61 protein-coding genes and 1 tRNA gene (1 of these 62 cut by a window edge) are annotated in these 54,473 nt (G+C 61.7%); 38 read left to right on the top strand and 24 right to left on the bottom strand.

The genetic code is table 11. The features are described 5' to 3' along the window. Nucleotides 1–237 precede the first annotated feature (237 nt). Nucleotides 238–975: a recombinase family protein gene (locus ACYQOP_RS19675; protein WP_461223565.1), complete on the bottom strand. Its 738-nt coding sequence runs from the start codon at nucleotides 973–975 to the stop codon at nucleotides 238–240. A 196-nt stretch (nucleotides 976–1,171) separates the two neighbouring features. On the opposite strand from ACYQOP_RS19675, the gene ACYQOP_RS19670 reads away from it, so the two are divergent. Then, nucleotides 1,172–1,393, top strand: coding sequence for a helix-turn-helix domain-containing protein (locus tag ACYQOP_RS19670; RefSeq protein ID WP_461223564.1), 222 nt, complete (start codon nucleotides 1,172–1,174; stop codon nucleotides 1,391–1,393). 34 nt (nucleotides 1,394–1,427) lie between these two features. Here the strand turns inward: ACYQOP_RS19670 and ACYQOP_RS19665 are convergent, their stop codons facing one another. The 5 genes from ACYQOP_RS19665 to ACYQOP_RS19645 all read right to left on the bottom strand — a co-directional run bounded on the left by ACYQOP_RS19665 (nucleotide 1,428) and on the right by ACYQOP_RS19645 (nucleotide 5,086). After that, nucleotides 1,428–2,648 (bottom strand): tyrosine-type recombinase/integrase, encoded by a 1,221-nt coding sequence (locus tag ACYQOP_RS19665; protein WP_461223563.1) that lies wholly within the window; start codon nucleotides 2,646–2,648, stop codon nucleotides 1,428–1,430. 141 nt (nucleotides 2,649–2,789) lie between these two features. Continuing rightward, nucleotides 2,790–2,879: transfer RNA gene (locus ACYQOP_RS19660), tRNA-Ser, on the bottom strand. A gap of 78 nt (nucleotides 2,880–2,957) precedes the next feature. Then, on the bottom strand, nucleotides 2,958–4,115 hold the full coding sequence (locus tag ACYQOP_RS19655; protein WP_461223562.1) for a tyrosine-type recombinase/integrase: 1,158 nt from the start codon (nucleotides 4,113–4,115) through the stop codon (nucleotides 2,958–2,960). Continuing rightward, a complete protein-coding gene (locus ACYQOP_RS19650) occupies nucleotides 4,112–4,750 on the bottom strand; it encodes a hypothetical protein (protein ID WP_461223561.1) in 639 nt (212 codons plus the stop codon). The genes ACYQOP_RS19655 and ACYQOP_RS19650 overlap by 4 nt, the downstream gene beginning before the upstream one ends. Before the next feature lie 75 nt (nucleotides 4,751–4,825). Then, nucleotides 4,826–5,086 (bottom strand): hypothetical protein, encoded by a 261-nt coding sequence (locus ACYQOP_RS19645; protein WP_461223560.1) that lies wholly within the window; start codon nucleotides 5,084–5,086, stop codon nucleotides 4,826–4,828. 179 nt (nucleotides 5,087–5,265) lie between these two features. Here ACYQOP_RS19645 and ACYQOP_RS19640 point away from each other — a divergent pair, with 179 nt between their 5' ends. The 9 genes from ACYQOP_RS19640 to ACYQOP_RS19600 all read left to right on the top strand — a co-directional run bounded on the left by ACYQOP_RS19640 (nucleotide 5,266) and on the right by ACYQOP_RS19600 (nucleotide 13,038). After that, entirely contained in the window at nucleotides 5,266–5,496 is a 231-nt protein-coding gene (locus tag ACYQOP_RS19640) for a hypothetical protein (protein WP_461223559.1), read from the top strand. Further along, the gene (locus tag ACYQOP_RS19635; protein ID WP_461222035.1) at nucleotides 5,493–6,902 is read left to right on the top strand and encodes a replicative DNA helicase; all 1,410 of its coding nucleotides are present in this window, start codon (nucleotides 5,493–5,495) and stop codon (nucleotides 6,900–6,902) included. Before ACYQOP_RS19640 ends, ACYQOP_RS19635 begins: the two co-directional genes overlap by 4 nt. Continuing rightward, the gene (locus ACYQOP_RS19630) at nucleotides 6,902–7,846 is read left to right on the top strand and encodes a YdaU family protein (protein WP_461223558.1); all 945 of its coding nucleotides are present in this window, start codon (nucleotides 6,902–6,904) and stop codon (nucleotides 7,844–7,846) included. The genes ACYQOP_RS19635 and ACYQOP_RS19630 overlap by 1 nt, the downstream gene beginning before the upstream one ends. After that, nucleotides 7,846–8,661 (top strand): hypothetical protein, encoded by an 816-nt coding sequence (locus tag ACYQOP_RS19625; RefSeq protein WP_461223557.1) that lies wholly within the window; start codon nucleotides 7,846–7,848, stop codon nucleotides 8,659–8,661. Before ACYQOP_RS19630 ends, ACYQOP_RS19625 begins: the two co-directional genes overlap by 1 nt. A gap of 951 nt (nucleotides 8,662–9,612) precedes the next feature. After that, nucleotides 9,613–11,022: a PAS domain S-box protein gene (locus tag ACYQOP_RS19620; protein ID WP_461223556.1), complete on the top strand. Its 1,410-nt coding sequence runs from the start codon at nucleotides 9,613–9,615 to the stop codon at nucleotides 11,020–11,022. After that, nucleotides 11,015–11,410 carry a response regulator gene (locus ACYQOP_RS19615; protein ID WP_461223555.1) on the top strand — a complete coding sequence of 132 codons (396 nt, stop codon included), beginning with the start codon at nucleotides 11,015–11,017 and terminating at the stop codon, nucleotides 11,408–11,410. The genes ACYQOP_RS19620 and ACYQOP_RS19615 overlap by 8 nt, the downstream gene beginning before the upstream one ends. Before the next feature lie 361 nt (nucleotides 11,411–11,771). Further along, on the top strand, nucleotides 11,772–12,227 hold the full coding sequence (locus ACYQOP_RS19610; RefSeq protein ID WP_461223554.1) for a hypothetical protein: 456 nt from the start codon (nucleotides 11,772–11,774) through the stop codon (nucleotides 12,225–12,227). After that, nucleotides 12,224–12,619 carry a phage holin family protein gene (locus tag ACYQOP_RS19605; RefSeq protein WP_461223553.1) on the top strand — a complete coding sequence of 132 codons (396 nt, stop codon included), beginning with the start codon at nucleotides 12,224–12,226 and terminating at the stop codon, nucleotides 12,617–12,619. The genes ACYQOP_RS19610 and ACYQOP_RS19605 overlap by 4 nt, the downstream gene beginning before the upstream one ends. Continuing rightward, entirely contained in the window at nucleotides 12,616–13,038 is a 423-nt protein-coding gene (locus tag ACYQOP_RS19600; protein ID WP_461223552.1) for a DUF3618 domain-containing protein, read from the top strand. The genes ACYQOP_RS19605 and ACYQOP_RS19600 overlap by 4 nt, the downstream gene beginning before the upstream one ends. A 367-nt stretch (nucleotides 13,039–13,405) precedes the next feature. On the opposite strand, the gene ACYQOP_RS19595 is transcribed toward ACYQOP_RS19600, so the two are convergent. Then, complete coding sequence (locus ACYQOP_RS19595; RefSeq protein ID WP_461223551.1) at nucleotides 13,406–13,660, bottom strand: cysteine rich repeat-containing protein; 255 nt, start codon at nucleotides 13,658–13,660, stop codon at nucleotides 13,406–13,408. Between the two features lie 102 nt (nucleotides 13,661–13,762). Next, a complete protein-coding gene (locus ACYQOP_RS19590) occupies nucleotides 13,763–14,065 on the bottom strand; it encodes a hypothetical protein (protein ID WP_461223550.1) in 303 nt (100 codons plus the stop codon). A gap of 389 nt (nucleotides 14,066–14,454) precedes the next feature. Between ACYQOP_RS19590 and ACYQOP_RS19585 the strand changes: the two genes are divergently transcribed. Continuing rightward, nucleotides 14,455–14,949 carry a YciE/YciF ferroxidase family protein gene (locus tag ACYQOP_RS19585; protein ID WP_461223549.1) on the top strand — a complete coding sequence of 165 codons (495 nt, stop codon included), beginning with the start codon at nucleotides 14,455–14,457 and terminating at the stop codon, nucleotides 14,947–14,949. Nucleotides 14,950–15,279: 330 nt separating this feature from the next. Then, a complete protein-coding gene (locus ACYQOP_RS19580; protein ID WP_461223548.1) occupies nucleotides 15,280–16,176 on the top strand; it encodes a phosphatidylserine decarboxylase in 897 nt (298 codons plus the stop codon). 189 nt (nucleotides 16,177–16,365) lie between these two features. Here the strand turns inward: ACYQOP_RS19580 and ACYQOP_RS19575 are convergent, their stop codons facing one another. From ACYQOP_RS19575 to ACYQOP_RS19555, 5 genes are all read right to left on the bottom strand, one after another. Further along, nucleotides 16,366–19,425 (bottom strand): PAS domain-containing protein, encoded by a 3,060-nt coding sequence (locus tag ACYQOP_RS19575; RefSeq protein ID WP_461223547.1) that lies wholly within the window; start codon nucleotides 19,423–19,425, stop codon nucleotides 16,366–16,368. Continuing rightward, nucleotides 19,422–20,237, bottom strand: coding sequence for a Crp/Fnr family transcriptional regulator (locus ACYQOP_RS19570; protein ID WP_461223546.1), 816 nt, complete (start codon nucleotides 20,235–20,237; stop codon nucleotides 19,422–19,424). The genes ACYQOP_RS19575 and ACYQOP_RS19570 overlap by 4 nt, the downstream gene beginning before the upstream one ends. Before the next feature lie 122 nt (nucleotides 20,238–20,359). Beyond that, nucleotides 20,360–20,740, bottom strand: a complete 381-nt coding sequence (locus tag ACYQOP_RS19565) for a response regulator (protein ID WP_461223545.1) — start codon at nucleotides 20,738–20,740, stop codon at nucleotides 20,360–20,362. Between the two features lie 194 nt (nucleotides 20,741–20,934). Beyond that, nucleotides 20,935–21,198, bottom strand: a complete 264-nt coding sequence (locus tag ACYQOP_RS19560) for a hypothetical protein (RefSeq protein ID WP_461223544.1) — start codon at nucleotides 21,196–21,198, stop codon at nucleotides 20,935–20,937. Beyond that, a complete protein-coding gene (locus ACYQOP_RS19555; RefSeq protein ID WP_461223543.1) occupies nucleotides 21,195–21,617 on the bottom strand; it encodes a DUF5681 domain-containing protein in 423 nt (140 codons plus the stop codon). Before ACYQOP_RS19555 ends, ACYQOP_RS19560 begins: the two co-directional genes overlap by 4 nt. 409 nt (nucleotides 21,618–22,026) lie before the next feature. On the opposite strand from ACYQOP_RS19555, the gene ACYQOP_RS19550 reads away from it, so the two are divergent. Next, nucleotides 22,027–22,356, top strand: a complete 330-nt coding sequence (locus ACYQOP_RS19550) for a hypothetical protein (RefSeq protein ID WP_461223542.1) — start codon at nucleotides 22,027–22,029, stop codon at nucleotides 22,354–22,356. 462 nt (nucleotides 22,357–22,818) lie between these two features. Here ACYQOP_RS19550 and ACYQOP_RS19545 read toward each other — a convergent pair whose 3' ends face one another. Beyond that, nucleotides 22,819–23,043: a hypothetical protein gene (locus tag ACYQOP_RS19545; protein WP_461223541.1), complete on the bottom strand. Its 225-nt coding sequence runs from the start codon at nucleotides 23,041–23,043 to the stop codon at nucleotides 22,819–22,821. A 361-nt stretch (nucleotides 23,044–23,404) separates the two neighbouring features. Here ACYQOP_RS19545 and ACYQOP_RS19540 point away from each other — a divergent pair, with 361 nt between their 5' ends. Beyond that, nucleotides 23,405–23,995: a chemotaxis protein CheB gene (locus ACYQOP_RS19540; RefSeq protein WP_461223540.1), complete on the top strand. Its 591-nt coding sequence runs from the start codon at nucleotides 23,405–23,407 to the stop codon at nucleotides 23,993–23,995. Between the two features lie 295 nt (nucleotides 23,996–24,290). Then, entirely contained in the window at nucleotides 24,291–24,542 is a 252-nt protein-coding gene (locus ACYQOP_RS19535) for a hypothetical protein (RefSeq protein WP_461223539.1), read from the top strand. A 128-nt stretch (nucleotides 24,543–24,670) separates the two neighbouring features. Here the strand turns inward: ACYQOP_RS19535 and ACYQOP_RS19530 are convergent, their stop codons facing one another. Then, a complete protein-coding gene (locus ACYQOP_RS19530) occupies nucleotides 24,671–24,973 on the bottom strand; it encodes a hypothetical protein (protein ID WP_461223538.1) in 303 nt (100 codons plus the stop codon). A 305-nt stretch (nucleotides 24,974–25,278) separates the two neighbouring features. Here ACYQOP_RS19530 and ACYQOP_RS19525 point away from each other — a divergent pair, with 305 nt between their 5' ends. Then, nucleotides 25,279–25,482, top strand: a complete 204-nt coding sequence (locus ACYQOP_RS19525; RefSeq protein WP_207414314.1) for a type II toxin-antitoxin system ParD family antitoxin — start codon at nucleotides 25,279–25,281, stop codon at nucleotides 25,480–25,482. Continuing rightward, nucleotides 25,469–28,342 carry a PAS domain S-box protein gene (locus ACYQOP_RS19520; protein WP_461223537.1) on the top strand — a complete coding sequence of 958 codons (2,874 nt, stop codon included), beginning with the start codon at nucleotides 25,469–25,471 and terminating at the stop codon, nucleotides 28,340–28,342. Before ACYQOP_RS19525 ends, ACYQOP_RS19520 begins: the two co-directional genes overlap by 14 nt. A gap of 70 nt (nucleotides 28,343–28,412) precedes the next feature. Here ACYQOP_RS19520 and ACYQOP_RS19515 read toward each other — a convergent pair whose 3' ends face one another. Then, nucleotides 28,413–28,676 (bottom strand): hypothetical protein, encoded by a 264-nt coding sequence (locus ACYQOP_RS19515; RefSeq protein WP_461223536.1) that lies wholly within the window; start codon nucleotides 28,674–28,676, stop codon nucleotides 28,413–28,415. Nucleotides 28,677–28,898: 222 nt separating this feature from the next. Here ACYQOP_RS19515 and ACYQOP_RS19510 point away from each other — a divergent pair, with 222 nt between their 5' ends. Both ACYQOP_RS19510 and ACYQOP_RS19505 read left to right on the top strand, forming a co-directional pair. Continuing rightward, nucleotides 28,899–29,192, top strand: coding sequence for a hypothetical protein (locus ACYQOP_RS19510; protein WP_461223535.1), 294 nt, complete (start codon nucleotides 28,899–28,901; stop codon nucleotides 29,190–29,192). Between the two features lie 141 nt (nucleotides 29,193–29,333). Further along, nucleotides 29,334–29,552, top strand: coding sequence for a hypothetical protein (locus ACYQOP_RS19505; RefSeq protein ID WP_461223534.1), 219 nt, complete (start codon nucleotides 29,334–29,336; stop codon nucleotides 29,550–29,552). Nucleotides 29,553–30,285: 733 nt separating this feature from the next. On the opposite strand, the gene ACYQOP_RS19500 is transcribed toward ACYQOP_RS19505, so the two are convergent. Continuing rightward, entirely contained in the window at nucleotides 30,286–31,386 is a 1,101-nt protein-coding gene (locus ACYQOP_RS19500; protein ID WP_461223533.1) for a helix-turn-helix domain-containing protein, read from the bottom strand. Between the two features lie 372 nt (nucleotides 31,387–31,758). Between ACYQOP_RS19500 and ACYQOP_RS19495 the strand changes: the two genes are divergently transcribed. Then, complete coding sequence (locus ACYQOP_RS19495) at nucleotides 31,759–32,472, top strand: Crp/Fnr family transcriptional regulator (RefSeq protein ID WP_461223532.1); 714 nt, start codon at nucleotides 31,759–31,761, stop codon at nucleotides 32,470–32,472. Between the two features lies 1 nt (nucleotide 32,473). Then, nucleotides 32,474–32,731 carry a DUF6894 family protein gene (locus ACYQOP_RS19490; protein WP_461223531.1) on the top strand — a complete coding sequence of 86 codons (258 nt, stop codon included), beginning with the start codon at nucleotides 32,474–32,476 and terminating at the stop codon, nucleotides 32,729–32,731. 250 nt (nucleotides 32,732–32,981) lie between these two features. Here the strand turns inward: ACYQOP_RS19490 and ACYQOP_RS19485 are convergent, their stop codons facing one another. Then, entirely contained in the window at nucleotides 32,982–33,251 is a 270-nt protein-coding gene (locus ACYQOP_RS19485) for a DUF6894 family protein (RefSeq protein ID WP_461223530.1), read from the bottom strand. A gap of 675 nt (nucleotides 33,252–33,926) precedes the next feature. Here ACYQOP_RS19485 and ACYQOP_RS19480 point away from each other — a divergent pair. The 4 genes from ACYQOP_RS19480 (at nucleotide 33,927) to ACYQOP_RS19465 (ending at nucleotide 36,514) form a co-directional block, all read left to right on the top strand. Then, a complete protein-coding gene (locus ACYQOP_RS19480; RefSeq protein ID WP_461223529.1) occupies nucleotides 33,927–34,541 on the top strand; it encodes a recombinase family protein in 615 nt (204 codons plus the stop codon). Continuing rightward, a complete protein-coding gene (locus ACYQOP_RS19475) occupies nucleotides 34,541–34,762 on the top strand; it encodes a hypothetical protein (protein WP_461223528.1) in 222 nt (73 codons plus the stop codon). The genes ACYQOP_RS19480 and ACYQOP_RS19475 overlap by 1 nt, the downstream gene beginning before the upstream one ends. 393 nt (nucleotides 34,763–35,155) lie before the next feature. Continuing rightward, on the top strand, nucleotides 35,156–35,392 hold the full coding sequence (locus ACYQOP_RS19470; RefSeq protein ID WP_461223527.1) for a hypothetical protein: 237 nt from the start codon (nucleotides 35,156–35,158) through the stop codon (nucleotides 35,390–35,392). Nucleotides 35,393–35,974: 582 nt separating this feature from the next. Then, on the top strand, nucleotides 35,975–36,514 hold the full coding sequence (locus ACYQOP_RS19465; protein WP_461223526.1) for an inorganic diphosphatase: 540 nt from the start codon (nucleotides 35,975–35,977) through the stop codon (nucleotides 36,512–36,514). A gap of 175 nt (nucleotides 36,515–36,689) precedes the next feature. On the opposite strand, the gene ACYQOP_RS19460 is transcribed toward ACYQOP_RS19465, so the two are convergent. Further along, nucleotides 36,690–37,064: a hypothetical protein gene (locus ACYQOP_RS19460; protein ID WP_461225391.1), complete on the bottom strand. Its 375-nt coding sequence runs from the start codon at nucleotides 37,062–37,064 to the stop codon at nucleotides 36,690–36,692. On the opposite strand from ACYQOP_RS19460, the gene ACYQOP_RS19455 reads away from it, so the two are divergent. After that, nucleotides 36,997–37,188, top strand: a complete 192-nt coding sequence (locus ACYQOP_RS19455) for a hypothetical protein (protein ID WP_461225517.1) — start codon at nucleotides 36,997–36,999, stop codon at nucleotides 37,186–37,188. The two genes, ACYQOP_RS19460 and ACYQOP_RS19455, sit on opposite strands and share 68 nt — an antisense overlap. Before the next feature lie 77 nt (nucleotides 37,189–37,265). Next, on the top strand, nucleotides 37,266–38,276 hold the full coding sequence (locus ACYQOP_RS19450) for an HWE histidine kinase domain-containing protein (RefSeq protein ID WP_461223525.1): 1,011 nt from the start codon (nucleotides 37,266–37,268) through the stop codon (nucleotides 38,274–38,276). 3 nt (nucleotides 38,277–38,279) lie between these two features. Here the strand turns inward: ACYQOP_RS19450 and ACYQOP_RS19445 are convergent, their stop codons facing one another. Both ACYQOP_RS19445 and ACYQOP_RS19440 read right to left on the bottom strand, forming a co-directional pair. Next, nucleotides 38,280–40,508 carry a CHASE3 domain-containing protein gene (locus tag ACYQOP_RS19445; RefSeq protein WP_461223524.1) on the bottom strand — a complete coding sequence of 743 codons (2,229 nt, stop codon included), beginning with the start codon at nucleotides 40,506–40,508 and terminating at the stop codon, nucleotides 38,280–38,282. A 285-nt stretch (nucleotides 40,509–40,793) separates the two neighbouring features. After that, nucleotides 40,794–41,525, bottom strand: coding sequence for a Crp/Fnr family transcriptional regulator (locus ACYQOP_RS19440; RefSeq protein ID WP_461223523.1), 732 nt, complete (start codon nucleotides 41,523–41,525; stop codon nucleotides 40,794–40,796). A 510-nt stretch (nucleotides 41,526–42,035) separates the two neighbouring features. Here ACYQOP_RS19440 and ACYQOP_RS19435 point away from each other — a divergent pair. The 9 genes from ACYQOP_RS19435 to ACYQOP_RS19395 all read left to right on the top strand — a co-directional run bounded on the left by ACYQOP_RS19435 (nucleotide 42,036) and on the right by ACYQOP_RS19395 (nucleotide 49,575). After that, nucleotides 42,036–42,221 carry a hypothetical protein gene (locus ACYQOP_RS19435; RefSeq protein WP_461223522.1) on the top strand — a complete coding sequence of 62 codons (186 nt, stop codon included), beginning with the start codon at nucleotides 42,036–42,038 and terminating at the stop codon, nucleotides 42,219–42,221. A gap of 431 nt (nucleotides 42,222–42,652) precedes the next feature. After that, nucleotides 42,653–42,838, top strand: coding sequence for a hypothetical protein (locus tag ACYQOP_RS19430; RefSeq protein WP_461223521.1), 186 nt, complete (start codon nucleotides 42,653–42,655; stop codon nucleotides 42,836–42,838). Nucleotides 42,839–43,293: 455 nt separating this feature from the next. Continuing rightward, nucleotides 43,294–43,701: a hypothetical protein gene (locus ACYQOP_RS19425; protein ID WP_461223520.1), complete on the top strand. Its 408-nt coding sequence runs from the start codon at nucleotides 43,294–43,296 to the stop codon at nucleotides 43,699–43,701. A gap of 17 nt (nucleotides 43,702–43,718) precedes the next feature. After that, the gene (locus ACYQOP_RS19420; RefSeq protein WP_461223519.1) at nucleotides 43,719–43,955 is read left to right on the top strand and encodes a hypothetical protein; all 237 of its coding nucleotides are present in this window, start codon (nucleotides 43,719–43,721) and stop codon (nucleotides 43,953–43,955) included. Nucleotides 43,956–43,986: 31 nt separating this feature from the next. Next, nucleotides 43,987–44,373, top strand: a complete 387-nt coding sequence (locus ACYQOP_RS19415) for a hypothetical protein (RefSeq protein WP_461223518.1) — start codon at nucleotides 43,987–43,989, stop codon at nucleotides 44,371–44,373. A gap of 26 nt (nucleotides 44,374–44,399) precedes the next feature. Then, the gene (locus ACYQOP_RS19410; protein WP_461223517.1) at nucleotides 44,400–47,744 is read left to right on the top strand and encodes a phage tail length tape measure family protein; all 3,345 of its coding nucleotides are present in this window, start codon (nucleotides 44,400–44,402) and stop codon (nucleotides 47,742–47,744) included. Then, a complete protein-coding gene (locus tag ACYQOP_RS19405; RefSeq protein WP_461223516.1) occupies nucleotides 47,741–48,514 on the top strand; it encodes a hypothetical protein in 774 nt (257 codons plus the stop codon). Before ACYQOP_RS19410 ends, ACYQOP_RS19405 begins: the two co-directional genes overlap by 4 nt. Next, nucleotides 48,511–48,930: a hypothetical protein gene (locus ACYQOP_RS19400; protein ID WP_461223515.1), complete on the top strand. Its 420-nt coding sequence runs from the start codon at nucleotides 48,511–48,513 to the stop codon at nucleotides 48,928–48,930. The genes ACYQOP_RS19405 and ACYQOP_RS19400 overlap by 4 nt, the downstream gene beginning before the upstream one ends. A gap of 345 nt (nucleotides 48,931–49,275) precedes the next feature. Beyond that, entirely contained in the window at nucleotides 49,276–49,575 is a 300-nt protein-coding gene (locus tag ACYQOP_RS19395) for a hypothetical protein (protein ID WP_461223514.1), read from the top strand. Between the two features lie 46 nt (nucleotides 49,576–49,621). Here the strand turns inward: ACYQOP_RS19395 and ACYQOP_RS19390 are convergent, their stop codons facing one another. The 3 genes from ACYQOP_RS19390 to ACYQOP_RS19380 form a co-directional block, all read right to left on the bottom strand. After that, a complete protein-coding gene (locus tag ACYQOP_RS19390; RefSeq protein ID WP_461225389.1) occupies nucleotides 49,622–51,178 on the bottom strand; it encodes an anti-phage dCTP deaminase in 1,557 nt (518 codons plus the stop codon). 386 nt (nucleotides 51,179–51,564) lie between these two features. After that, nucleotides 51,565–51,825, bottom strand: a complete 261-nt coding sequence (locus ACYQOP_RS19385) for a hypothetical protein (protein WP_461223513.1) — start codon at nucleotides 51,823–51,825, stop codon at nucleotides 51,565–51,567. Between the two features lie 554 nt (nucleotides 51,826–52,379). Continuing rightward, entirely contained in the window at nucleotides 52,380–52,715 is a 336-nt protein-coding gene (locus ACYQOP_RS19380) for a hypothetical protein (RefSeq protein ID WP_461223512.1), read from the bottom strand. Between the two features lie 577 nt (nucleotides 52,716–53,292). Between ACYQOP_RS19380 and ACYQOP_RS19375 the strand changes: the two genes are divergently transcribed. After that, nucleotides 53,293–53,556 carry a hypothetical protein gene (locus ACYQOP_RS19375; protein ID WP_461223511.1) on the top strand — a complete coding sequence of 88 codons (264 nt, stop codon included), beginning with the start codon at nucleotides 53,293–53,295 and terminating at the stop codon, nucleotides 53,554–53,556. Between the two features lie 11 nt (nucleotides 53,557–53,567). Then, nucleotides 53,568–54,473, top strand: the 5' portion of a protein-coding gene (locus tag ACYQOP_RS19370) for a hypothetical protein (protein WP_461223510.1). Its footprint extends 111 nt past the window's final position; only the first 906 of its 1,017 coding nucleotides appear in the window; it begins with the start codon at nucleotides 53,568–53,570; its stop codon lies beyond the right edge, outside the window.

Here is a 54,473-nt window from a genome sequence, read left to right as displayed (position 1 = left end):
ACAATCAACGAGCTATGAGCCCCTGATTGTCTGAACGTGGTATGTCGAATGACCGCTTTCGGGCAGGGCACTTCGATTACCTAATGCCCTACTTTGGTCGATAGCAGAACGTCCGCTTCGGGGCGAAAGGTCATGGGCCGCTTGCCACCGTTCTCGAACGTTTCTCCCCATCGGCAATGGCCGCCGATTTGGACCTGATGGCTCGATACCGATTCGCCGTTGCACCTGTATGCAGGCTCATCTACCGCTGAAGCACCTCTTCAAAATTTTGCCTATCCCCGCGGCAGTGAGGCTGAAGCCTTGCTCAAGCGCGGCCTGCCTCATTTGCTCTCCCGTCGCATTGCTCAACTTCATCCGGTGAAGTTGAGTTAGAAAGTCCTGCTGTGCAGGGTCAGGAACGAGTCCCCCTTCAGAGTTGACCAAATAGCCAAACGGGACCCGTCCACCCTTATATCGGCCAAGCTCGGACTGCCTGTTCTTGGCTGCCTTTCGCTCCAACGAGACTGCGTACTTTGTGCCGCCAGCGAGGGCCATGAGAATCGTGGCCAGTGACTCGTCGGTCTCTAGCCCCGATTGTCCCCCGTGGACGTCGAGGGCGCAAATCGCAAACTTCTGCTGTCGCGCGAGGGCGAGGCTGGCGTGGGCATCCTCGGCCGCCCCGAAAAGGCGGTCGAACCGGGCTGCCACGAGGACATCGTTGGGCTGCAGGCGAGCGAGCGCTGCCTTTCCCTGCGTTCGCTTGAAGAGCGGGCAGTCGGCCCCAAACCCTCGCTCGACATAGACCTCGTCAAAAATGATGCCGGCTGAGGCAGCCCAGGCGTCCAAGGCCAAGCGCTGAGGCTCGATCTGGTCGGACGCGTGTCGGGCTCGCAATTCCCGACTTCGGACGTAACCGTAGACCCTTGCAGGCGGTGAAGTGGATGCTCGACGCGAGCCCCATTGGGACGCAACGGCCCTTGCCCGGGGAGTCGTCACGCAGGCAGCCCCCGAATTAGCCTAATGAGCGAACGGTGCGACTCATACCATAAACGTGCGCCTGTCTATATGGTGTGCGATACGACGGTGGTGATGATGCGCATAAGTTGCATGATAAACGTGCAACCGTCACGCCGCCAGGGCGAATTTTGATGCTTTGTAAATCCAAAGCAGACCACAACAGAGGAGGTCTGCCATGGCATCGTTCACCCACACCCAAATGCGCTACACGGTCCCGGAAGCCCGTCGTGTCCTGTCCATCGGCACGACGCGAATTTACGAGTTGTTCAACAGTGGGCAGCTCGAATCGATGACGGACGGCCGCCGGCGGTACGTCTCAGCCCGTGCGCTCGACGCCTACATGGAACGCCTCGACTCCGAAAATGCCCTAAAGCAGCAGCTACGCGGCAAGAGGTAGGGTCGCGGTCTCTCAGCGGATTTTGTTTGGATGCTCAATCCGCCCCCGCCATCTCGGCGGGGGCGGATTGATGATAGGCCCCGCAGTAAGCGGCCCAATCGTCCATCAGCGCCCGGCGCTTTTGGAGCAGATCGCCGCGCCTGTAGGCTGCCTCGACCTTGCTATCGATGGTGTGCGCCAGGGCCATCTCCACCACCTCGGACGGGACGTGCGTCGTCTCGCTTGCCCAGTCACGGAACGAGCTGCGGAAGCCGTGAACGGTGATGTCAGCCCGCCCCATGCGCTTCAGCACAGCTAGCATCGCCATGTCGCTGAGTGGTCTGCCACGCTTGCCGCCGGGAAACACGAATTCGTCGATGCGGGTTTCGGCCATTGCGGCGAGAATGGCCTGAGCTCCCGCAGATAACGGCACGCGGTGCTCCGTTCTCGCTTTCATTCGGTTGGCTGGCACCGTCCATACGCCCGCGGCGCAGTCAATTTCTGCCCAGCGTGCGCCGATCACCTCGCCGGTGCGGGTCGCGGTCAAAATGACAAAAGCCAGCGCCCGAGCCGCCGTTCCAGGCTGGTTGGCGACCGATCTGAGAAACGCGGGCACTTCGGCGAAAGGTAGGGTCGGGTGATGCTCGACCTGCCGCACCCGCGACTGCTTGGGGAGCAGGTTGGCGAGATGCCCCTTCCATCGCGCCGGGTTCTCACCCATCCGGTAGCCGCGCGTTGATGCCCAATCGAGAACCGCCTCGATCCGCCCCCGCACTCGACCAGCAGTTTCGCTCTTGCTGGTCCAGATGGGCTCGACCGCCCGCATCACGAGGGCGGTGTCGACGCCCCGCACAGGCAGGCTACCGAAGACGGGGTAGGCGTAGGTTTCGAGTGTCGCCGTCCACTGTGCCGCGTGCTTCGGGTTGCTCCATCCGGCTTTGTGGGCCTCGATGTAGGCGGTGGCGCAGTCACGGAAGGTGACGGCCTTGGCTGCCTCGATGGCAGCCTCCTGGCGCTGGCAGTTCCTTACCTCGATTGGATCGTGCCCCTCGGCGCGGAGCTTCCGGCAGGCGAGCGCCTTCTCGCGAGCTTCGGCAAGCGAAAACGTATTGGCCGACCCCAGCCCCATCTCACGGGCCTTACCGTGGAGGGTGAAGCGAAAAATCCAGCTTTTCGCCCCTTTGCCGGTCACCTGAAGCCAAAGGCCGCCACCGTCACCATACATGCCGGGCGTCTTCTGGCGCTGAACGGCAAGGGCAGTGAGCTTTCCAGCCATACAATCTAACCCACGTTTCTACCCACACCATAAACGCGAAATCAGGCAAACGCCAGCGGTCACCTACGAAAGTAAGGCGACACAAAATCGTTCGTTTTCAGTGATTTAGCGGTTGAATGCGAATGCTGGCGAAAGCATTACTGGCGGAAGGGGTGGGATTCGAACCCACGGTGGAGTTGCCCCCACGGCGGTTTTCAAGACCGCTGCCTTAAACCACTCGGCCACCCTTCCAAGCCGTTGCAAAAGCTAGATAATTTGCCTTTGCCAATGCTCGGACTTTTCGTCCGTTGCTACCGGATTGCTACCCAATCATCCGGCCGCCTTGTCTATGGCGGCGCGCATGGCAGCGTCAACCTTCGCGGCGGCATCCTCCTGCATTCCTGGCATCACGTGGGAGTACAGATCGAGGGTGATGCCGATGCTGGAGTGGCCAAGGCGCTCTTGAGCGATCTTTGGATGGATACCGCTCGTCAACATCTGCGTCGCGTGGCTGTGCCGCAGGTCGTGGAAGCGAATACGGGGCAGGGCGGTCGACAAGGCCAGGATCCGGGTGAACTCGTGTGTCAGGCTGTTCGGCTGGACAGCCGATCCGTCCGCCTGAGCATAGACGAAGTCGTCGTCCGACAGGCGCACCCCAAGCTTCAGAAGCTCCTCGGCCTGCCGAAGGCGGTGGCGCCGCAGCTCGTCGACGACGAGAGAGGGCAGGGCGACCCGGCGCGCCCTGCCGCTCTTGGTTTCCTTAGCCCTAGTGCCAGCCTTGGTCTGCTCGGTGCTCTCAACGATCGCGAGCTGCGCATTGGCGAAATCAACGGCTCGCCATCGCAGAGCGGTTACCTCGCCACGGCGCAGGCCACACAGCGCCCCGAGAAGGGCAGGGACGAACACACGGGTCGGCCGGAAATGAGCGAGCAGCAGGGCCGTCTCGTTCGCATCGAGGGCGCGCATCTTGGTCTTCTCGACCTTCGGCGCCCCTACGGCATCGGCTGGGTTCCGAGCCAGGATGCGCCACTTGACAGCTTGCTGGAGGGCTTGGCGCAGAATGCGGTTCATGTGGTGGACGGTGCGAGGAGCGAGCCCTCCAGTGCCGTCCCGGCGCCCGCTCACAAGAGCCTTGGAGTAGGCAGCGGAGATCTGCTCCGCCCGCAGCTTCGTGAGGACCACACTGCCGATGAGTGGAGCAACGTTCTTCCGGGCAATCTCGGTGTAGCGTTCATGGCTCCGCGGCGAGATGTGCGAGCGCATGTGCTCCAGCCAACGGTCCAGAAACTTGGCCAAGGTCTCCTTGCCGGGTTCGACATAGTCGCCGCCCTGCATTTCGGTGATGAGGCGGGCGCATTCCTTCTGCGCCTCCCGCTTCGTCCCGGCGAACGAGTGCCATTTCCGCTTTCGCTTCCCGGAGTCCTGATCAGGGGCATCGAGGATGATGGCCCAGCGGCCGGGCGAGCGTTCGCGGATGTGGCCCTTCATTTGCGCGACCTCTTTGGCTTGCTGTCCTTCGCTCCCCCGGCGGGAGAGTTATTTGAGGTGGTGTTATCTGCCGAACCACTTGGCCTGACCTCCGAAATCTGGGGGCGATCGGCCACTGGCCCCAAATCACTCTTCAGCAGCGAAAGCACTTGGTTTCTCCTACTTCCGCCTAACGGCAGCGCATTATCTGCACTCTGGATCTTTTGCACGATGCGGGCGGGATCGTCGAACGACTTCACCTCTGCGATTACTCGCTCAAGTTCAGACAGGGCTTTACTTTCGCCTGCTGGCCTCATGGCCCTAAGGACTCCTGCCACCTTGCTGCACGCTTGATCATAAGCAAATGGATCGTCTTTCCAATCAGCTAAGGGGTCAGCAGGATTATGCCAAAGCTCTAAGACCATAGAAATCAGCCTCATAAAAGCATAATTTCTTCTACTGCCAAACGCTTCGGATATCTTATCATCTTCAATAAAGCTCCTTCTTAGGCGGTGCTCGATCTCCCTTGATAAAGTTTTTCCACTCTTAACTACCTCCGCCTCAAGCATAGCCCTCAGGTCGGGGGTGATCCTAGTTGAGAGCACAGCAGTCTGACCGACGTACTCCCCCTTTGACACTGGTCCGCGCTTACCCATCCGATTACCTCATAACTATCTTACAATCCGTAGGCGGACGGATTGCGACGGTCAAGGACGTACGGCTATCATCTTTCACATCGTAAGATCATTATGGAGCATTAGATGCTTGGTGAAACCAATCAGTCCGAACGAAAGACCATCAGCGTCGAAGAAGCCGGTCGACGCCTGGGTGTTAGCCGGAACACTGCCTACGAGGCTGCAGGTCGCGGAGAGATCCCAACGATTCGGATTGGGCGCCGCATGCTGGTTCCTCTCGTGGCTTTCGAGCGTCTGCTCGATCAGCCCGCAGTCATCCGGCAAGAGGGTGCTTGAGCCATGAAGAAACCCGCGCATCGCGGGGCGACGGCGGGTCTCTCGAATGCTTTCCGGCAAGTCAGCAACGAGGGATATGCGCTAGAGAATGCGCCCCGACAAGCCTCCCACCTGATAAATCGCTATGGCCTCTCGCCCGTACACGCGGCGGTGATTGCCGAATTAGCCTTCCCACCAAACGAAGATAAGCGGGGGCGTACATGAGCGACTTCCGCCCCATCGCGACCATTCGGAAGAACAACTCTGAGGAAATCCGGATCAGCCTCGCGATCCGCGACGGATACAGCCTAATCGACATGCGGGTGTTCTCCGTTCCACGTAGCGCGCGCGGTGAGCCGATGCCGACAAAGGGCGGCATCTGTGTGAACCGCGCGAAGCTCGCCGAGCTGATCCAGGCCCTGCAGGCTGCAGAGCGGGAGGTGTCGCAATGACCGCCTCTATGACAATTGGTGGCGCGCAACCCCCGACGGCCTTCGATTCTGAGCAAGCCCTACTTGGGGCGATCCTGCACAACAACGATGCATTGGATCGCGCTCGTGATCATGTGCAGCCCAGCGACTTCTTCGACCCGATCCACCGGCACATCTTCGAGGTGATGATCCAGCGTCGGGACGCTGGCGAGGCGATCGACTTCGGACTGATGAAAGCCATGTTGGGCAACGCCGACCTTGGCGGCATCACGGTCGGGGGATACCTCGCAAAGCTCATTGCAGAAGCCATCACAGTGAGCGGGGCAGCGAGCTATGCACGGCTGATTGCTCAGGCAGCGCGGATGCGGCTGGTGTTCGACACGTCCATGGCGGGCGCCGCCGCGATGACGACGGGGTCGGTGCACAGCCCGACTGAGTACGCCACCCACATGATCGAGCGGCTGGACGAGGTAGCCAGCGCAGGCCTCAGTGAGAGTGCCCGGCGCGTCACCCTCGGTCAGAGCGTCACGAGTGTTCTCGCTCGCGTCCATGAAACCCGGCGCGGCAAGGGTATCATCGGGGTTCCCTTCGGTGTGCCGAAGCTCGATGCCGCTACGCTCGGCATGCGACCTGGTCAGTTCATCGTGCTCGCAGGCCGACCCGCCATGGGTAAAACGACGGTGGCGATGCACATCGCCCTGGCCGCAGCACGCCACCGCGGTGCGCTCGGCTTCATCTCACTGGAGATGGATGCTGACCAGTTGTCCGAGCGCGTACTCTCGGCTTTGGCCTACAATCCGCGAGAGTGGGACCAAATCACATATCGAGCCATCGCCGAAGCACGTGGGCTGTCTGACGCTGCGCTGGTCCGCCTGCAGGAGGCGTCCGAGATCTGCGCCGGCATCCCGATATGGATTGAACAGCAGCCCAGCCTGACCCTCTCGCAGATCTCGGCGCGGGCCCGACAGATGAAGCTGAAAGCCGAGCGTCGGGGTCTCCCCTTCGCAGCCCTCATCATCGACCATATCGGCCTAATCTGTCCGTCCAAGCGCTACTCGGGCAACCGAGTGCAGGAGATGACCGAGATCAGTTCTGGCCTGAAAGGATTGGCGAAGGAACTCGGCATCCCGGTCCTCGGGCTGTCGCAGCTTAATCGGGAAGTGGAGAAGCGCCAGGACAAGCGCCCCGTCCTTTCGGACCTGCGTGAGAGCGGGTCCATCGAGCAAGACGCCGACGTGGTGCTCGGCCTGTACAGGGAGGCCTACTACCTGGAGCACAAGGCCGACCGGACTGACGTAGAGGAAGACCGCCTAGTCCGTTGCCTCAACACCCTAGAGATCGAGATCCTGAAGCAGCGCTCTGGGCCAACCATCCGGGTCGAGTGCTTCTGCGACATCGCCTGCAACGTCCTGGCGGAGGCGCGCTGATGGTTGGCTTCTACAAGCACGACATCCCGGCCTGGATGGATGGCACTGAGACGCTGAGCGACAGCGCCTATCGCGCCTACCACGTCGTCATTCAACTGATCATGCTTAACGAGGGGCCGATCGCCCTGAACGAGCGTGGCCTGTCCGGCCGTTGCAACATGACTGTGAAGGCGTTCGGACGGGCTCTCGTTGAGCTTATCGCAGCGGGCAAGGTCGCGGTAGAAGACGGGCGCATTCACAACGCCCGGGCGGATCGTGAGCTCGAATCCGTCATGAAAAACCGGGAAAATGCTGGAAAAGGCGGAAAAACCCGAGCAATCCGCGTAGAAACTGAGAAAAACAACCGGAGCCAAGCCGCTAACCCTCTGGAAACAAAGAATTTACCTCAAGCACCGCTCGAATACATTCCAAGCCTAAAAGAGAAGAGAAGAGAAGAGTCCCCTACAGTCCCCAAGGGGACCAGGATTGATCGGTTCGAGGAGTTCAGGGCAGCCTACCCGCCACGGAACGTGCGTTTCCAAGCGACACCTGCCCGGAAGCGGTGGCTGGAAGCACTTAAGCGAGGCGCAAATCCGGAACAAATCATAGCCGGCGCTAAGTCGTATGCTGCTGAGCAAGCCCGGATCGGCAAGGCTGGTACCGAGTTCGTCAAAACCGCCGAGGTCTGGCTGCGGAACCAGCTCTGGAACGACTACCAGCCCGAGCCAGGTACTGCCGAAGGGAAGCCGGCCGGCCCAGACGGTTACCTCGTCAGCCTCTCCGAGGACGACTGGCGCGGCCACCTTCGGCGCTATGTCACCAACGGTGGCCAGTGGCTACTGGGGCAGCGCACACCGCCGCCGGACCACCCCGATACCAAGGTCCCGAAACACCTCCTGGCTGAGGTTGGCCTCGGTGCCGGGCGAAATCTAGAACAACCGGCATTGCTGACGAGGACGAGCTAATGGCTGCTGGTCTGGAAACCTTCGCCAAAGTCCGCGCCCTTCACGATCGCACGGACAGTCCGGGCGAGAAGGCCGCGGCGATGATGAAGATGCAAACCCTAGCTCGTAAGGCCGGGATGAGCGTCGAGCAGGCATTGTCCACTTTGGACGCCTCAAAACCAAAGACCCAGGCACAGGCTGCAGCGGACGCCTTCAACGAGTTCTTCAACACGCCTGAGATGCGTGCCGAGCGAGCAGAGCGTGAGCGCAGGCGGGCGGCTAAATGCCGTGATCTCCTCGCTGAATATGGCTCAGAGGATGCGGTCTGGGCGGATACGGAACGTGAAGCTGCCCTGCGTCGAGCCTGCGAACCGCTGCTTGGGCCAGGCGAGACCTGGAACACCGTCTACCGGCTGGACGGCTGGGGAGCATACGAATCCCCGTCCCGGATGCCGGAGAGCGTGCGCCGAGCGGTCGCCGAGGCATGGCCTCTCCCAGCGACGACGGCAGCGGCATGGGCCGAGTACGAGGCCGCAGAGAAGCTGGACAGCGACCGATGCGCCTTCTTGCCAGATTATGCGCCTCATTCCTGGGCCGAGGCTCGCCGCTATGTCCTAGAGGATCTTTGTCAGACGCTTCCAGCGCGCTCACTCAACGACATCCGCAGCCGCCTCTCATGGATGGAGCACGTCGCCAAGCTCGACATGGCTCGTTCATGGGAGGAGCAGGAGCCAGCCCTCAGGACCCTCCGTGCCGACATCGAGCGCATGGCTGTTCGCATCCGGGACGAACTTGCCCCGTCCAAAGTGGACAGAGCGGTGGGAGCCAACCTCTGAGCTCCCCCGTTTCGGGGAGCTCAACTTCGCCTGTCCAATTTGCACAGCGTCGAACCAATGCCAGCAAGCGGCACGACGTCCTGAGCCTCCTCAGCTCAGGGCTGACAAACCGTGAGATTGCCCGCCGCGCAGGCGTCAGCCCCTCGACCGTCGGCAATATTCTTCGAGGGCGCTGACCATCCTATCCGAGTACCTGTTGGAGTGCGTACCCATGCTAACCCAGCCCCCCACTTTTAAACAAAGCTGCAGGACCTCCGCTCTGCCCAGGACCAGCCGCTGCCTGATCCCATTCGACCGGCGAGAGGGCATGACCACTGCGGAGGCGGCTCAACAAGCGAACCGCACCGAGCGCACGATCCGCATGTGGTGCCGGGACCACGACGTTGGTCGCCGGGTAGCAGGTGGCCCATGGCTGGTGTCCCGTGTCGCGCTCGCAATGTTCCTCAATGACGACGCCATAGCGCTTCGTGCATACCTTGCTGGTGACCGACGCAGCTTAGAAGTCGCGGCATATTTCGGCGCAGAGGGACTGGACGACCTTATTGCAGACCAATCGTAGCGGCGGACATCTGGTGCTTTGTATCTGGCCCAAATGTCGAAAGAAGTGGTTTGCCGCTAGCCTGCTTTCGAAAGAGCAGGTTTGGCAAGTGCATAGGTGACGCAATTCGGCTCACTCGTCGGTTAAACGATCGCTTTCTTTACGGCCAGCTCGGTTGCTTCTGGAGCGTTCCACTTACGCAAACTCCATTAAAACATGGTGGCGTCGCTTCAGCCCCGCCCTACAAAGTGCCTCAAGCCGCAGGGATGGAAAAATCAGTCCGAAGCCGCACTTCAGAAGCATCTGGGGAAGAAAACCTGCTCTAGGTGAGTGCAGCAGCACGCTACTGACGTATCTTTGGGAGCGTGTAAGCCGTGACTCCCGATGCCCGGCCATCGTCGATGAGGCCGAGTATGAATGATGGATTTGGGCCCTCGTCTGAGAACACGCGGGTTAGCAGCGACGAATTCCTTCAGGTCATCCTCGAGAGTGCCACGGATTTCGCAATCTTCGCCTTGGATCCCGATGGCAAGGCAATCTCATGGAACGCGGGCGCTGCTCGTCTCTTCGGCTACGCCTCCCCGGAGATGATCGGCCAAGACAGCGACGTGATCTTTACGCCCGAGGACCGCGCAGCCAGTGTCCCGCAGGCTGAACGCCGCATAAGCCGGGAGCAGGGCCGAGCTGAGGACGAGCGCTGGCATCTGCGCAAGGATGGTTCGCGTTTCTGGGCCTCTGGCTTGCAGATGCCGCTACGCGATGGCGTGCCGGGCTTCGTCAAAGTGGTGCGGGACCGGACAGAACAGCATCTGTCCGAGGCTCACCTGAAGGAGAGCGAGGAGCGCTTCCGCCTTCTGGCAACGAACATACCCCAACTCGCATTCCGCAGTTGGAGCGATGGCACCCGCACCTGGGGCAGCCCTCAGTGGGTGGAGTTCACAGGCTTTTCTGAGCCTGAAAGCCTTGGGCAAGGCTGGGTTGAGGCCGTGCACCCTGAGGACCGCGCTGCCACGCAGGAAGCGTGGCACGGAGCCCAGAGGACAGGTGAGTACTACGTGGAGCACCGCCTCCGCTGGGCTGCCAAGGACGAGTACCGCTGGCATCAGACCCGGGCCAAGCCGATCAATCAGGACACCGCCGTCGCGCTAGAGTGGGTTGGGACCTCGACGGACATCCATGACCTGCGTGGCCTGCAAGGTCGCCAGCAGGTGCTTCTGGCAGAGCTTCAGCACCGTACCCGCAACCTCCTGGCTGTCGTGCAGGCGGTTGCCCGCAAGACGATGCGATCCAGCAGCACGCTTGAGGACTTCTCGACTGAGTTCGAGAGCCGATTGCGGGCGCTGTCGCGGGTCCAGGGGCTGATCGCCCGGATGGACTACGATGCCGTCGAACTCCGCCCGCTCATCGAAGCAGAGTTGACGGCGCATGGTGACGGGAAGGCTAACAAGGTGGCGGTGGACGGTCCACCCGTTACGCTTCCGGCGCCGGCCGCGCAGGCCTTGGCTCTCGCCGTGCACGAGCTGGCCACGAATGCGGTCAAGTATGGCGCCATCGGCCAGCCGTCCGGCCACCTCTCCGTCACCTGGCAGGTGGAAGAGGACGAGCACGGTACGCCGCGGGTGGTGCTGGAATGGCGCGAGAGCGGAGTTCAAATCTCACAGAACAGTCAGTCTCGGCGAAAGGGCTATGGCCGCGAACTGATCGAGCGAGCCCTGCCATACCAACTGAATGCCAGAACGGAGCTCGAATTTGGCGAGGGTGGCGTGCGCTGCCTGATCGCAGTTCCGATTATAACGCAGCGCGAAGGAGCGTCCCGTGGCTGATCCACGTACGCACGGCCTGAAGGGGTTGCGCCTCCTTATTGTGGAGGATGAGTACACGATTGCCTCCGATCTCGCGGACGCCCTTGAGGCAGCCGGAGCGACCGCGGTGGGCCCGACCAGCTCGATTGCGGAAGCGCTCGCTTTGGTCGAGGCGGAGCAGAATCTGCATGGCGCCGTGCTCGACATCAACCTGAATGGCGAGCTGGTCTACCCGGTCGCCGACGCCCTAAGGGCCCGCAGCGTGCCCTTCGTTTTCGCCACGGGCTACGATGCGCGGGTCATCCCCGCCGCTTATGCCGAGGTCCCGCGCTACGAGAAGCCCGTTGATACCGGCCAACTCGCACGTGCTCTCTCGCGACATGTCACGTCGTCACCCAATATGCCTTGAAGGCCGGCCACCTGGACCACGGCGTCAATCTCGCCAAGATCACCCTACTGCTCGTATAGCTTCGGCAAGAGAGCAGCCCAGCCCCTTCCGGCTCGCTTCATAGCCCCAGCAGCGAGCCGCACCACTGCCGAACGGCCTTTGCTAAGCTCCGATGTAGCCAGCCCTAATGGACCGGCGGGACGAACGCTCAAGCGGCATGGATTTGGGGGAACGGCCGAAACCGGTGCATTTCTGCCAGTCCGGTTTCGGGTTTAGAATTTGGAATAGCGGACGCTGGCTCCGCGAGTGATGGGTTTTGGAACCGCTATGGCCCTACGCCGTTCCAGTCTCGCTTTACTCACGCTCTCGTGACGGGAAGGCGATGATGACTTCCGAGCCTCAAACATCGACGAATTCCGAGCCACACGATCCCCGACCTGACGAAGGCTTTGCTGCGAACGTCCGGGGTCAAGCCCAGGATTACGTATCTCGTCGCAAGCAGGACGTGGTCAGGATGGTCTCGGACGTGGCCGGGGCCATTCGCGGAGCCGGCACGGGCTTCGAGGATGCGCCTAACGTGAAGGCGTTCTTCGACAACGCTGCCGATGGCGTTGAGGAGCTCTCCGCCGATATCGGACGCCGCACGGTCAGCGAGCTCTACGACGAGATCGACGCTGCAGCGAGACGTCGGCCTGGGTTGACCCTTGCCGTGGCGGGTGCTGCCGGCTTCGCGTTGTACCGACTGTTGACGTCGTCCAGTGTCAGGCCGATCCCACGCTCCCGGTCAGTGGTCCCCGTCGACGTGTTACCCGTCCCCGACATCGACGGCCCTTCATGATCAAGCCTCGGCCCAGGACCGTCCAGAGTCTCCTCGGAGATGCGATCCGTGAGACCCGGGAACTCGTCTCGACGGAGATCGTCCTCTTTCGGGCCGAGATGACCAGTAGCCTGCATTGTCTCACCTGGGCGTTGAGCTTGTTCATCGCAGCCGGTGTGTTCGCCATGGCAGGGGTGGCCGTGCTGATCCTGGCGTTGGTGAAGGGCCTAGCGGTCCTCTTTCACTCCGAGGCGCTTTCAGCCTTAGTCATCGGTGGTGTGTTCGCGGCCATCGCTATTAGCTTGGCCCTGTGGGGCCGCAGCAAGGCGTCGCTCTCGGGGCTGGAGCCGATCCGGACCGAGCAGCAGGTCGGGCGGGACGTCGCCCTCATCACGGAGCGCATCAGCGGATGAGCAAATCTTTTGATGAGTTGGAGCACGACGTCGAGGCGAGCCGCGGAAGGTTGGACGGCACGCTGGCCGAACTCCATTCCCGCCTCAATCCATCGAACCTCGCCGAGGAACTCACCGGCACCCGCGATCCTGTAGGCGCGACGGCGCTGGAGGCTGGGCGCTTGTCCGACAAAGTACGTGCTAACCCACTTCCCATGCTTCTGATCAGTGCCGGCTTCGCGTTCCTTGCCTTCGCAACGATGCGACAGGCGGCCGAGCGTCGGCGCTTGCGCCTCCTCTCGGAGGAGGAAGCGCCTAAGCCTCCCTTGGATGCCGCTTTGCCCGGCAACCACCCGTATCGGCTTGAGGAGAAGCTCGGCGAGGCGCTGGAGGAAACCTTCCCGGGCAGCGACCCCGTATCGGTCAGGATCACGAAATAGATTGCCTTCGATCTCCTGCCGGTACGATCCGGCAAATGCTTCGGGGAGAGGGACTTGGTGCCCATCGGAGACCCGACGACTTGGCGGGGCACGCTCGGGTAACGTGTAGCATGATGAGGTGATGGGAGAACGGATCGGGCTCGCGCGACGAATTCTCGGCTTACCAACGAAGAACAGCCCTAAGCGATCACACAACATCACCGAGATGACCGAACGATGTTCGATGGCGACGCACCCAGCAAGGGGGGGCGCGTTGCGAACGGCTACTTCCAGGAACAGCGCAGGCTACCGTGATCCGCCTGGCGAACGCCTTCAAAGATCACCCGGGGAGCGTGTTCCTCTGATGATCGTAAATTGAGCAGCGACTTCAGTTTTTGCTTGATGCCTTATAAGCATCCATAGCTCGACGACAATTCTCGGTGAGCTTATTACGGTTTTTCTTGAAGCAGGCATCCATGGCTGGATCGTCTGCATCAATATCTCCACAATGCGTTAATGCATCGCCGGTACAGTATTTCTTTAGATCAGGGTTTCCGCGCTTGGTAGGAGTTGCATCTGTAGCGGCAATGACGGGCCCACTGATAAAAACACTAAAGCCGAGAGCAAGAAGGAAGCTGCGCATTCGGAGTTCGTACCTTCAAAGCGACGGTGTTGCGAACGTATTGCTGATCCACACAGCAAAAACGCCCCACGAGCCCAAGGGCCATGGAGCAGAGATTTTTGACTATTTGGACATGCCGCTGGAGCTCGTGCCGCCACCGCTGCTATGACCGCTCATCGGGGCGCCACCAGGCGCTGCAGCACCACCGGCAGCACCAGGAGCCATCGTCGAGCCAGGCGCTTCCATGGCTGCACCGGTCGCAGAGCCCGTCGAGCGCTCCATGCTTTTCTCGCTATTGCTCTTCACGCTGCCAGGATTGTTCATGTTACCCTCGGTGCTGCCACCGCCGGCCGCGGTCTGAGCGAGCGTCGCGCCCGTAAGGGCGAGGGTGAGCGAAGCCGCCAAAATAAGTGCCTTGACCGTCATGTGCGTTTCTCCCGATTGATACTAATCGGGGTCCAAACGCGATTACGATCGTATTCGTTCAACCGTTTTTCTGCATCTGACACGCACCGATTCACTTCGCGCCTCAAATAGTACGGAGACCTCCCCCTCTGCCGAGACGTGCCATGCCCAGATCACGACCAGCCGGAGCACCGGCGCAGATAATGGCGAGATCTGTTCCATAGGACAGCAATGGGAGTTCTTCTGTCAAACTTCCATGCCCTCAAACCAGTTTTATCATAGATTTATAATAATAGCTACTTTTACTTTATTCGGATCTTGTCCCTGCGTGTTTTGAAACGATGAGACCTTGAACTGGAACAGGATGGAAGGAGTACGGTTAACCGCGGACCCAACGAAGGAGACGCCTCGTGGCTACGCCAAACACTCTCAAGGACATCTACCTGGACGAGCTTAAGGATAACTGGTCCGCCAACGATCAGATGGTCCGAGCGGTTCAACAGCTAAGCCAGCGGGCTTCCGACGAGAAGCTGAAGCAGATGCTGCAAAAGTCGATTGAAGGCATCAACAAGCATACCGGCATACTCAAAACCCTTATCGAGCAAGCTGGCGGCCAAGCCGAGCCAGAGCATTGCAAGGGCATGGAAGGCTTGGTCCGCGAAGCGCATAAGCACGGCTTCGAAGAGGCGCCAGAGGACGGCATGCTCCGCGACGTTGTCATCATCGCCCAGTACCAGCGAATGGCCCATTACGGTCTTGCCGGCATTGGTTCGGCCGCAGCCTATGCCAAGGCATTGGGTAACTCGGAGGACGAGAGCAAGCTCAAGCAGGCCGTCTCTGAAATCTACAAGGCTGACGAATATGCCAGCCAGCTTGCTGAGAGCCTGCAGCAGGTCGCAACATAAGCTGACCTCTAGACGAGGGCGAACACCCTCGTCGATGACACTCACCATATGATGATCGGCGATCTAAGCTCAGATGGAAGGGCTGCCTAACGGCGCCTCTCCATTCTCATCCAGCCATACGATCCATGATCGGCCTGAGCATCAGCGGAGGCGCTGGAAAACCCTGTTTCGTCGGCACGCTCCAGGACCTTGTCCCGAGGCTTCCACGGATGAACAATGGTCCCAATCAGCATCTCTATCGTCCCATTTGAGGTGTGAACGTTATTCTAGCGGAGCGGTTGTCGCCTCGGAGGGCATCTACGCCTGCAGATCGGCTCTTGAGGAGAAAAGATGGCCGCCAATCCGAAGCCGCTGAAGCTATGGGATCGCGACAAGGGTAAGACCGTCGAAGAGTTTATGCCTGACCATCAGACAACTTACGAAACACGGCCGCTTCGGGCGCCGGGGCAGTGGCTGCGCGCTACACCGCTCTTCGACAAGCTCTACGCGCTCTATCAAGATGCTCCGTGGACGACCCGGCAGATCGAGCCGTTCGTGCGTGAGTACCAAATCGACATGAGCGAGTTCAGGCCGCGCAAGTACCGCTCCTACGCCGATTTTTTCGTCCGCGAGTTCCGGCCGGGTGCGCGGCGCTTCCCCGACGACCCAGCCCAGATGGGCGCACCAGCCGAGGCGCGCTACTTCGGCTGGAAGCGCTTTAATCCCGAGCAATGCTTCCCAATCAAGGGGCAGTCGCTCGCTGCCGAGGACATCCTCGGCAGCGCCGAGCGTGCCAAGCCATTCCTAGGGGGACCTGTCATCCTGATGCGGCTCTCACCTGTTGATTACCACCACGTGCACTATCCCGACGACGGCCATACCGTGGAGCACCAGCGACTTGGACGCAGCCTCTGGACGGTGACCTGGCCGGCGCTGCAGAACAAGCCAGACATTTACGTGCGCAACGAGCGCCAAGTGAACATTCTGGAGACAGAGCACTTCGGCCGGCTCGGCTTCGTCGAGTTCGGCGCGCTCACGGTCGGCCGCATCGCGCAGCGCCACCCACTCGATCAGCCCTTCAAGCGTGGCGCCCAAAAGTCGGTGTTTAAGTTCGGCGGCTCGGCCGTGGCGATCTTCGGCGAGCCGGACGCGTGGCAGCCTGCAGGCGACATCTTGGAGCACACATTAGAAGGCATGGAGACCATCGTGCGACTGGGCGAGCCAATCGCTATGAGCTCCAAGGACTGAGCATTTGCCAAGGACGGATTCCATACCGTGACCATTCAAGGCCGAAGCAAGCGGTTCTCTAAGCCATCACTATGCGCCATGGCGACCTCTCAACGATCGACAGTCGAAGAACAGCCAAGCGCCGGCGCATTGGGGGGCAGGCAATCGCCGATTTGCCGAGGACGATCACCCCGAAACTCGAAATCGCTGCTACGCTGCAATCTCGCTGCGCTGCTCCTGCATGGAGGCAAGCGAGGCCTCTAAACGGCAGACTAGTCCGGTTGGTGCGTAGGTCAACTTTACCTCACCGCCGACCTCGGCCGCGAAGCTGCGCTCGATCAGGCGCGACCCGAAGCCTCGCCGCGCCGGCTGGGTCAGGATGGGCGGCCCTCCTTGCTCGGACCAGGTTAGACAGAATCGCGGGGCCTCGTCCTCGTGCACCACATGCCAGCGCAGGTCCACAAAGCCGGTTTCGTTGGAGAGTGCGCCGTACTTGACCGCGTTGGTGGCGAGCTCGTGCAGGGCCAAAGCGAGGGACAGAGCCGGCTTGGCGCCTAACAGCACGTTGGGGCCACTGATCCGGATGCGTGAGGGGCCAGCTTGCTGGTGAACACTCAGCGCGCCCTCGATCACCTCCGCAATCGGTGCCGCCGTCCAGCTCGCCTGGGTCAGGATGTCATGCGCGCGTCCCAGAGAGATCAGGCGAGCCGCAAACGCCTCACGCGTCGCATCGATGTCCGTGGCGTTGCGGAAGGTCTGGCTGGCGATCGCCTGCACCAGCGCAAGCGTGTTCTTGACGCGGTGCTGCAACTCATTGGTCAGCAGGCGTTGATGCTCCTCGGCCCGCTTGCGTTCGCTGATGTCCAACATCGCACCGATCATGCGCACGGCCTTGCCCTGTGGGTCCCGCAGAACGTAGCCGCGGTCGAAGATCGCAGCGTAACTCCCGTCCGCGCGCAGGAAGCGGTACTCATCAGTCCAGTGCTCGGTCCCGCCGTCGATCACGGCATATATGCTGTTCTTGATCCGCTGTTGATCATCGGGGTGGATGTGCGACTTCCACCAGGAGCCGCTCGGACCCACCTCGTCGGCGGCATAGCCGAACAGGGTTTGTACGGCCTCGTTCCAGCGGATGTGATCGCTGGCCAGGTCCCAGTCCCAGATCGCATCGTTGGTGGCGCGGGCGGCCAGCCGGTAGCGTTCCTCGGTTTCGCGGATTCCCTGCTCGGCACGTCGGCTTTCGGTGACATCACGCACCGTCCCAATAAAGCGCACCGCGCGTCCCTGTGCGAAGAACGCCTGTCCCTTGGCCGCAACCCAACGCTCCACGCCGTCCTGCAGGCCCATGGTGCGGTAAGCGATGTCGTAGCTGCCGTTACCAGCGGGATCGAGCGCAGCCTTGACCGCATCATCAACCCAGTTGCGGTCTTCCGGATGGAGGCCCGCCAGAAAGGTCTCATAGGAGACAGGAGCCTCCGGCGGTAGACCGAACAACTCATGGACCCGCGCGTCCCAGTTGAGATCGTTGACGACTAGGTTGTAGTCGAAGATCCCGATGCTGGTGGCTTCGACAGCCAGGCGCAGCTGATCCTGCGCATCACGGAGGTCAGCTTCCGCCTGCCGGCGCTCCTGAATGTCGATGTCGTTGCCGAGCCAGCCGATGATCTCCCCCTGCTCATCGCGCAACGGCACCGCGCGGATCAGGAACCAATGGTAGGTGCCGTCGTGCCGGCGCAGACGTGCCTCGGTGTCGTACTGGACACCGTGCGTGCGGGAGTGCGCCCAGGCTGCCTCCAAGGACGCGAGGTCGTCCAGATGGATGACCTTGGCCCAACCCATGGGCATGGCTTCTTCGGGGGTCTGGCCGGTGTAGCGATACCAGTAGTCGTTGAGGTAGGTCAGCGAACCGTCCGGCTGGCCCTCCCAGATGATCCCTGGTGCCAGAGCGGTCAGCTGGCGATAGCGGTTTTCGCTTTCGCGGGCGCGCTGCTCGTTGAGCTTGTTTTCGGTGATGTCGACGCTGGCCCCGGCAAAGCGTACGGCCTCGCCGGCCTCATCGCGGATCAGGCGCCCGCGCGCCAACAGCCAACGGTAGGACGCGTCGAGCTGCTTTACGCGGTACTCACAGGAGAACTGCTCCTGCTGGCCGCTCAGGAGGCGATCGAGCTCGGCCTGGAAGGCCGGCATGTCGTCCGGGTGGAAGTTCTTGATATACTCGGCCAGTGGAGCACCACGGGCAGCGTCCACCGGGTCGACCGTGTAGATGCGCGCGAAGTTCGCGTCGGCGAAGATCACGTCGCGCTTGAGGTCCCAATCCCAAGTGCCGACCATGCCCGCGGCACCGAGGGCCAGGGCTAAGCGCTCTTCGCTCTGCCGCAGACGCTCGCCCTGCTCGCGCTGGGCGGTACGGTCGCGCAGGATCTTCAGGTAGCCGGTGTGAGAGCCGTCCTCGCTGCGCAGAGGCTGCATCTCGCCGCTGGCCCAGAACAGGCTGCCATCCTTGCGCAGATGCCAACGCTCGTCGAGCCCGACCCCCTCCGTGAGGGCGCTGTGCATCTCGGCTTCCGGGATACCGTCCTGCACATCCTGTTCGGTGAAGAACACGTCCGCTTGTTTCCCGAGCATATCCTGCTCGTTCCAGCCAAGGATGCGATGGGCACCTTCGTTCCAGCGGGTGACGTTGCCGCCGCGGTCCAACGCGATGATCGCGTAGTCGGTCGCGCTGTTGAGGATCTGATTTTGCAGTTGCTGCTGCGCGCGCTGCGCCTGCGCCACGCGCCTCAGTTCCAGCTGCGCCATGGTCTGCCGCGCCAGCTGCTTCAGCGTCGCTTTTTGGCGATCGGTTAGCTCTCGCGGCTGCGTGTCGAGCACACAGACGGTGCCGATCGGATGGCCGTCCGGTGTCTTGAGCAGCGCGCCGGCATAGAAGCGCAGGCCGGGCTCGCCCGTGACCAGGGGATTGCCCTCAAAGCGTGGGTCCCGCGTGGCATCCGGCACATACAGGAAGTCCTCCTGCAGCATCGCCTGCCGGCAGAACGAGGTGTCGAGCGGAGTTTCGCGCACGCCAAGTCCAACCTCGGCCTTGAAGAACTGCCGCCCGTCGCCGATCAGGTTCACCACCGCGATAGGCGTGCTGCAGATCTCGGCCGCCAGCGTGGCAATGCCATCAAAATCCTCTTCGCGGGGCGTATCGAAGATCTGGTAGCTCTCCAACGCCTGCAGACGCCGAGCCTCGTCAGACGCGGAGCGGAGGGACGGTGTGAGCGTCATGGGGCTGCCACCAGATGAGGGGCCTGGTTCGGTGCCGCGGTTGGATCGAGCGCGACCAAGGTGCCGTCTGTGTGATAGGTCGCGCCCAGGACCTCGGCGAAGTGGCTGCGCACGCGGGCGTGGCACTCGCAGGCGGCCTGCTGCAAAGCATGCCGGTTGGTAATCGTGATACGCCCGCGGCCAACCTGGATCAGGCCTTGCTGTTGCAAGCGGCTCAAGACGCCCGACAGATAGGTCCGGCGCACGCCAAGCATGTCTGCCAGAAGCTCCTGGGTCACTGGGAGCGTGTCGGTGCCGAGACGATCGTGAAGGGTCAGCAGCCACTTGGCGCTGCGCTGCTCGATGGGGTGCACGGCGTTGCAGGCAACCGACTGCAAAACCTGAGCGAGGAGGCAGTCGGAGTAGCGGGTCAGGGCATTGCGCAGCACAGGCGAGGCTTGCTTGGCAGATTGCATTCGTGAGGCACTGACGCGTAACGCGGGGCCGCCGATCTGCACCACGGCGCGGTTGAAGGCCGGCAGGAAGCCCTGGCTGACCACACCGCCAATTGCCCCCTCGTGGCCCACTGTGGCGGTCTCGATGGTGCGGCCTTCGCGAAGGGGAACAAGGAGGGTGGCGACAGTGCCGTCAAGAGGAAAGGTCACATGCGTGACGTCATCGCCAGGCTCAAACAGCACCTCACCGGTTCGCAGCTGAACCTCTTCGAGGTGCGTGGCCACGAGGCGGCGCTCGGTCACTGCAAGCGAGCGCAGCAACAGATTGCGGCTGAAAGGATCCCCCGATAGGCGAACGTTGTTTGGCGCGTGACCCATGGCCCTCCCTACTTCAACGAAACACCCCTGTCCGTTCACTAGTGAACACTACCAAGAGAATTTTTGTAGGAGGAACAGGAGGGTCCAGGGTTCAGACACTGCCGAACAGGCGGCGTAGATCTCTAGATTGGCCGAGCCTTGTCGAACGCACTGAGAATCTGATCCGCCAGGTAAGGCTTCGGCACGAACAAGCCGTGGTCCGGCACATCGTCGGGCTTGGGCCGGCAGCGTCCAGATGTGATCACGAGGCGGATATGTGGCCAGCGCTCAGCAACCCGCGCAGCCAAGGCAAACCCATTCATCGAACCAGGCATTTCGATGTCTGTGAACAGCACGTCAATGTCGCTGCGGCTCTCCAGGATTTGCCAAGCCTGATCGGCGGTTGCGGCCTCAAGAACCGCGCATCCCGCGTCCTCGAGCATGTCGACAGCCATCATCCGGACCAAGCTCTCGTCTTCGACGATCAGGACCAGAGATGGAGAAAGGGTACGCGGGTTACACATAGGTGTAAGAACGGTGGCAAGAGGTTGAGGTTGCAGCCATGAAAGCGGGGCCTCCCCAAAGAATCTTCGGCGCGCTCTGCAGCCTAGCTTTCGGCTACCATAACCCGGATCCTCGATGCCGTCAGCGTTGCCACTGAGACCTGAGTGTCGGTAGCGAATGATGTAATCAGGGTGCGTCTCGTACCTTTAACGCTTCACTCCATCCGCCCCGCAGCCCGCTCCTCGGTCACGTACCCGATGCACCATTCGAGGTGCCCGGCGACCTTTTGGTCCAGGCGATCGCTGGATGCCTTCAGGGCCTCGTCCGTTGCGTTGACGGTGCCGTAGGGCTCGCAGACCTCGCCGCGGTAGAGGTTGATCTCCTCGTTCAGCTGCTCCTCCGACATGTGGTCGAAGCGGTTGGCCTTCCTCGCCTTTTCCAGCTTGCGGAGGCGAAGATCGATCACTTTCGAGGTCATGGCTGGGTCATCTCCTCCAGGCGGGCAAGGCGCTCGTGCAGATCCGTCGCCTCGATGGCGCGGACATGAGCGTCGACGGATTTCGAGATGTCGGCGGCCTCCGACGGGGTGAGCTCGCTAGCGGCAACAGCCTGCAACAGGGCGTGCGTGGCCTTGGGAAGGTCAGCAGTGGTTTCGATCACGGGAAGGTCGAACTGCACCGGGCAATCCTTCCTGGCCGGCATGAGGCGATCCAGGCACATGCGCAGGGCCTGCGTGTCGCCGTCGGTGACGAGCTCGATGGCTTTCCGGACGATGCTCTCGGCATCGCCTTCCAGAATGGCCTCCAGGGCAAGCGTAGACTTACTCCGGCTGCCCTTGGGACGGCCGGCGGGGTTGCTGCTCTGGCCAGGTTGGAAGCCGGGTTTCCTTGTCGTCATGCTTCGTCTTGAACGCCAACCGATACGGGAAACCAACTGTATTGGACAATGTTCAAACAAGGAAGCCAGATACAATGTCGATCAAGGGGTTAGCGTCGTTCGATCTGGTGGAATGATGGGCTTGTCGGGGCCGGGTGGGGTGGCGATCGCATGGCGGCGCTAGCACGGGGCCGAAAACAGCCGGGGGCGAGCCCGCATTGCGAAGGCACGAACCATCCACAGGCGACGCTCAGCGGCGCATATCAGCCTGAAGCGCGCGATGGCCGAGAGCGCGGCGAAGCTGTGGGCCACGGTTCAGGCGATCCAGGCGAAACATCGGGCGACGGGCGGGCGCTGAAGCGCATCAGGCCCTATGGGCAGACCGTCACGCGATTGTCGTGGTAACATAAGTTGCAAGAGGCCGACCTGTATGGCCTCGCTCACCTCCAACGAGGTCATAATGTCTTCTCTCGCAGAACTTGCCTCCACCCTCCGTCACGTCGCCTCGCCTGGCATCAAACCAAAGGAACTGATCGCCGCCGTTCGCGAGAAGTACCCCGAGGCCACCAAGAAGGAGATCGTCCGCGCCGCGTTCTTCTCCTTGTCCGACGGTCACGACACCAACCCAGGCCAGACCGGACAGCTTTACGACTTCGCGCTCAAAGAGCGGGGCGAGGAAGAGCGTCCAGCTGCGCCCCTTCCCAAACGGAAGGGCAAGAGGGAGAGAGATAAGGCGAGGGCTGCCAAGGCATCTGCCTAGATGTCAAAGTCTACTGCACCAAGCGTGGCGTGGCAGTGCGCCATAGCCGGAATCATGCTGTGCACCCATACTCACGGCTCCCGCGGGTCGACAGCATCTCGGATGTCACCGCTTTGTCTAACCTACGACAATTATGGGAATCGGAAACCCAAGTAATTGCGGCCGCCTAGGGGAGAAGTCACAATACGACCTCTAAACCTCAACGAATAAATCGCTGGGGCTTCTCTTCCTTAGGTTTACGGCGAGCTAGTGTCGAGCATTGTCAGCCCAGCGGAAAACCGCATTGCCGCAAAGGATCCTGAGCACGACCGTCCACCGGTTCGATTGGTTCGAGAAGTGCGGGCTGAGATTGCTAGGAGCCGTGCCCTTCTGAGGGAGACGAAAGAAATCCTCCGCAACATTCCAGCCGGCCGGCCGAACCTCAACTAGCTCCAGGTGGTGGGGCTCAAGGCATCCGGCTTGTCAATCGACCGGCGGGAAATGCTCGATGAAGCGCAGGCCGTCCCATAGCTCTACAGCGTCACCGTCCACCATCGCCTTGGCGAGAGCACGAGCTTCTTCGTCGCTTCCTGCGACAAGCCGCATCGCATTCACGACGGTGCCGCTCGGAGCGATTACTATCGCACGGTAGACCGGCGGCTTCGTCTCAGTGATGGCATCGGATCGAACTTGAGATGTGTCCGCCATGGTACGGCACTCCCCTGGCAAAGCGGGAGCGCACGCATCTCTCAGTCGTCGACTCGCTGGTTCGGTATCGACGATGACTAAACCTAGCCGCCGCCTGGCCTAATGTCCTTCGCATAGGATTATTTGGCGCGTAAGATCCAAGGCCGCAGATCTCGCGCGAGGCTACTGCACCCAGCGTGGGTGGGATTGGTGGATAACCCTGCAGGCGGCGTAGCTCCTCCATTGCATCGAAGAGGGCCTTCTTGGCGGCCTTGGTGCGCTGGCGTCGGAGCAAAAATCAGACCCTTGGTGCCCCCCCCCTTAGAGCTCGCAGACTTCCACAAGCCGCCCGCGTAAGCACAATCCATGTTAGGGTGCTCCGATGTTGGATCGCGTGGGCAGCCCCTGGTTCGTCGCCATCGGCGCCTCCGGCGGCGACGGTCTCCAAGACCTCATGGCCATACTCCGCGAGCTGCCGCCCTCGCTGAACGCTGTCGTTCTGGTCGTCCTGCACAGGCCCTGGGACAGACCAAGCCATCTCGCCGCTGTGCTTGGACGTGCCGCCCGCATGCCGGTACGCGTGGCGCTAGACGGCGGTCGGTTCACTCCGGGTATCACCTATATCGGAGAACCGGCCGACCACCTGACGCTGGCAGCCAACAGCTTCGGTCAGCTGGTCGACGATCCAGACCGGGCGCATGGCAACCGCACCGTGGACCTACTGTTTCGGTCCGTTGCGGCACATGGCGGCTCCCGCATCATTGGGGTGGTTCTGTCCGGATCCCTCGATGACGGATCCCGCGGGCTGGCGGCCATCAATGAGATTGGCGGGCTCTCGATGGTGGTTACGCCTGCCCGCCCGCCGGAGCAGGGAATGCCAGAGAACGCTATCTCGTATGACGGTCCCATCGATCTGGTTGGTAGCCCGTCCGAGATCGCCGGGGCCATCTGTGTTGCCGTTCGTCGGCCGTGACGCTGTCTGGCCGACCCTGTGATCATACGGCATCCGAGAGCGCGGTCAGGAGGGCCTGGCACTGGCGTAAGAGCTGCAACGTCGTCTCAATCTCCCGCAGGGCGAACTCAGCGTGGACGAGAGATGTCTCGTAGCATCGTGGTGCGCTACCCAATGCTCGCGGCTACCGCCGATCAGCGGCACCTTAGGTGCGGCTGTTTATATTTGGGGTGGTGCTAGCTCCGAGACGGAACCCCATTGTCGCTTCCGCGATAAATAAGTGGGAGACCTACTGTCTCGTAGAGGCCCGGTTGTGTTGAAGACGCATTACCTCGTTCGCCGTTGCCGTTCGGGCCGGTTCAACTTCACTCTTCTCACCAGTACGGGGCGGCTAAACGGTACGGTCACCGTCCCGGTGGATGGAAAATCCGTCAATGAGATCAAGCAGGAAGCCTGCGAGAAAATCCGCAAACTGGCCCTGGAGTTTGAGAGTCTCGGGAATGCAGAGATGACCTACCAGGACGAAGCGTCGGATGAGGATCGCAGGGTCCCAACACCTGCCTACTAGACTAGCCCAGCCAGTTGACACGCTTCTTGGCCTTGGAAGAAGCCAGTGAAGCCCTAGGCAATGCTCATAGAACTAAAGAAGCTTCTGAAGGGATGGCGCCGGAGGCCCCGCCGTAATGCCGATGGCCTTCACTCGGTCTCCAAAAAGATCTCCATGAAGTCGAGGTTCCGACGTGCCAATCGGAGGGTCTCCTCCATCATCATGAGCACATGCTGAGCTTGCCACTGAAGGCGATCCTGCCCGGCGAGTGATGCGACCCGCGCAATCTGTGCGTCCCGACGTTCCTCGGCTTCATTGAGGCTCTGCCGTAGACCGACGACCAAGGATTCGATTTGAGGGTCCGCCTCGATCAAGGCGTTCTCTGCACTCAGGTTGCGGCTCGTCGGTGCCGGCAGCCCGCTCTCATCAACGACCACCGTCGTCTCCATCATCAACCAATTCCGGCCCCCGATACCGTTTTCTCATCAGAGGTTGAAGCGGCCAATCCACTACACGAGTGCGACCAAGAGGAGCGGCGCGCTCTGCCTCGGGCCTTGGGAATGCCATTGGCCCGTGGCTTCAGACATCGGCGGCGGGGATCATTGGGCGGCACCATGACGAAGCGCAGAGCAGCCTATATCGCATCACAATATCTCTCGCCCTCATCGCCGGATTGCGACACTACGAACCGGCCAGCAAATCCGAAATCCGGTGGTCGAAAGGCGACACCCCATCGAGGTCATGATACGGCCGTCCTATGGCTGCCAGGCACCCACGACACATCGCCCTGACCGGACCTCTCGCTGAGTACGTCGACCATCAGGTGGCCCAGGGCGAGTACGCCTCGGCCAGCGAGATGGTCCGCGTCGCGCTCCGCCTCCTGATCGAGCGCGACGAAGCCAAGGCCCGGCGCAAGCGCGGGGCGAAGATCGCCTCAGGACAAACCCATGACCGGCCGTGAAACCGTGCGATCCGAGCACTCGGTCGACGAGGCCACCCGCCTCGCCATCCTCGACGACTACGCCATCCTCGATACCGAGGCCGAGCAGGGTTTCGACGACATCGTCCTGCTCGCCTCGCGGATCTGCCAAACGCCGGTCGCCCTGGTCAGTCTCGTTGCTGGTGACCGGCAGTGGTTCAAGGCCCGCATCGGCTTCGACGCTTGCGAAACGCCACTGTCGCAATCGGTGTGCGCGAACGCCCTGCTTCAGCCCGGTCTCCTCATCATTCCCGACCTGACCGCCGATCCGCGCACCCGGGACAACACCCTGGTGACGGGCGGACCTCTCATCCGCTTCTACGCCGGCGCCCGGCTCGAGACAGACGAGGGCGTCGCGCTCGGAACCCTCTGCGTCATCGACGTGGAGCCTCGACCGGAAGGGCTGACGCTGGCTCAGATCGAGAGTCTGGAAGCCCTAGCCCGTCAGGTCATGTCGCAGATGAAGCTGCGCCGCTCTGTGGCTGCACGGGACGAGGCGTGGCGCCTGTCGCGGGAGAGCGATGCCCGCCACCGTCAGATCGTCGACAGCGCCATCGACTACGCCATCATTACGATGGATCTCGACGGCCTCGTTACGAGCTGGAGTGCCGGTGCCGAGAGAATTCTTGGCTGGTCCGAAAAAGAGATGTGCGGCATGCCCGCCCGTGTCTTCTTCACCGAGGAGGATGTAGCGGCCGGCATCCCCGAACGTGAGATGGCAGCGGCCCGCGAGAGTGGTCGCGGCAATGATGAGCGCTGGCACCAGCGCAAGGATCGATCGCGGTTCTTCGCGCTGGGCGAGATGATGCCGCTCCATGCCGATGATGACACCCACGTTGGCTACCTCAAGATCCTGAGGGATCGCACCGAGCAGCGCCGCGTGTCCGAGACGTTGCAGCAGCAGACCGATCTACTCCAAACCGTCGCCGACCATGTCAGCGAAGCCGTGTTTCAGCTCGATCTCGACGGCGTGGTGACCTTCGCCAACCGGACCGCGCACGCCATGCTCGGTTGGAATGCAGGCACGTTGATCGGGCAGGACCTGCACGAGGCTGCTCACCACCACTACCCCGACGGACGTCCGTTTCCCGCCTCTGAGTGCGGCTTCGTCGAGGCGATCCGCGAGGGGAAGATCCTCCGCGAGCGGGAAGCGATGTTCTTCCGCCGGGACGGCACACCCGTCGAGACGGTCTGCTCGAACGCGCCCGTCTTCCGGGGCGAAGTGCTCGCCGGTGCCGTGCTGACCGTCTCCGATGTCACGAAGCGGCGTCAAGACGAGCGCCGCCTCCAAGAGCTGAACGAAACGCTCGGGGAATTGGTCGCCGAGCGCACCCAGGAGCGGGACCGGATTTGGCAGGTCAGCCAGGATATGCTCGGCGTTGCCGATGCGAACGGCGCCTGGATCAGCATCAATCCGGCCTGGCCGCGGATCCTCGGATGGGACTATGGCGAGATCATCGGGAAAACCTCGGAGTGGCTCGAACATCCCGACGATCGCGAGAAGACGCGGGCTGAGATCGCCCGCCTCGCCGCCGGCGGACTGACATTGGCCTTCGAGAACCGGTTCCGGGCGCGAGACGGAAGTTACCGCACCCTGTCGTGGACGGCCGTGCCCGTCGAGGGCCTGCTCTACTGCGTGTCGCGCGACGTCACGGAGGAGAAGGAGCGTACCGCCAGCCTACTCCAGACCGAGGAGGCGCTACGGCAGTCTCAGAAGCTAGAGGCTGTGGGCCAGCTCACAGGCGGCGTGGCGCACGACTTCAACAACCTGCTGACCGTCATCAAGTCCTCGACCGATCTCCTCAAGCGTCCTGACCTCACTGAAGAGCGACGTGAGCGCTACATCGGGGCGATCTCGGACACCGTAGAGCGCGCCGCCAAGCTCACGGGTCAACTGCTCGCCTTCGCCCGGCGGCAGGCCCTGCGCCCAAAGGTGTTCGATGCGAGCCAGAGCGTGCAGGCCATCGGCGACATGGTCGCTACCCTGACGGGTGCCCGCATCGAAGTAGCGATCCGAATCCAAGATCAGCCTTGCCTTATCAGCGCAGACCCGAGCCAGTTCGACACCGCCCTGGTCAACATGGCCGTCAACGCACGCGATGCCATGAATGGTGAGGGCAGGCTCACGATTGCCGTCGATCGCGCAGCAACCATCCCAGCGCTGCGGTCGCATCCCGAGCAGGTCGGCGATTTCGTTCGGATCACGCTGTCGGACACCGGCAGCGGCATCCCTGCCGATCAGCTCGACCGGATCTTCGAACCCTTCTTTACGACTAAGGTCGTCGGGCAGGGGACCGGCCTCGGCCTCAGTCAAGTGTTTGGTTTCGCCAAACAGTCCGGGGGCGAGGTCCTGGTTGAGAGCGAGGTCGGGAAGGGCACGGCATTCACCCTCTACCTGCCGTGGGTCGAGAACGAAGCCGACGTTCAGCAGGAAACGCAGGCCGACGAGGCAATTGTCGACGGACGGGGCACCTGCGTGCTCGTTGTCGAGGACAATCGCGACGTCGGTACCTTCTCAACTCAGACGCTGGAAGAACTAGGTTACGGCACGCATTGGGTCGCGAATGCCGCGGAGGCCCTATCAGCCCTCGCAGCAGACCCTACCGCCTACGACGTGGTGTTCTCGGATGTCGTGATGCCTGGCATGAATGGCGTTGACCTCGGTCGCGAGATCGAGCGGCTCTATCCCGGTCTGCCGGTCGTGCTGACCAGTGGCTACAGCCACGTGCTTGCCCAGGAGAGTGACCACGGGTTCCAGCTCTTGCAGAAGCCCTACTCCGTCGAACAGCTTTCGCGGTTGCTGAGCAAGGCTGCCAGCCGGAAGCGGTTCGCAGAACGGTAATTCGTGGGTGGCAAAAGCCACCATGGTGAACTCCGCCACGCGGGCTCATAGAGACGAAGGCCCCTGACCTCTACGCCCGCGGCGCAAGGGGATCATGGCCGAGTTCCGTACCGTTCGCCCCTGGCATGGCGGGGAGGATCGCGATGAGCGGGTCCGGCTTCTGCGGAAGGAGATGGTTCAATCCCTCGGCCAGTCCATAAAGGGCAGCAGCAGCGGTCTGCTGGCGGACCTTACGGTGATCGTCGCGGGCCTTGATGGTGACGGCGGCGATCGTGGCGAACTCGCGGGCGTCTCTCACGCCTCGGGCGTAGGCGGCGGCTTCGGTTGGGGTCATGCTGCTGTGTCCTTTGGTTTTGGGCTGTGGATTGGTCCCCATCGCGTGCAGCGACCAAAAAGGGCCGGCAATTCAAACACCTACCCGCCAAAGTGATTACCTCCAGTGTGGGTGCGAAAGAGCACGACGGTGGTCATGGTCGAGTCCTACATCAGCATCACACAAGAATTCACGGCCAGCCGCCATTTGACGGAGACCGCGCAAAGCTGACTGGGTCACCCTATGAACATTCGTTTTGTTTCTGCCGTTGCTGCTACTGTCCTGAGCTTCGGCACCTTTGCTTCGCTAGCTGTTGCCCAGCAGAACGAAGGCTGGAGCCACTCTTCCAAGCTGCGAGCTGCCCAGGCCGTTAAGGCCGCTCCGAACGCCTATGACGACCTGACCACGGGCTCGATCGTTGTCGACCGTGATGGCCAGGCTTCGGTGCGTCTGAGAGAGCTGGACACGAACAACGGCTATGCGCCTGCTTCGACGGCTCGTCGCTTCGGAGCACGCGGCACGCCGCTTCCTAACTAAGCTTCCAAACGGTTTCGAAAGCATGCGGCGGGGCGAGAGCCTCGCCGTTTTTGCGTGCGCGGGATCGCAGCCTTGTGTTGCCAACCTGTTCCCGGCCTTCCGGAAGGAGGATACGTTGCCCGCGCACACGGAGAGCAACTCATGCCCGACAAACTGGTCGTCCACACGGAGGATCTTGGAAACACCGAGTACGATGGCAACCGACGTGCTCGCGCTGAGCAGGCATCCGAAGCGGCGCCGACTGCGGGGAAGAAGCTGACGAGCGAGCCTGTGACCGCCACCGATGAGGCTCGGGATGTTGCGCTGGCACAGAAGGATACGGACGAGATAGCGGTCGTCCGACGCCAGACCGAGATCTGAGCGCCATCGATCACGAGCGCCACCCCGCAAGGCCGGACCATGCATCGGTGATGATGACCCCACGGTGGTCGGCCTTGGCAGGGGCCGGCTCGCGGATAAAGGCGATGGCGTGCGTTAGGGCCTCGGGGCCGCCGGCGTGGACTAATTCGTCACCCGTCCCTGCGGATCACGCGAGAGAACATCGTGGCGGCTCGGCTCGGTGCGGTGGTGTTTTCGGGTCGGGGACGGGGGCCGCGTTCATCGGAGATGCCGCGTTGCCTCGTCTAATCTTGCGGTCTCGACTGCGATGAGAAACCCACGCTTGATCTCCGCGGGGCTCGCGTGGGGCCAGCGCTTCAAGACGCAGTCCACCCATCTGGAAGGCTCCGTGCCTAGTGGAATGCCATCCATCTCGATGATCATCTTGGCGATGGCTGCGGATAGATCGCTCATGCTGCGCCTCCCGCACGTTCGGGCTTCGGGTTCGGGATTTTCAAAACCATCCTGACGGCCACGCGCTGGGCGGCAGCGTGCTGTGTCGACCACAACGCGCAAGAGAGCGTCAGCGGCGGCCTGTATACCTGCTTCAAACATCCGGTTCGGGTGTCCACCGGACCCTGCCCCTTCGCCCTGAAGCGGACGTTCCGCCTCCGACCCGATCTCGCCGTAAAAGCGATTTCTCATCGTGCCCGGGAGCGGACGTTCGCGGAGCGTTGTGAATCCCCCTGGCAACTTGTGCCATTTGACGCCGGCATCACGCAGCGGAGCGGCGCCCCAGGTGGAGATAGTTCGGTTTGAACGAGGCAATTTTCTTCAATCGCGGAAGGTCCAAAACCGTCAGGCGTCCGCCCTTGAATGTGATCAGCTCCTCCCGCCGCATCGCCTGCAATGTGCGGTTCACATGTACCGTCGTAAGTCCGGTTGTACTGCCCAGCACGGTCTGTGTCAGCGGCAGCGTGCAGCTGTCCTCGACGGCATGACCAACTGCCTTCATGCGCGTCAGAAGCTCACAAAACAGATGCGCCATTCGTGACAGAGCGGAACGGCAATTGATGTTGACGAGCCATTCTCGCAATGTCGCCTCGTCCACGAGTGTGGCCATGCGCAGAGCTCGGGCGATGCCGGGGTGTTCCCGCATCAGCTCCGCGATTGTCTCAGGCGCGATGTGAACGATCCGGCATGACGAGACGGTGGTAAGGGTGTGATCCATCTTGTCGAGCAGGCCCACATCGAGGTCGCAGAAATCGCCCGGCAGCAGGTAGGCCATGATCGGGCTCTGACCATCCGGCTGGTGCTTCTGGCGGCAGACGAAGCCCTCCATGACGAGGAACACACCATCGGGTTTGTCGCCCTCGCGCACGAGAGTGGTATGCGCAGGAACGGAGCGGGGTTTCGCGCTGATCCGCTCCAGCACCGCCCGCTCCGCATTCGACAAGGTGGCGAGGCTCTCCAACCTGCGAATGAACGGATTGCCGCTGCCTACCGGCGTAAGCGGTTGTTCGAGAGTGGTTTGGAGGCGGCTCGCGGGCGCGATCGTCGCCATAGAGGACGAAAGAGTCATCTCATCACACATTGCCACCACATCCTCGGCCGAGGCCGGTTTGCTCAGCCAGGGCACACCTTGGCAATCGGGAGCGAGCGACTGATCCGGCCGGCAAGCCGAGTGGACGAGGAAGGGAATCCCCTGGTGGCGTAGCGCACGAACCAATTCAGTGCTGGCCCCATCCTTCAGCGCGACGTCGGTAATCGCCAATGTCGGCGTCTCGCGCATGAGGCTGGGTAGCGCCTCAGCCCCCGTCGCAAAGGGCCCGAGGACGCGGTAGCCCTTCTGTTCCAACGTCTCGCTGAGGTCCATACCGACCAGGGCCTCAGCCTCGGCAAGCAGGACGACGAGCGGCTGAGCTATGAGATCCATGCAAGCCTCCAGGATGACAGTCTGCTGGGCCTCTCCGGGGCGCAGGGCTTTATATCCGAAGATGTAAACTTGAAATAAACTGAAAGTAAATGACGGAATTTACCCGGTGCGCTACCGAATTTCCCGAAAGTGCGATAGCGTACCCCTAAACGATCAGGTGCCGAACTTAGCAATAACCGAGATGCTGCAGGGATATTACATTGAAAATTACTGTTTTTGATCTTATATCGGTTTCATCGCCTGCTGGAAATATCCGAGCGTAGGCGGCTGAGAGACGATGCGCTCTTGCTCCAAAATGGAGAGCAAGAGCCCATGGCTCACGTTCAACAATCCGCTGTTCGCAATCGCCTGCTGAAGGCCATGTCGGCCGAGGACTTTGCCCGGCTCCAGCCGCACCTGGAGCCAAGGGATCTGCCAGCAGGGCATACCCTGGCCAAACCCAACGCCCGAACTGACCACCTGTATTTTATGGAAGCTGGGGTTGCTTCGATCACGACCGAAGACGCGAACGGCCGGGTCGAGGTGGGGATCATCGGTCGTGAGGGCGTGGTGGGTGCTACGCCCGTGCTGCTCGGCGCAGACCGTGTTCCCTATCACCACTTCGTGCAGATGCCGGGAAGCGCCCTGCGCATCCGCCCTGATGTCGTGAGCGCGGCGGTGGATGAGAGCCCATCCTTACGCAAGCTCCTCCTGCGCTACATCCTGATTGAAATGATTCAAGTGCGGGAGACGGCGTTCGTCAACGCGACCTATGAGATTGAGGCTCGTCTCGCACGCTGGCTCCTGATGTGCCACGACCGGACGGACGGCGAGGAGCTTCTGCTCAAGCACGAGTTCCTGTCGATGATGCTGGGTGTGCGGCGGTCCGGCGTGACCCTGGCCATGCAGCAGCTCGAAGGCGCAGGGCGCATCCGGGCCAAGCGCGGGCGCGTCACCGTGATCAACCGGGAGCTTCTGGAGGAGATGGCGGACGGCGGCTACGGTACGCCGGAGGCGGAATATGCCCGCTTGATCGAGGGCGCGTAACATGCCCCGCTACTTCTTCAACCTGCGCTACGGTTCCCGCCTCGACAAGCTGACGGTTGACCCGGAGGGGGATGAGCTCGCCGATGATGAGGCGGCACGTCAGCACGCGTTGCAGATCGCCCGTGACCTCGTTGCCGGGCCACCCTCGTTTGCCGTGCGGGATTGGTTTGCCTGCTCCTTCGAGATCGAGGACGAGGATGCCCAGCACGTGTTGACGGTGCCGTTCAGCGATCTCGTTCCCGAGGAGGACGACGAGTAGACAGCCTGAATGACAAGGTCCGCTTCAACCATGAAGTGGCTGATAGCAGGCAGGCAGAAATCCGCCCGTTCCAGTCGTACTCTCTCGCTCGCTAGGCAGCCTGGAAGTGGACCTTCCTACCCGTCGTGGCCGGTGGGTCCGTCCTGGAGACCTTCATCGCCGTCAGCTGCTCGGGCTGATCCCTAGTGCTATTTTGCTCTCAAGGCTTGCTGCGACCCCTGTTGGCCTCGGCCATCAAGATCTGGAGCTTTCATCCAGCCGGGGGCTGAGCCCTGGTATCGATCTCCACGGCCACGGCGAACGGCATCGTGAGCACGATAGCGCCGGAGTCATCGGTGACCTCGAAGGATTTCTGGATGGCCTCGCTGAACGGAGCGCCGCCCCTAAGCGCTTCGGAGACGACTTGCTTGGCGCTGATGACCATGTTGTGCCAGACCGCCTCAAGATCGGGATACTCGTCACCTTCGGGCACCTGATGCAGCCCATCCTTGGAGTGGATGTAGAAGAAGTAGCGAGGCATGGTCTGTCTCCTTCGGTTCGCCGGGACCGAGCTGTTCAGCAATACCGCCATTCTTTGGCCCGCCTTCCATCCCTAAGCGCTTCGGGACCATCAGCGCCCTATCAAAGATCAACTGCCAGCATCGCATTGGAGATATAAATATGCTCCTTTGTTATTTAAGTTCATTTGCTGACTCAAAAATTATAACTATGGGTATACGATAAAATAGACAGTATATTATCTATTGTCTGACTTGAGAAGCACCAGGCGGGAGCGCGCGAGCCATGTTGAAGACAGGGGGAGGATACACTTGCATTCCTAGATAATCTGATCGAGCAAGCCGAGGAGCGGCGCGTCGAGCAAATGCTAAACATCGCTGGTCTTCTCGCGGATGGTCAGGACGCTACCGAGGCTGAGAACCACCTGCGCAAGATCCAAGGATTGCTGAGGGCGATGCGAGACCAGCGGCGCATCCACCAAGCTGTGCAAACTTCCTGACGAACCTGAGCTCACGCTGTCGGCTTTCGTGGTTAATGCCGGTTCCGTGATCTCGCAGGCAGGCCAGGAATGAAGTCCGATCCGTTTCGGGTATGCCTTTTTCGGATCGGCTAGAAAGCGGTCCGATAAATACCACTTGACTGTTCAAATCGGTCCGCAACATACCGGACTGGTCAAAACGGACCAGCGGGACTTTCGATGTTCATCAGGGCCTACCTCCGCGCTTCCACCGATGGACAGGATGCTACTCGCGCAAAGGCGCCGCTGGAGGCTTTCGCGGCGGAGCGGGGACTCACGATCGCGTCTTGGTACGTCGAGAACGAGAGTGGTGCTGCGCTGGCCCGGCCGGAGCTCTTCCGGCTACTCCACGATGCTCAACCGAGTGACGTGCTCTTGGTCGAGCAAGTTGACCGTCTGTCCCGCCTCAAGCGGGAGGACTGGGAAGCCCTTAAGGTCGAGATTGCCAGCCGCCGGCTGCGTGTTGTCGCGCTTGACGTGCCGTCAACGTGGATGATGGCGGTAAGCGCTGACGAGTTCACCGGCCGCATGCTCGACGCGATCAACGCCATGTTGCTGGACATGCTCGCTGCCATCTCGCGGAAGGATTATGAGGACCGCCGCCGTCGTCAGGAGCAGGGGCAGGCCAAGGCAAAGGCCGAAGGCAAGTACAAGGGCCGTCCGGTGGACGTGAAGCGGCACAAAGCCATCGCCGACATGCTCGCCAGGGGCATGTCCTGGCAGGCCATCATCGACGCCACCGAATGCAGCCGTACCACGGTTGCCGCCGTCGCTAAGACGCTGAGGGCGGCATGATGAGCCCGGCGGTCTTGAGGATCCTGGAGACCTTGCAGGAAGCCATCGATGAGAATTCGAATCGTGCCGAGGAATTCAGCCTTCTGGCCGAGTTGGCCGGACGCACCGATAGGCCGAAGTACGCGAAGGCGTTCCAACAATTGGCCCGAGCCCACCGGGTCAAGGCGCTTGAGCTTCAGGGCCAGGTTGCAGCCCTACGGGTGGAGCACGGCGAGATCTGATTGAAACGTCGGGTCGATTGAGGGGCGGTTCGGCTTTCCTCAAGCGTCTGGGTGCGCTTGAGCGTTCGCTTGGCTTCGCGAGCCCCCAACGAGATTGCTGGCAAGAGTGAACCCCTCCGACCACATATCGCCATCAACTGGCCCCCATGGGAAGGGGCACTCACCCAAGCTCTGGCCCTGGTTGAAGGCCTCGAAACCAAGCCAAAACGGCTCTGCGGGATCTGCTGCGGCCATCGAGTCCTCCGGACTAATCCAGAAGGTGACGCTGCAACCTCCGTGCCTCGTGGGGGCAAGCCGCTGGATGTCCTTCGGAGTCAAAAGGTCGCGAGACCTAGATGCAGCGCAACAATTCTTAGCGGAGAACGTAGTAAGCTGAGCCATAGGAGCCACGGCTTGGCTGTACCTGCCGAGATAGATTGCACGACCTACTGGGCCAGCTTCATCGACCGGGACGGAGTGGTATCGCTCACGGTCCTGTTCTTCGCCCTCGATGATCACGAGGCGAAGCGTAAGGCCAAAGGGATGGTGGACACCCAGGGCGTGGACCTGTGGGACGGCGTGCGTTTGATCGAGCATTATCCCGCCAGGCTAAGTAGCCATCCCGCCTGCCCTGCTCTCGGAGGCTATTAGGGCCTCGATTGCGAGCGCAATCCGCTCGGGGAAGTCGCCCTCAATGAGGGGAAAGGCGTCTGCCATCGCATAGTCGATGCCGATCTTGAACGGGGTCGAGTGACGCTTCCCAGGTTGGGGAGCCCAGATAAGGAAACGGTTGCGGGTGTAGATCATGGAAAGCTGTCAATGCGCTGGCGGGCAGTCTTTCCACCCATGTTAACCGTCAATTCTTGCCGATACGGATGGTTTCGCGGCACCGTTGCCTGTGTATGACATGCTACCATTCGGTCCGGCTTGACCGTGAGTGCCGAAAACTCGCCAAGCTCTGCGATTGACCTAGAACTTTGCCCTCGCCCCCGGCGCTATGGCACTCGGCCGGGTCAAGGTCAGGCCCCCACAGGCCCGATGCGTAGGCGACGGGGATCATAGCCGCCCCCCATATGCGACACCTGCGAAAGAGGAGTGGCGCAAGGTGGCGCAGTGGAGCGGTTTGGGACCTGTGCGCCACTGCGCTACCTGCTCCACATTGGACCCTATTAGTCAGTTTTGGGGTTCACCCCTTAGGCCACGGTACGGTGGCACCGCCCCGGAGACCGCCCCTTGATCAAGCCCGCACCTTCCCTCAGCCGCCTTCCCACCTTCGGGAAGGACGGAGCCGTCCACGTCGTGATCGAGACGCCCAAGGGAAGTCCGAACAAGTACGCCTACTCGGATGCGTTCGGCGCCTTCGAGTTCAAGATGGTCCTGCCGGAGGGCATGAGTTTTCCGTACGATTTCGGGATGGTTCCCTCGACAAAGGGTGCCGATGGCGATCCGCTCGACATCCTGATCCTCCTCGACGCACCCGCATTCCCTGGCTGCGTGCTGGAAGCACGGCTGATCGGCGTAATCGAGGCCGACCAGCGGGAGCGCGATGGCACTTGGGAGCGCAACGACCGTCTCGTTGGCGTGGCGGTGAAGGCTCGCACCCACGCCCACATCGGGGCCCTACCGGACCTGCGTCCTGGCATGCTGGACGAGGTCGAGGCGTTCTTCGCCCAGTACAACCATCTCATGGGGAAGGACTTCAAGGTCAGGCGGCGCGGTGACGCCGAAGCGGCGCTCACGCTCGTCCGTCAGGGTGGCGATACCTTCAGGTAGCGTCCGACAGGTCCCGGTTCCTGGAATCGCCATGGGGCCGCACGAGCACAGCCTCAGGCTACGAGGTAAGACTTTTTCATCGTGAGCGTACCCACGACGCCTAGCCAGTGATGAAGAGGACCTTCAGTTTCACTCAGTTCTTTCTCGCCTATGGAGCGCCGCCGACGCGGAAGGGTCAGGCTTGGTTTGCGCTGCAGTGGGCGGCCCCGCGATAGCGCTCGGCCGAGGCGACGACCAGGACCGCGAGGGCAACGGCGGCGGCATCCTCGGCAAGACCCTTGGCACGCCCGGAAGCCGTGCGAGAGTCAGGTCCCCGGGCGGCCCGGCCAAGGAGCGTGCCGGCCACGGCGCCGGCCATACCTGCCAGCGCCCCGGTCTTGGGTGACGTATGGCGTCCAGCCAACGCCCACCCGCCTATGGCGCCGATGGCGAGCCAGAATGCGAAGGAGGGCGGGATGCGGCGGTCAGGGGCGAATGGCATCTTGTCTCCCGCCATCTCCGCGATCGCCGCCGTCGTAAAAAGGGTGCACGCGACCGGACTGCCGCGGATCGCATCGGCGCGCGTTCGTCCTTGGGAGGTGGCCCAGGTCAAGGAGGCGCAGGCCGTCATGGTGAGCATCCCGGTGACGAAGCCTATGCCGAATGCCCTGAAGCAACCTGAAGCATTGCGGTAAGTTAGCTCCGCATGCCCGATGGCGAGTCGCCCCGGGTCCGTAAGCCGGTGAGTGACGGCCGGTCCTAGAGGTGACGGATGGCCAGTCAAGACGACATAAGAACCGGCGCGGTCGACTTGAGGCTGCTGCGCGCGGCCGTTGAGGCCTCGGGCGAGGCCATCCTGATCACCACCGCCGAACTCGACGAGCCCGGTCCCCGTATCGAGTACGCCAACCCTGCCTTCAGCCGAATGACCGGTTACGAGGCGCACGAGGTTGTCGGCCGCTCCCCGCGCCTTCTGCAAGGACCGGGCACGGAGCGAGCGGTGCTCGACCGGATGCGGGCCGCGATGGCTGCGGGCGAGCCCTTCCAGGGCGAGGCGGTGAACTACCGCAAGGACGGTTCGACCTACATGGTCGAGTGGCTGATCACGCCTGTGCGCGAGGACGACGGACGCATCACCCACTGGGTCTCGGCGCAGCGCAACGTTACCGAGCGACGCGCTGGAGAGGAACGTCAGGCACTGATGGTGCGCGAACTGCATCACCGGGTGAAGAACACCCTCGCGACCGTACAAGCCGTGCTGAATGCCACGGTGCGTTCCTCTCTCTCCATTCCGGAGTTCACCCGAGCCCTGTCGGGACGGATCACGTCGCTTGCTCGCACCCACGCGCTGATCACTGAAGATGTCGCCCTGGCTGCCTCGTTCGAGGGGCTGCTGCGAGCCGAGCTCGATCCTTACAATGAGCGCGGTCGCCTGACACTGGATGGGCCCCAGGTCGTACTTCCCTCGGAACTCGCAGTACCTGTTGGCATGGCCCTGCACGAGCTGACCATGAATGCCCTCCGACACGGGTCACTCGCCGACCCCGACGGGCGAGTTGAGGTGCGTTGGTCGGTTGAGAACGGCCCGGACGGCAAGCTGCTCCATTGGGGCTGGAGCGAGCATGACGGGCCGCCCGTCGGACACCCCACGCGCGAGGGCTTCGGCCATCGCCTCCTCAACAAGGTCCTGGCCGCCCAAACAGGCGCAGAGGTCGCCGTCAACTTCGCCCCCGATGGCATTCGGGTTACTATCCGGATCCCGCTGCCCGCATTCACTCCTTAGGGATCACGTATCCCGCTTCTGGCGCAGCGCGACCACGTTGGGTGCCTCCGCGCCCGATGTGGCAGATGTCCCCAGTACCTCGGCGACCTTGCAGGCGAGCTGCTCGCGCTTGAACGGCTTGCCGATGAGTTGCACCCCGTCGTCCAGGCGGCCGTGATGCACAATCGAGTTCTCGGTGTAACCAGACATGAAGAGGACTTTCACGTCCGGGCGGATGGCTGTGATGCGCTCTGAAAGCTCGCGGCCTCGCACCATGCCGGGCAGTACCACGTCGGTCAGCAGCAGGTCGACGGATGCTGTATGGGCGCCGAACACCCTCAGCGCCTCCTCACCGTCAGAGGCTTCTAGCACCCGGTAGCCAAGATCCGACAGGATCGCGCAGGCGATCTCGCGCACCGCTGCCTCATCCTCCACCACCAGCACCGTCGCCGAGCCGCGGGGCAGCTCCATAGGCACACCGCTCCGCTGTCCAATGGCCGCGACCGTTCCGATGGCCCGCGGCAGGTAGATCTTCACCGCCGTGCCATCACCGGGCTCCGAATAAATCTTCACGTGGCCGCCTGACTGCTTGACGAACCCGAACACCATCGCGAGGCCGAGTCCCGTGCCCTTGCCGTCGGGCTTGGTCGTGAAGAATGGCTCGAAGACGCGCGCCGTCACCTCCGGCGTCATGCCGTGCCCGGTGTCCGACACCGCCACCATGGTGTAGTCGCCGGCCACGACCTCGGCGTGGCGACGGGCATACTCCTGGTCCAGAACCTTGTTGCCGAGTTCGATGGTGAGCCGTCCGCCGCCCGGCATCGCATCGCGGGCGTTCAGCGCGAGGTTGAGGACCGCGCTTTCCAGCTGCGCCGGGTCGGCCATCGCAGGCCATAGGCCGGCAGTCTCGACGTATCGCACCTCGATGTGCTCGCCGAGCGTACGACGCAGTAGCGGAATGAGATCAGGCATGGTCTCAGCGAGGTCGATGGCCGCGGGTGCCAGCGGCTGTTTACGAGCGAAGGAGAGGAGCTGACCCGTGAGCGTAGCGCCGCGCTGAGCGGCCCAGGCGGCGCGCTCGATCCGGGCTTGGAGCTTGGCATCGTCCGTCAGTTTGGCGCGTACAAACTCTAGGTTCCCAAGGATGACCTGGAGCAGGTTGTTGAAGTCGTGCGCGATGCCCCCGGTCAGCTGACCGATGGCCTGCATCTTCTGCGCCTCGCGAAGCACGCCCTCAGCCTGCGCGCGCTTGGTCATGTCGGAGATGGTCAGGACGAAGCCGCCGTCGGGCATCGTTGTACGGCGTATCTCCAAGTGATGGCTGTCGCCACGCTCGCGCTCGTAGGTGATCGCCTCGCGAGGGTTCTGACTGCCGTGTCGGACCTGGTCCTCTGTCTCCAGCGCCGGTCGACCGGGTTCGGCCGTGTGCTCGGCAAAGGCCGTATAGGGTGTACCCGGTCGGACCATGGCTTTTGGTAGGTCTAGTAGCACCTGGAAGCACTCGTTCCAGTTCTTGAGCTTGCTGTCGGGCCCGAACACCGCCACGCCCTGGCTCAGGCTGTCGAGCGTCGTGCGAAGGCGCAGGACGAGATCGCGCTGCTGCGCCTCTGTCTTGTAAGAGCGTGACCAGGCTTGGTTCAACAGGCGAGCCGCCCAGAGCAGAATGAGGATGGCGAGCCCCGAGCCGCCGACGACCATCCAGCGTACCCATTTCGCACGAGCGTCGTTCTGGGCGAGGCGCTCGGCCAGCAGTGTCTCCTCGTCGGCCAGCATCGTCGCAAGGGCCGCCTCGGCGTCCTTCATGTAAGCCCGGCCAGCGTCGGTGCTGACGATGCGTAGGGCCGTCTCCAAGCCGGAATCCCGACGTGCCTGCACGGTCTGAGCAAGTTCCTCCAGCTTGTGCTGTATGACAGGTGACAAGTCCCGTAGGCGCTGTTGCTGAACCGGATTATCGCCGGTGAGCCTCTGCATCTCGCCCTGCAGCACGCCGATGCGGTCGCGGGCGGCGCCGTAGGGCGCAAGGTACTCATCATTGCCGGTTAGGACGTAGCCCCGCTGGCCGGTCTCCGCGTCGCGCAGCGCGATGGCGAGGTCCTTGAGCGTCGTCAGGACGCGGTAGCTGTGCTGCGACCACTCACGGGCGTCGCGAGAGGCGTTGAGCCGCTCCCAAGTCACGGCACCGACGAGCAGGAGGATGGCGAGTAGCACCCCGAGGACGAGGAGGTTGGCGCGCGCAACGAGGTGCTTAGTCATGCCGTCAGCTCCTGCGCTCGCCGCCTGGACCGCCCACGCGGGACGGCCGCCGTTTCCCGGTTGTTCGAAGGCTATTGACAGGGTGCGTGCGAGCCTGCCCGCCGCTTGTGACATAAAGTGTGGCGATTGCGGGAAATTTGCGTAAGCTCGATCGCGTGAGGCAGACGGTCAGGCCCGAAAAGTTAGAGGCGGCCAAGCGTGCCCATAGCGCTTGTTCCGTCATTGTTGGGAGTATGAAATTTGAAACCAGAGTAGGCAGGTGATCATACTCTCACAGGTAGCAGCCTATTCAGATAGGTGCAGGTAGTCCGGATCAAAATCAGCGATTTTTGCCAAACCTTTCCAGTCAAGAATGACCAACTGGTGCCCTTTAAGCGTGACAAGGCTGTCAATCCGCAATGCTTGGAGGACGCGGTTAACATGGGCGATCGTGATTCCCAGCGCATCGGCAATTTCGGCCTGCGAGAGCGGAAGCGGGATGCTGAAGCCATCCTCGAGTCCGAGCACTTTGAACCTCGTGTACAGCTCACAAAACAGGTGAGCCAATCGGCTCTTCGCTGAACGTTGTCCGATGTTGGTCATCCACTCTCGAAAGATGGATGCATCGATGAGGGTGTCGCGCCATAGGGCTCCAGCCACTTGGGAGAATTGGGTAGTCAGGTTCAGCAAAGCCTCATGAGGGATAAATCCCGCAGTGCATCCACGGAGCGCGCTAAGACTGTGATCCATCTTAGGTAGATGCATACTGTGAAGGTCGGGGATCTCGCCTGGAATGTGAAACGACAGGACCTGGCGCTTTCCACTCTTGAGGATTTTGTATCGGAAAGCCCATCCCGTCAGGATAACGCAGCATTGTTTGGACACCTCGCCATCGCGGATGATGTCCGTATGCGCAGATAGCGACATACGGTACACAGGCAGACGTAGGATCGCATCTCGCTCATCATCGGTGAGCGTCATCGTCGTTTCGAGCTTCCGGATCAGGGGCTCGAGTTCCTGGTTCGATGAAGCGTTCATGGCAGAGAGCTCAGCGCGCAGGCGGAAGCGCGCTACTCTCCCCGTTGTCCCCGCCTGCCTTCGGAGGTGAACAATGATCCACGGTTACGACATGCTGCCGCCAACGGCCTATACATATGTTAGGTCGAGCGGCTAGGCTGTGCACATTCCATTACTTCCAACGGTTTTCTGAAGCGCTCGCATCCAACCGGATCGCCCTAATCCGCAGAGCACGTGCCGGATCAGAGCGAGCCATGGCGAGAGTCTGGTGACCCGCATCGTTAGAACGCCGAAACTGGGCAATCCAGTGTCGTAGCGAGCTTGTCTAACAGGGCTGCCTTTCGGTTCGTGCCGCATCCAGAAGCATCCCACTCAGGGACCGATATCTCCGATTGCGCGCAATCGAGTTACCTACTTTTCGAGTGTCGATCAAATCATGGCCTCGTGGTGGAAACGAGGGTTGATCCCTGGATAATTTTTGCAACTTACTAACTTGAGATAGACAGATGTCGGACGGGAGGCTCGTGACGAATGAAAGATGACGAGCGTTTCAATAATATGGCGGAGGCTTGTTTGGCGGCGCATGAGGCTGTCGTCGAAGCAGGCACCCCTGCAATGATTGCTCTGACCCGTGCCCTCTTGTGGCAGGTAGATCAGGAACTCTCTCAACGAGAGGAACGGCACAAAGATATTCTTCGCTCAAGTAATGCTAAATAGCAACACCGTAGCTCATAGACACAATCTGCCTGCTACCGGCTACGGTTCGTACGCACCATCAACAGGCAGGTTAAGGTGCGCCCTGCTGATCTAGCCTATCAGTGGGCCATGCTCGACGTTTGCGCCCTCGCTCTCCTGTTCTTTGCGATGTGCCTGTTCGGCGTATTGGCATTCGTGGACTGATTACAGCCCAATCGGGCGTCAGCCCCCAATCGATGCCCTAGGGCTTCGCGCAGTCGTTCCCAGGGCTCAAGAAGGGTCAGCTACGGTCCAAGGACAAGATCACCATCCTTGAAATTTCGGCGCTCAACTGGCTAAGCCTGCTCGGCGCGGAAATCATGACGTATCCCGCCACTGCCCTAATCGGGCACGCTCTGCACACTTTGAAGCCCTTTTCCGAGGAGCCTACTGTGCAGACCGTCGCCCGTTCCATGTCCTTTCCTGAGTTCGTCCGCTTCCAGGCCGAGCGTGGTGTTTCCCAGGCACTCCTTACGGCTGCTCGCAAGCGTCGCACGTCAGCTTCTGAATACTTGCGCCACGCATTGCGCACGCAACTCGTCGCTGACGGCATCGACCTTCCCGCCCTCGACACCGCCCCCAACCGCGACGTCACCTGATCCGCAGCGCCGTGTCGTTTTCCATCATGGTCACCACCCCGCGACCCGTCGCGGCCGCTGCTCCGACCTCCAGCATACTCCGTAGCTGAAGCGGGCCCGGTCCGATCCCGCGGTGATGTGCATGCCCCTTCCGCCCCGCGGACCGCCGGGGACCCTGGCATCCCGACGCCTATACGGGTGGTCGGGGTCCCCAATGTTCCTAGCGCTAGGTTCAAAATTCTAGGTGCGCACCCATGCATAAGCCCGTCTCAGGCAACAAGCTTGCAGCCATTTTAGGCGTTTCGCAGACCGCTGTGCGCAACGCCTTAAAAGACAATCGTATCAAGCGCTTGCCAGGAGGTCTTATCGATCCCGTAGCCGCTCGGGAGGATTGGGCGGCGACCACGGACCCGTCTCGTAGCAAGGTGCGCACCTCAGGCAAAGTGCGCACCCAAGGTGCGCAGGTAGGTGCGCAGGTGCGCACCGAGGCGGACGCCCGCGAAGCAGTCACCCTGATCGCCCGCATCCTGGCCGAGGAAGGCATGCGGGATGACGGCAAAGGAATCGACTTCGGCAAGGTTCGCACGGCCGAGCTGATCCTGAAGGCCCGACAGCGCCATCTCGACCAAGCCGAGCAGGAAGGCACGCTGGTCGATCGCGCGGCGGCCGAGAGGCTGTTCTTCGACACAGCTCGCGAGACGCGTGACGCTTGGCTTTCCTGGCCGGCGCGGGTCGGCATTCCGATGGCGGAGGAGATCAAGATCGATCCGACCACGGGCAAGGTCGATCCGCGCAGCCTCGTCACCGTCCTGAGCAACTACGTCCGCCAGCATCTCGCCGAGATGGGCGAGCCGTCCGAACCCGAATGGAAGGCGCCGAAGTGACCGACGACATGATGCCGATGGCTGAGGCCCGCGAGCGCGCTGCGGCGATGCTCGAGGAGCAATGCAATCTCGTCCTGCGCTGGGCCGAGGGAGCGGTGCCGGAGATCGCGGCCGAGTACGGCATCGACGAAGCCGCCGCCTCCCACATCGTCGCGCGTCTCGCGGCTCAGCGCCTCGAAGAAGTCAGGGAGCGCAATGCTGTCCTGATCCGCGACCTGATCGCCTTATCCCGCCAGGCGCCGCGTCTGCACTGAGTTACCACCTTCACCACCAAAGGAATCCACCATGTTGAAGCTGAGCCAGCCCAAGACCGAAGCGACCTGGATCGACCTCATGGACGGCGTTCGTCTCCAGATCCGCCCCCCGTCGATCGCCCAGATCCTTCTCAGCCGCGAGGCTGCCGGCAAGGCGTACCTCGAAGAGCGCGAAGCGGGCTTGCTGGACGAGGCCAGCGACCTCCGCGCCACGACCGCGATGGTGATCCGGTACGCCCGCGCCGTCATCGCCGACTGGTCCGGCGTCGGCGATGCGAACGGCGAGCCCGCGCCGGTTACCCCAGAGAACATCAACGCCCTGATGGCCCGTTGGGACGCTTACGAGCGCTTCGACCAGCTCGTGTTCACTCCGGCCCTCAATGCGAACGCCAGCCCGGCGGTCGACGTCGCTGCCTGACACCAACCGCATAAAGGAGGCGGACCATGGCCAACAACATCGCGATCCGCCTCGGCGTAGAGGGTGGAGCGGACGTAAGGCGGGCATTCGAGGATGCGGGCGGCGCCGGCCGACAGGCGTTCGATGGGGTTGCGGCCTCGATGGACAAGGCCGGGGTGGCAAGCGACCGCCTCGCTCAGAAGACCCGCGAAGCGCAAGCGGCGGCTCGCGCGGCGCAGGCTGCCTCGCGCGCATCGGCTGCGACCGGCCCCGCCTCCGGCTCCGGCCAGCCGGCGAACGCGCCCGGCTTCAGCCCGGCATCCCTGCGAGTGGCCGAGCGGGTGCGGGCGGAAGTCGACGCCGAGTATGCCCGCCAGATCAAGCTTGCCCGCACCGAAACGGGCATCAATACCGGGTATGCCGCCGGCCGGTATGACGACGCCGAGCGCGACCGCCTTCGCGCCCTCGCCGCCGCGAAGTATGCGCCCGCCTCCGATCCTGCGCCGGTCACCGCCTCGCGCACCATCGCCGCCGGCTGGCGTGATTTCGAGGCCGCCGGCAGCGCGACCCTGAAGGAGATCGAGGCCGGTCGAACGGCCGCCATGCGGAATGCAGAGGCCAGCCGGCGGCTCGGAGCGCTCGGCCTCACGCCGCAGACGGCGGCGAACCAGAACCGTCGCCTTCGTCAGGACGAAGCCACCAACCTGATGTATCAGGGCGGGGACATCGTGGCCCAGCTGGGCAGCGGCTCCGGCCTCGGCATGATCGCCATGCAGCAGGGTCCGCAGATCGCGCAGATCTTCGCGGGTCCGGGCGGCGCCAGCATCAAGGGTGCAGCGGCGCAGGCGAGCGAAGCGGTTTCGAGCTTCGTCTCTCGCATCGGCCTCGTCGGCGGCGCGATCGGCGTCACCACGGCGGCGGTCATCACCGGAGCGGCCGCATTTGCCAGCTACCGCTCTCAGCAGCGGGAGGTGGAGATTGCTACCTCCGGCATCGGTCGGGCATCCGGCGCCACGGTCGGCGCGATCAACGCCATCGCCGATGCGCAGGCCGGCGCTGCGGGCCTCTCGCGCAGCGCCGCCCGCGATCTCCAGGCGCAGTTCGCAGGGACCGGCCAGATCGGCACGAAGATGTACGCCGGCCTGCTTGCCAGCGTGCGCGATTACGCGAACGCAACCCGTCAGGATCTACCGGAGGCGGGCGCTGCGCTCGCCGAGGCATTTGCCGATCCGACGCGCGGCGCCGAGAAGCTGAACGCGCAGCTCGGGTTCCTCGATGACACCGCGCTCCAGGCCATCGGCCGGCTTCAGGCGCAGGGCGACCGCCTCGGCGCGCAGAAGATGCTTCTCGACGCCTATTCCGGCAGCGTCGCGGGCGCCACGCAGAAGCTCGGGTTCTTCGCCAGGCAGTGGCAGGACTTCAAGACCACCACCAGCAACGAGATCGACGGGATCGGCCGGTTCATTGAGCGGGGCTTTGGAGGTGGTGACGCTGAGTCCCGCATGAAGACGCTTCAGGCGCAGCTGAAGCGCAACGAGGGCTCGAAGGGCGCGCTCGGCGGGCTTCTCGACCCGCTGTTCAACTACGACGCAGGCATCATCAAGGACAAGATCGCGGAGGTTCAAGCCGAGATCGACAAGGCCGCGAAGGAGAGCGGCCAGGCGCAAGCCAACCAGCGCTCGTTCGCGGTCGGCAACCTCGTCCGGTCCCTCAACCCGGAGCGGGAAGAGCTGAAGAAGCTCACCAGCGAGGGCGTGCTCCTCCGCAAGGCCATCACCGATCCGATCGCATGGGGTCTGAAGACGGACCAGATCGATGCCGCCCGCCGCGCCTTTGGCGATGTGAGCACGGTGGTGAAGAACCTTGTCGAGGACATGGACAAGTTCGGCAGCCGGGCCGTCGCCGCGCTCAACTGGACGGCCGACTTCAACCTGAAAACGGTCGGCTACGCCCCCGGGGCGCAGGCCGTGGCGGCAACGAACGACAAGTACGAACAGCTTCTCCGCGACGCCAAGGAGGCCGACCGCGCCGGCATCGAGGCGGCCCGCCAGAAGGAGTTGGAGACCCTTCGCCAGTCCTCGCTCCTCCAGCCCGGCAACTACTCCACCAGCGTCCGCGACATACCGGAGCAGTACCGAGACCGCGTGTCATCGGCGGCGAACAGCGCCGGCATCGACGCCAACCTGCTCGCATCCGTGTTCCGGCAGGAGTCGCGGTTCCGGCCGGAGGTGATCGACGGCCGTAAGCTCAGCCCGGCCGGCGCGGCCGGTCCCTTCCAGTTCATGCCGGGAACGGCGACGCAGTACGGCGTGGATCCGCTCGACTTCACCAGCGCGGCCAATGGTGCGGCGCGCCTCATCCGCGATCGTCTGAAGGCACGCAACGGCGACGTCGCTCTTGCTCTGGCCGATTACAACTGGGGCCAGGGGAACGTCGATAGCGTGGGCCGTGACCCGTCCCGCTTCCCGAAGGAGACCCGCAACTACATCGCCGACGTGACCCGGCAGACGCCCGGCATCACCGAGCGGGTCCAGGAACTCGATGCGAACGCCCGCGCGGTCCAGCTGGCCACCGACAACCTGAAGGCCAACACCGAGCTCTACGGGGTCAATGGCCAGAAGCTCGAGGCCACCACCCGCGCCAACGAAATGCTCTCGCAGCAGATGGCACGGGGCATCCCAGTCACGGACTCGCTGCGGGCCAGCATCCTGCAATTCGCCAACGACGCGGCCAGCGCGGCGCAGAAGCAGCGCCTCATTCAGTTCGACAGCGACAGCAAGTTTGAGCGGGAGCAGCTAGGCCGGTCCGCCAGCGAGCAATCGGCCTATGCGGTAGGGCGGCGGGTCGTCGGCGACACGTCCAGCGATGCGGCCCGTGCGGTCATCGAAACCGTCCGCATGAACGACACCTTGCGGGAGACGAAGAGCATCGCGACCGACGCGTTCGGCGGCCTGCTCACCGACCTGCGCCAGGGCCGCGACCTCATGAGTTCGCTGGGCAACGCGACCGGCCGCTGGGCGGATCGGCTTCTGACTGCGGCGGCCGACAAGTCCGTCTCGGCCATGTTCGCGGGCTTTGGTGGCAGCGGGCCGGGCGGCGGTGGTGGCATGGCGTCGTTGCTCGCCAGCGCGAAGTCGTTCCTCGGCTTCGACCAGGGGGGCTACACCGGGCCCGGAGGCCGCCTGGAGGCCGCCGGCATCGTCCACAAGGGCGAGCTGGTCTGGAGCCAGGACGATATCCGCAGGGTTGGCGGTGTCGCTAGCGCCGAGGCGCTCCGGAAAGGCTTCCGAGGCTACGATCTCGGCGGCTTCGTCGGCGACATGCCAGGGCGTCCCGTGTTCCCGAGCGGCGGCACGGGCAAGCCCGCCCTCTTCATCGGAGTTGCCGCATGACCGCCAACGCCATGTTCGTGGTGGAGGACGGCATCGTCGTGTTCTCGGACGGTGCCGCCTATGACGAGACGGGCACCATCCGCCAGATCCACGACAAACAGCTCATCCGCGCCGATATCGACACCGTCATCACTTGCTCAAGCAGTGGTTCGGGTCTGTCCCTGCTCAATCTGGCAATAAGTTCGGATGCGCCGGGGGGCTTCGATGATGTAGCGGACCAGATGCCCGGTTGGTCGCGGGAAGTGCATGCCATGATGATGGCGGCGTTTCCCGAGCGCGGCGAGACCGAGAATTGGGCCATGTACCTCTACGGCGGGTGGTCTGAGCGTGCGCAGGCTTGGAAGGCGTTCCTCATCATCACCCTGTCAGGCTCGATGCTTGGGATGCGCTGTGAGGCATACACGCCCGTACCGCTTGCCACCTACGTCAAGCCGGAAGCATCGCCCGAAGCGCTCGCGAAAGTCGGGCTGCCGGCCGATCTGAATACCCTGCCGGCGCCGGTCGATCCCCACGATCTCGGACTCCGACTGATGATGGCCCTGCGCCACACGGAGCAAACCGAGATCCATGGGCCGGGATCGCGTTCCGGCTACATCGTCGGCGGCTTCCTTCAGCACACTCATCTCAGGCGGGGCCGCGCCGAGACGCGGATCGCCTATCGCTGGCCGGACGAGATCGGCCGTCCCATCGATCCCTCAGGCGACCCGCCCTTCACGATCGAATATGGCACCGCGCCGGTCTCGGCCATGGAAATGGAGGCTGCGGAATGAACATCGTCCAGCGCGCGAAGGCGCACGCTCTCGTCGCCGCCCTACGTCTGAAGTCTACTGATCTCGAAGTGTTCGAGGCCTTGCAATCCATCGCGCAGAGCGACGGGGCTTTCGTGGCAAAGCAGACGGTGCCGGCGCTATTGACGTCGCCAGCAAGCCGCGAGACCGAGGACGTCATCGAGCGGGCTCTGGAGGGCTACATTCGGGACCGGACGCAGGGCTTCCGCCGGGACGGGGCCGACCCGAGCGCGACGACTGCCTATGGCTTGGCGTTCCTCATGGCCTTCCACAGCGCCAGCGACGAAGCGGTGGCTCACGCTACCTGGGCGCAGGGTAAGACGCCTTCCGGCCTGCCGGCACAATGCGCTCGGCGTGCTGAATGCCGGGCATGTGAACAATGCTCTGCCTTCTCATGACCACCACCGGCGGACTCACCTCCGGCGCCTCTGACCTCCCGACGAAGGAGGCTTGTGAGGCAGCCCGGAAGGATTTGGACCTGCTGACGATCAGGTTCAACGAAAACAGTGAGGGCGGAAAGCAGCCCTACTTCCGGCACCCTATTGAAATCCGTTGCATCCAGTAAGCGAACGGCAAACCGTAGGCGTTAGAGCCTGCCGAAAATGAAGCGCACCATATTGCCCGGCTTCGACACCTCGTCGCGTCCCTCGCGCGCGATCCGAATAATTCGGCCGGCCGCAACTACTGCGGCATGGGCCTTGTGAGGCTCCGTATAGCCGTCGCGCTCGCCGAATTTGCCGCCGGTGACGATCGACGGCCATGTTGTCGAAGCCCAGAACTGGCATCGCGTCCGGGCCAAGGCTGGGATGCACGTCCTCATTCGAATCGTCCCCCAAGGCGACGCTCTCAAAAGCGTGCTGACCATCGCCCTGACGGTGGCGGCTGTGGCGGCGGGGCAATATTACGCCCTCGGCCTGCTGGAGGTGCTGAGCATTGGAGCCGGCGTGGCGACGCAGGCGGCCGCGGCAGCGGCGATCACCAGCCCGGTGATGGACGGTGGCCGGATTTGCTTAGACGCATTTGCCCGGAGGGGGCTGGACTGAGCACTATCAGGACGCGGGAAATTAGAATAATGTAAGAGCGGGAGCGTTAGTTTAATTTTTCTTCTTCCTCAGCTTTCTGGTCCAGAAAGTCTGCGGGCAGAGACTTAAGTTTCATGTAAGATCCAACTATATCTCCAAAAATTGTACTTTCATCCTGCAAATAGTATGGAGTTGTGACGTTCAAGCTCGGTCTCGGCGCGCCGTGAACCCAAGCCATATATGTGCCATTGTCTTCTTTTCGCTTCGCACGTTCGAAAAGTTCACCATACCTCCTAGGTGATATGCCGTAGAAGTGTTCAAATTCCGATGCAGGAAAATGCTTGTATTTGCCTCGATCACTGCCCTCAACGGCAATTGAGTCGCCGTGCAAGATCGCTACAAGACTTTTTGGATAAGGTTCAAGAAATACCACTTTTTCTATTCCTGCGGCGACAATGTGTTTTGCGCACATATGGCAGGGGAACGCAGTACAATATAATGAGCTTCCTTTAGCGCCTCTTCCAAGTCTTGCCGCGTCTGATATTGCAGACATCTCCGCATGGACGATTCGCCCATACTCTAGAGCATCCATGAACTGAGAGTCTTTGATCCTTTTATTTTTTAAAAGCTCGTTGATATCTACTCCAATAATTCCTGCGATTTCTGACAATATCTCACGTTTACGCTTATCGTTGGAGTCCTGCAGTCGTAAATACTCACGATCATCATAAGTATCATCACACCAGTATGTTCCACCGTGCCCTTTTGGAACTTCGTTAGAACCTATTGATACAATTTCACCTTCTGAAGAGAAGATAGCAGCACCCACTTGTCTAGACAGATCGAGGGTCCTCAGGGCGGCGGCCTTGGCTATAAACATACCGTATTCGTTTTTATTAGGTGATATAGAATTGGAGCCAAACAAAAGATCAATAAACCGCTTGATTTGATCATAAGTAGTTGGCGACTGAACATCAGCACTAATTATCAAATCGCCATCACTAAATATTTTTGATACGCGCTGCCCGTGATCCGAGTCCTTTTCATCCTGATCTACTTGGATTATTCTTTCGGCATCCGACCTAAACTCGTTTATGTTGGCAGACCCGGTGTCGCTTGCAAAAAGATTTGCCAGATTATCTACACGCGCGCCCCGGCGAGAATAAATAGACACTTGAAAGAACAGCCTGCCATATACGGATCGAAGAAGTGTAATTTCTTCTTTCCTTTTAAACTGATGCATCAAGTAAACAGTTTTCTCGGCGAGTTTAAGTTTTGATTTTCCAAGTAATTTTAGATCAGCCTCTCTTTTCTTAGCAATTTTTCCTATGGTCATAGCGCTTAGAAAAGCATTATCACTGAATTCTCCACGCAGCTGGTTTCCATATTGGATGTAAGTATCGTATCGTTTTAGTTGCGTAGTTTTATCTAATGCAGGCTTTGGCTCAATGTGTTCTTTTAGAGAATCAAATACATCCGTTACTTTCAATTCTATTACTCGATAATCAAGATCCTCAAAGCATTTTTTGAAATCAGCGACGCATCTCTTAACATCGGCCCCGATTGGGGCAACGAACCCAAAGAAAATTTCTGGGAACTCGATTTCGGGTATCTTCGCAACCATCAGCTTCACGCTATGTTCTAGGTCTGATACCAAGCGATGGTCGAGGGCTGACCATGCAGAACCAGACAACACAGCGAGTACGTGCATTGGATGCGATTGAAGAGTCAATCCAGAGGACTCTCCAAGCCCAAAATGAGTATCTTGCGGCTTGGAATGCGGATTGGAAACAAAGGGTTGCGATGAATTTTGCGTCCCTTTCAGACGACCCTGCGGAGGAGATCACAAGTGGTCCAGACGAGGCTGACGCTTCTCCGATTCTAGAGGTCTGAGGCCCTTATCAGGCCCTTTGAACTTCACCCTTTCCAGGGCGGCGAATCAAACGCCGCCTTTCTTTTTGACGTCACCATTCTGCTTAGTGAGGGTGACGCCGCGGCTTCGAGGGCGGGTCAGTGGTTGGCTGGCTCATCCTCCGAGAACGATCGGATGCCGTCCTCGGCTAAGGCGCGCTCAAACGCCTCGTAAGCGCCAACGTCATCCGTGAACGTCTCCGTCCAAACCAACGAGCCTCCATCCTGGCCGACAACCTCCAGGGTCCACACATCCTCAGTGCCCGCGAACCGGTAGATGTGAACCGTCACCGTGTGACCATCACGGGTGATAGGACCGCCAAGGGGGGAGTGCTCTAGCTCGCGATCTGGGATCGACACGGCCTACCTCCTCACATGCTTGTCTCGGGAATGTCCTTGCCTGCGGTGTCGGACGCCATGGCGACCTCTCCCTCCCAAGGCAGGCTTTGCCAAGGCGGCTGGCCAGCACGTGCCTCGTAATCCTCAAGCGAAAGCGTCAGCTGGCCGTGCTCGCCGTCTTCTACTCGAACGTGCGTAGGCCGTGGCTGCATGGGGAGACACAGGTAAAGGCCTTTGAATGAGGTCGCCATGTGGTCAGCCTTACAGAGAGTGCCAGACGGAAGGTGGCCCTTATCTACTCGCCTGAGCCCGATGGAGGCAGGCCCCGTTCTGGCGTAGGCACGACCCCAAGGCCCCCGGCAGCATCCGGTCCGGCTGCACCAAGGCGCCTCAGCAGTGCCTCATAGGTCTCAGCGGCTGGCGAGTGAGGCTGAAGCTCGTTCGTGCTGTCCAAGATCTGGCGAACGTCCTCGACAAAAAGGCGCTTCGCCTCGTCGCCCCCTGGCACGGCTTCAAACAGGCGACCAATCGCGAGCTCGAAGAGGCCAACGAGTATGCCGAGCTTTTGAGTGTCTTCAGACATCGTCTCGCCCTTGGGGTGATTGAGAGAGCTCGTCGCCTGTGGTGCGGTCCATGGTGACGGAGCCGTCAGCCAGATTGATCGATCTGACCCGAGGGCTTGGGGTCTTCTTGCTACCTTCTTCCCAGGCAGACAAAACCGCGTTGGTCACGGTGACGATGGCATCCACCGATCCGCCAATCCCCGGTCGGATTGCCTCTATCAGGCGGGCAAGGAGCGCCTCCTCGTGAGAGGGATCTATCAGCGTCGTCCATTGGCCACGGAAGGCATAATAGACGTTCTCCGCGATGATGCGGGCGGCCTTGTCCTCAACAGATGCGTCCTGCTGCACGTGCGCCTCCCCGCTCATTTAAAGTAGCCGTTCGCTTTTGAGTGCACGTCAGGCTTCTGGCCGTCATACTCGATCAAGATGAAAGCTGCGCACTAATGCTTCCGAGGAGCGGCTGAGACAGCATCCCGAGCTAAACGCGCAGCCTTTTGGCGAGCCATATTCTCTTCCGACCGACTTACGGGCAAAACTTCGTCAGGCATGGAAATTGGCTCGCTTTGCTCCTTCGCAAAAGCTGCTTCCGCTCTCTTTCGCTCTTTGCTCTGCTGTTCAGACACGATGGTTCCTTAAGTCGAAGGCAGTCGCTTCGCCTTCAACGCTTCTTCCAGGAGGCGGCGGATGGCTTCGGATCGTTTCGGCTTATCGGGTTGGGTATCGCTCCAAGCATCGATTTCAGCCCGTAACTCGGGAGCAAGGCGAATTGAGGTCGCCGGATCCTTACCAGTGGCAGGACGTCCACGCCTTTTAGGTGTGACCTCAATTGACATCCGCATTCCAAAAAGGTACGACATAAAACAGGCCAGAGCAAGGTAGCAGCCTCACTCCGGCCCTGACCACTTACGTCGAGGGACGACGCATCATGGCTATCCGAAATTCTACAGCATCGGCTCGCGCCGGTGAACGCTCTCGCTCGCCTTTTGCAGCAGCATACGCCCGTCCATTCCCAGAGCTTGAGGCTTCGGAGGACGAGGCGGGGGAGCACTGGCCCGTCATTCGCGCCGACCGGACCGATACGGACCACGTCCGCGCCCCGCGCTTCCTCGAAATGGCCGGTGACCTCGTCTCTGCCGTTCTCATCATTGCCGGGGGCGTGCTCGCCTACGGCTTCGTGCACGTGGCTTGAGGGAGGGAGCCATGAAGAGCTTCAACTTCGCCAGGCTTATTGGTGCCGACGCTGCTAAGCCAACCCTGCGCGAACGAGCCGCCTCCCTGAAGGCATCCGCCGTCCGCGTGATTCGCCGTCCGGAGCTAGTCGATGCGGAGCCCAGGCTTGATTGGAGCAACCCGCCCGAGGGGTTCCTGCCGTACCCGGTGGACGTGCCGGCGGCCTTCCTCAACATCTCGGATTATCTGCGCCATGAGGCCCAGCGCCTTCACGCCGTCGCGCTGGCTGAGTTCGCCCGTCGGAAACAAGCCTATGAGGCTGGCATGTCTGGCTCCGAGCTTGCTGGTGCTCTCGACCGTCTGCGCCGTCGTCTTCGGCTTGTAGAGCTGGAGCAGGCAGCCAACCCTGAGTGCGCGATCTCGACTGAGTTCACGCCTGGGGACGGCAACATCCTCTACGAAGATGCAAACGGCATGGTTCACGACGGGCCAATCGCGAAGTGGCTCGGGTTCATGGCGATGCGCATGTACGCCGTGGCGAAGGAAGAAGAGAACCGGGCGTTCAACGAAAAGTCCGTCCCCAATCAGGAGGCCAACCGACTCTTAGAGGACGGGCTGCGTCGCGATCTCCGCCTTGATGCCCTGTTCGATCTCGCCTTCCGGTCTGACGCTGTGTTTGAAGCGGCCAAGGACAGTCGCATAGGCCAAGGTCCGGTCGCGCGCTTGTCGCTGGTGGACGAGCTTCTGAGCGCCTGGTGCGAGTGGACTGCAACAGCTGGCATGGGCGATAGCCCGGAGGAGGAAGCGGCTTGGGAGCGCAACTCGCAGATCCGGAATCGCCTGATCGACACGGCCGATGCGTTGCCGGCCACGGCGGAGAACGTACCAGCGAAGGCGGTTGCCCTGGCTTGGATTAGCTACGCGGAGCTTTGGTTC

This window comes from Methylobacterium sp. CM6247 (assembly GCF_054817925.1).
The sequence above is the reverse complement of the archived record's forward strand: the minus strand, read 5'-3'. Positions and strand labels throughout refer to the sequence as shown.

Coding starts and splice junctions, on each gene's coding strand:
- ACYQOP_RS19670 (WP_461223564.1), top strand. CDS start 1,172: ATGGCATCGTTCACCCACACCCAAATGCGCTACACGGTCCCGGAAGCC.
- ACYQOP_RS19665 (WP_461223563.1), bottom strand. CDS start 2,648: ATGGCTGGAAAGCTCACTGCCCTTGCCGTTCAGCGCCAGAAGACGCCC.
- ACYQOP_RS19655 (WP_461223562.1), bottom strand. CDS start 4,115: ATGAAGGGCCACATCCGCGAACGCTCGCCCGGCCGCTGGGCCATCATC.
- ACYQOP_RS19650 (WP_461223561.1), bottom strand. CDS start 4,750: ATGGGTAAGCGCGGACCAGTGTCAAAGGGGGAGTACGTCGGTCAGACT.
- ACYQOP_RS19645 (WP_461223560.1), bottom strand. CDS start 5,086: ATGCGCGGGTTTCTTCATGGCTCAAGCACCCTCTTGCCGGATGACTGC.
- ACYQOP_RS19640 (WP_461223559.1), top strand. CDS start 5,266: ATGAGCGACTTCCGCCCCATCGCGACCATTCGGAAGAACAACTCTGAG.
- ACYQOP_RS19635 (WP_461222035.1), top strand. CDS start 5,493: ATGACCGCCTCTATGACAATTGGTGGCGCGCAACCCCCGACGGCCTTC.
- ACYQOP_RS19630 (WP_461223558.1), top strand. CDS start 6,902: ATGGTTGGCTTCTACAAGCACGACATCCCGGCCTGGATGGATGGCACT.
- ACYQOP_RS19625 (WP_461223557.1), top strand. CDS start 7,846: ATGGCTGCTGGTCTGGAAACCTTCGCCAAAGTCCGCGCCCTTCACGAT.
- ACYQOP_RS19620 (WP_461223556.1), top strand. CDS start 9,613: ATGAATGATGGATTTGGGCCCTCGTCTGAGAACACGCGGGTTAGCAGC.
- ACYQOP_RS19610 (WP_461223554.1), top strand. CDS start 11,772: ATGATGACTTCCGAGCCTCAAACATCGACGAATTCCGAGCCACACGAT.
- ACYQOP_RS19605 (WP_461223553.1), top strand. CDS start 12,224: ATGATCAAGCCTCGGCCCAGGACCGTCCAGAGTCTCCTCGGAGATGCG.
- ACYQOP_RS19600 (WP_461223552.1), top strand. CDS start 12,616: ATGAGCAAATCTTTTGATGAGTTGGAGCACGACGTCGAGGCGAGCCGC.
- ACYQOP_RS19595 (WP_461223551.1), bottom strand. CDS start 13,660: ATGCGCAGCTTCCTTCTTGCTCTCGGCTTTAGTGTTTTTATCAGTGGG.
- ACYQOP_RS19590 (WP_461223550.1), bottom strand. CDS start 14,065: ATGACGGTCAAGGCACTTATTTTGGCGGCTTCGCTCACCCTCGCCCTT.
- ACYQOP_RS19580 (WP_461223548.1), top strand. CDS start 15,280: ATGGCCGCCAATCCGAAGCCGCTGAAGCTATGGGATCGCGACAAGGGT.
- ACYQOP_RS19575 (WP_461223547.1), bottom strand. CDS start 19,425: ATGACGCTCACACCGTCCCTCCGCTCCGCGTCTGACGAGGCTCGGCGT.
- ACYQOP_RS19570 (WP_461223546.1), bottom strand. CDS start 20,237: ATGGGTCACGCGCCAAACAACGTTCGCCTATCGGGGGATCCTTTCAGC.
- ACYQOP_RS19565 (WP_461223545.1), bottom strand. CDS start 20,740: ATGTGTAACCCGCGTACCCTTTCTCCATCTCTGGTCCTGATCGTCGAA.
- ACYQOP_RS19560 (WP_461223544.1), bottom strand. CDS start 21,198: ATGACCTCGAAAGTGATCGATCTTCGCCTCCGCAAGCTGGAAAAGGCG.
- ACYQOP_RS19555 (WP_461223543.1), bottom strand. CDS start 21,617: ATGACGACAAGGAAACCCGGCTTCCAACCTGGCCAGAGCAGCAACCCC.
- ACYQOP_RS19550 (WP_461223542.1), top strand. CDS start 22,027: ATGGCCTCGCTCACCTCCAACGAGGTCATAATGTCTTCTCTCGCAGAA.
- ACYQOP_RS19545 (WP_461223541.1), bottom strand. CDS start 23,043: ATGGCGGACACATCTCAAGTTCGATCCGATGCCATCACTGAGACGAAG.
- ACYQOP_RS19540 (WP_461223540.1), top strand. CDS start 23,405: ATGTTGGATCGCGTGGGCAGCCCCTGGTTCGTCGCCATCGGCGCCTCC.
- ACYQOP_RS19530 (WP_461223538.1), bottom strand. CDS start 24,973: ATGATGGAGACGACGGTGGTCGTTGATGAGAGCGGGCTGCCGGCACCG.
- ACYQOP_RS19525 (WP_207414314.1), top strand. CDS start 25,279: ATGGCTGCCAGGCACCCACGACACATCGCCCTGACCGGACCTCTCGCT.
- ACYQOP_RS19520 (WP_461223537.1), top strand. CDS start 25,469: ATGACCGGCCGTGAAACCGTGCGATCCGAGCACTCGGTCGACGAGGCC.
- ACYQOP_RS19515 (WP_461223536.1), bottom strand. CDS start 28,676: ATGACCCCAACCGAAGCCGCCGCCTACGCCCGAGGCGTGAGAGACGCC.
- ACYQOP_RS19510 (WP_461223535.1), top strand. CDS start 28,899: ATGAACATTCGTTTTGTTTCTGCCGTTGCTGCTACTGTCCTGAGCTTC.
- ACYQOP_RS19505 (WP_461223534.1), top strand. CDS start 29,334: ATGCCCGACAAACTGGTCGTCCACACGGAGGATCTTGGAAACACCGAG.
- ACYQOP_RS19500 (WP_461223533.1), bottom strand. CDS start 31,386: ATGGACCTCAGCGAGACGTTGGAACAGAAGGGCTACCGCGTCCTCGGG.
- ACYQOP_RS19495 (WP_461223532.1), top strand. CDS start 31,759: ATGGCTCACGTTCAACAATCCGCTGTTCGCAATCGCCTGCTGAAGGCC.
- ACYQOP_RS19490 (WP_461223531.1), top strand. CDS start 32,474: ATGCCCCGCTACTTCTTCAACCTGCGCTACGGTTCCCGCCTCGACAAG.
- ACYQOP_RS19485 (WP_461223530.1), bottom strand. CDS start 33,251: ATGCCTCGCTACTTCTTCTACATCCACTCCAAGGATGGGCTGCATCAG.
- ACYQOP_RS19480 (WP_461223529.1), top strand. CDS start 33,927: ATGTTCATCAGGGCCTACCTCCGCGCTTCCACCGATGGACAGGATGCT.
- ACYQOP_RS19475 (WP_461223528.1), top strand. CDS start 34,541: ATGAGCCCGGCGGTCTTGAGGATCCTGGAGACCTTGCAGGAAGCCATC.
- ACYQOP_RS19450 (WP_461223525.1), top strand. CDS start 37,266: ATGGCCAGTCAAGACGACATAAGAACCGGCGCGGTCGACTTGAGGCTG.
- ACYQOP_RS19445 (WP_461223524.1), bottom strand. CDS start 40,508: ATGACTAAGCACCTCGTTGCGCGCGCCAACCTCCTCGTCCTCGGGGTG.
- ACYQOP_RS19440 (WP_461223523.1), bottom strand. CDS start 41,525: ATGAACGCTTCATCGAACCAGGAACTCGAGCCCCTGATCCGGAAGCTC.
- ACYQOP_RS19435 (WP_461223522.1), top strand. CDS start 42,036: ATGAAAGATGACGAGCGTTTCAATAATATGGCGGAGGCTTGTTTGGCG.
- ACYQOP_RS19430 (WP_461223521.1), top strand. CDS start 42,653: ATGTCCTTTCCTGAGTTCGTCCGCTTCCAGGCCGAGCGTGGTGTTTCC.
- ACYQOP_RS19420 (WP_461223519.1), top strand. CDS start 43,719: ATGGCTGAGGCCCGCGAGCGCGCTGCGGCGATGCTCGAGGAGCAATGC.
- ACYQOP_RS19415 (WP_461223518.1), top strand. CDS start 43,987: ATGTTGAAGCTGAGCCAGCCCAAGACCGAAGCGACCTGGATCGACCTC.
- ACYQOP_RS19410 (WP_461223517.1), top strand. CDS start 44,400: ATGGCCAACAACATCGCGATCCGCCTCGGCGTAGAGGGTGGAGCGGAC.
- ACYQOP_RS19405 (WP_461223516.1), top strand. CDS start 47,741: ATGACCGCCAACGCCATGTTCGTGGTGGAGGACGGCATCGTCGTGTTC.
- ACYQOP_RS19400 (WP_461223515.1), top strand. CDS start 48,511: ATGAACATCGTCCAGCGCGCGAAGGCGCACGCTCTCGTCGCCGCCCTA.
- ACYQOP_RS19390 (WP_461225389.1), bottom strand. CDS start 51,178: ATGGTTGCGAAGATACCCGAAATCGAGTTCCCAGAAATTTTCTTTGGG.
- ACYQOP_RS19375 (WP_461223511.1), top strand. CDS start 53,293: ATGGCTATCCGAAATTCTACAGCATCGGCTCGCGCCGGTGAACGCTCT.